We start from the raw sequence: 57344 nt of genomic DNA, 5'->3' as shown, positions 1-57344 counted from the left end.
GGATGTGCATCGGGCAGTTCATCGGTTTGAGGTAGTAGTCCGCTCCCTGGCGCGTGATCTCGCCTTCCTCGTTGCGGCCCTCGTCGAGGTGCATCGGGGGGAACATGCCGTCGGCGTACCAACCGAGGTGGCCGGACTGCTCGAACAGGTGCGCCTTGGTGATGTGGGGCGTGTAGACGAAGTCGTAGCCTTCCTCCTCGTGCTTGCGACGAGAGTAGTCCTCCATCTCACGGCGGATGATTCCGCCCTTGGGATGGAAGACGGCGAGACCGGACCCGATCTCGTCGGGGAAGGAGAAGAGATCGAGTTCGTTGCCGAGCTTGCGGTGGTCGCGCTTCGCCGCCTCCTCGAGGCGCGCCTGGTAGGCGCGGAGCTCGTCCTTGGTCGGCCAGGCCGTTCCGTAGATGCGCTGAAGCTGCTTGTTCTTCTCGGAGCCGCGCCAGTATGCGGCGGCCAGTCGGGTGATGGAGAACCCGTTTCCGACCAGACGGGTGGACGGCAGGTGAGGACCGCGGCACAGGTCCTTCCACAGTGTCTCGCCGGTCTTGGGGTCGACGTTGTCGTAGATGGTGAGTTCAGCTCCGCCGACCTCGACGGACTCGTCTGCGGTCTCGTCCTCGGGGGCCCCCTTGAGCCCGATGAGCTCGAGCTTGTACGGCTCGTCTGCCATCTCGGCCCGAGCCTCGTCTTCGGTGACGACGCGGCGGGTGAATCGCTGACCCTGGCGGATGATCCGCTCCATGGCTTTCTCGATGGCCTTGATGTTCTCGGGAGTGAACGGCTCTGCGACATCGAAGTCGTAGTAGAAACCGTCCGTGATGGGCGGGCCGATACCGAGTTTGGCCTCGGGGTTGATCGTCTGCACGGCCTGTGCGAGCACGTGGGCGGCGGAGTGGCGCAGGATATTGAGGCCATCGGCGGAGTCGATCGTCACCGGCTCGGTGGTGTCGTCGGCCTCGACCGTCGTGGCGAGGTCGCGCAGCTCGCCGTTCACCCTCATGGCCACGATGGACCGGTCCGGAAAGAGTTCGAATCCGTCAACCACTTTTTGTCCCGCTCCTTGTTATGTCACCGACCTATCCACTGTAGTGCCGGGTACGAGCAGCTCGATCCCGCGGTCCGCTGCGTGAGCGCATGGTTCCGGATGCCCGGGAACGACAAAAGCCCCCGGTTTCCCGGGGGCTTCATCTTCTGTGGGCGATACTGGGATCGAACCAGTGACCTCTTCCGTGTCAGGGAAGCGCGCTACCGCTGCGCCAATCGCCCATTCGTTGTGTCTCGAAGCGAGACCGGGTGAGTGAAACCCTGTTGAGTGGAGGTGGCGACGGGATTTGAACCCGTGTGGACGGCTTTGCAGGCCGCTGCCTCGCCTCTCGGCCACGCCACCATTCTTTGAGCTACACGTGGCACATGACTGTGCTTTGTGAATCTTCACACTCGAGCGGATGACGAGATTCGAACTCGCGACCCTAACCTTGGCAAGGTTATGCGCTACCACTGCGCCACATCCGCATTTGCTCGCTTTTCGGCGTGCGTTGAAGACTCTAGCCGAAACAACGCGGCATGACCAAACCGAGCACTTTTCGTCTCCGCCGGATTGCGGTCGAAGTCCCGTCGAGCCCCGGAACGGAGCCGAACGCGAGCGTTGACAGCGACGGGACGCCCCGGGCGTGTCGACGCGATTCCGCTGGCCGATGTGCGCAGCGCGCGCCGCGTCGGCTAGGATCGATCCGCGCTGCTTCGTGTGGCGCGTGACGGGCGATTGGCGCAGTTGGTAGCGCGCTTCGTTCACACCGAAGAGGTCATCGGTTCGAGTCCGGTATCGCCCACCCGTCAGAAGCCCTGGTCAATCATGAGATTGCCCGGGGCTTTTCTCGTTCGTCGAGCGTGCAGCGCGAACCACACCCCACGCGATGAGGCCCTGGCCCGCGAGGTAGAGGGCCATGATGATCAGGTCCTGCTGCACGAGCTCGAAGTCCGGCAGAAAGATGCGGCACGCGAGCAGGCTGTCGGAGCAGACGAAAAGCAGAGCGCCGATGGCCGTCAGCCGGTTCGTCGCGACGGCGACGGCTCCGGATGCCCCGAGCACGAGACCGTAGGCCGCCACCGGTATGAGCAGGCTTCCGAGCGAGGGAGCCAGCATCAGCACGAAGCCCACCCACCACAGCAGGTAGAGCCACGCCCCGAGGGGTACGCGCCCGCGCCTGAAGAAGGCGGCGAATGCGACGAGGTACAGCAGGTGCGCGACGAAGAACCCCGTCAGTCCCAACAGAAAGCCGACGTCGCCCGGCGAGGCCAGCAGCACATCACCCAGCCACGAGAATCCGAGGGCGGCGATGATCAGGACGGTTCCGGCGCCCCCTCGCCGATTTGTCATGAGGAGAACGGCCAGCAGCAGCGCGGGCATCAGCAGCGGCTTCGTCCACCCGGACAGCTCCGGCAGCTCAGCACTCAGGGCGACGAGGTGCACGGCGCTCAGCACGACGTACGGTACGACGGCCCAACGGCGGCTCCGAGTGCTCACCGGCGCGTGATTGTCGGTCATGCATCACACTGTGGCACGACGCGGGTCGATGCTGAAGCAGCAGGGGAATGTCTCGTCGGGTGCGCCGGTTGCGCAAACGGATACATTTGCATGGAAGCCGCAGAGAACGAGGAGATCGACATGACCAAGCAACTCGAGTTCGGACTGGACACGTTCGGAGACGTCACGTCGGATTCAGACGGAACGCCTCGAAGCTACCCCCAGGTCATCCGGGATGTCATCGCAGAGGGCGTACTCGCCGATCAGGTCGGGGTCGACTTCATCGGATTGGGTGAGCACCATCGCGACGACTTCGCCATCTCCGCGCCCGATGTCGCCCTCGCCGCCATCGCGGGGCAGACGTCGCGCATCCGACTCGGTTCGGCCGTGACGGTTCTGAGTTCGGACGACCCCGTGCGGGTGTTCCAGCGCTTCGCGACCCTCGACGCGGCATCCAACGGTCGCGCCGAGGTCATCCTCGGCCGCGGCTCGTTCACCGAGTCGTTCCCCCTTTTCGGCTACGAGCTCAGCCAATACGAGGAGCTGTTCGAAGAGAAGCTCGACATCTTCACCCGCCTGCTGACGGAGAAGCCCGTGACCTGGCAGGGCAGCACCCGTCCCGCGCTGGTCGATCAGCGTGTGTTCCCGACCACCGAGTCCGGCTCGCTGAAGACGTGGATCGGAGTCGGAGGAAGCCCTGAGTCCGTCGTTCGTGCCGCGCGATACGGACTGCCCCTCATGCTCGCCATCATCGGCGGCGATCCCGTGCGGTTCGCGCCCTATGCCGATCTGTACCGCCGCGCGCTCGCCCAGCTCGAGAGCCCCGAGTTGCCCATCGGCGTGCACTCCCCCGGCTACGTCGCCGCGACCGACGAGCAGGCACGCGAGGAGTTCTGGCCCGAGTACAAGAAGATGCGAGACCGCATCGGGGCCGACCGCGGCTGGCCGCCCATGGCGAAATCGGAGTTCGACCGTGAGGCCGGCCCGCACGGTTCGCTCTACGTGGGCTCGCCCGAGACCGTCGCCCAGAAGATCGCGTCGACCGTGCGCGCTCTCGACGCGACTCGCTTCGACCTCAAGTACAGCGCGGGTCCCCTCTCGCACGACCTGCTCATGACCTGCATCGAGCTGTACGGAACCGTGGTCATTCCGCGCGTCCGCGAGCTGCTCGCAGAATGACCGCCGCCGACACGAGCGGCGTCGGCTTCCGGTCGCAACGAGGCCCGGTTCTCATCGCCCTGATGGTGACCACCGGGCTCGTCGCGATCGATGCGACCATCCTCGCCACCGCCGTTCCCTCGATCGTCGACGATCTGGGCGGTTTCTCGCAGTTCCCGTGGCTCTTCTCGATCTATCTGCTCGCGCAGGCCGTCTCCGTGCCCCTCTACGCGAAGCTGTCCGACACGGTCGGTCGAAAGCCGATCATCCTCGTCGGCGTCGGACTCTTCCTTCTCGGCTCGATCCTGTGTGGATTCGCCTGGAGCCTACCCGCGCTCATCGCGTTCCGTGCGGTACAGGGTCTGGGCGCCGGTGCCGTTCAGCCGATGGCGATCACGATCGCGGGAGACATTTACACGGTGGCGGAGAGGGCCAAGGTGCAGGGCTATCTCGCGAGTGTCTGGGCCATCAGCTCTGTCGCCGGTCCCACCCTCGGCGGGGTGTTCTCCGAGTTCGTCTCGTGGCGGTGGATCTTCTTCATCAACGTGCCGCTCTGCCTCGTCGCCGGTTGGATGCTCGTGACCCGTTTTCACGAGAAGATCGACAAACGCGCCCACCGGCTCGACATCGCCGGCGCCGCTCTCCTCACGTCAGGGCTCAGCCTCGTCATCCTCGCCGTGCTCGAGGGCGGGCAGGCGTGGGACTGGGACTCGATTCCGAGCATCGCGGCCTTCGCGGTCGGTGGGGCGCTGCTCGCGGTGTTCGTGCTCGTCGAGCGGCGCGCGGCCGAACCGATACTCCCCCTCTGGGTCTTCTCCCGTCGGCTGCTCATCACGACGACGCTGATCTCGCTGGGTGTCGGAGCTATTCTCATCGGCCTCACCTCCTACGTTCCGACGTTCCTCGAGGGCGTCGCGGGAGCATCCCCCCTGATCGCGGGATTAGCGCTCGCCGCCCTCACCATCGGCTGGCCCATCGCGGCCTCGCTGTCCGGTCGGCTCTACCTGGGGTTGGGCTTTCGCACGACAGTGCTCATCGGCACGGGCCTCGCCGTGCTCGGAGCGACTCTGCTGATCGTCGTCTACCCGGCCGCGAACATCGTGCTCGTCGCGCTGAGCTGCTTCATGGTGGGCCTCGGTCTCGGGCTCGTGGCGACACCCAGCCTGATCGCTGCCCAGTCGAGCGTGCCGTGGAACGAGCGCGGCGTCGTCACCGGAACGAACCTGTTCTCGCGCTCGATCGGCAGCGCAGTGGGCGTCGCCGTGTTCGGAGCGATCGCGAACGGCATCTTCGGCGCGAGTGCGACGGGCGAGAGCGATCCCTCGGTTCTGACGAGTGCGTCAGGGGCGGTCTTCGCCGCGGTGCTCGTGTGCGCCGTGTTCACCGGTGCGGCCGCCCTGGCGATGCCGCAGGCGCGCGTGGAGGACGTCGAGCACGTGGAGGCCTCGAGCTAGTCCCCTCGCTATGGGCGTCGGCTCTCGAGTGCCGACGACACGGCGGCGAACTGCGTGCGGCTGACCGCACTGGCCTCGCGTCGCATCCCCGACTCGAAGACACGGAAGACCCTGTCGAGACGCACCCAGCTCGGGCGGCCCTGAGAGTCCCATGGCCCCGGACCGATGTAGACGAAATGCTGCTCGTCGCGTTCGTGCGGCTTGCTCGTGAGTTGCAGGGCGAGAACCGACCGCGGTGAGTCGCGCGTCACGATTAGCACGGGACGATCCTTGCCGCGCCCATCGTTCTCTTCGAAGGGCACCCATGTCCAGACCACTTCTCCGGGATCCGGCTTGCCGTCGACGTGCGGCTCGAACGAGAGGCGGCGCCGCCGGAGCGCATCGACCCCCGCCTCGATCGTGGCACCCGCTCCCGTTCGGCCCGGCGAGGGGATATCGCCCCCGCCTCGTGGCGTGGACTTTCGGGATGTCTCGCCCGTGCGGAACGCGGAGAGAAGGCTCCTTACGATCGTCGTCAATGCGCGGAGTCTCATGAGGCCGAGCGTACCGGGTCGTCAATCCCCACCCGTTCGGCAGGCACGATTGCTAGACATACCGAATGACGATTCGCGCCGACGGCACTGTTCCCCTCCGCTCCTACGGTGTTATCGGCGACGGGAGGACGATCGCTCTGATCGCTGAGGACGGCGGCGTGGACTGGCTGCCGATGCCGAGCATGGATGGGACTCCCGTCTTCGGTCGCCTGCTCGACGCGGAGGGCGGCGGCGCCATCGATCTGATGCCGGCTGAGGACTACACCGTGTCTCGTCGCTATGTCGATGGCACCAATGTGCTGGAGACCACCTTCACGACGAGTTCCGCCGAGGCCGTTCTGACAGATGCCCTCGTGACGGGCGTAGCCGGGCGGCTCCCGTGGACCGAGCTCGCCCGGCGAGTGGATGGCGTCCGGGGTGAGATGCGGTTCCGCTGGCGCGTCGCGCCGGGAACGTGCTTGTCGACGGCGTCGCCCTGGAAGCAGGAGACTACGCACGGACCGGTGATTCGCGTCGACGGCGTGACGATCGCCGTGCGCGGCCTCGAGCACGGGCCACGCGGCGGAGGTGATGCCGCGCTCGCGGGGTCGTTCACGACCGCCAAGGGTTCGCGTCACGTGGTCACCGTGGTCGGAACGTCCAACGAGCCTCTGCACCTTCCGGTCGCCGCCAACGTCGATCGTGGCATCGACCGCACGATCGAGAATTGGCAGTTCTGGTCACGCGAGTTCAGCTACGACGGTCCCTGGTCCGACGACGTGCACCGCAGCGCCCTGGCCCTGAAGCTGCTCATCTTCAGCCCGACGGGCGCCATCGCGGCCGCGGGAACCACCTCACTGCCCGAGAATCCGCGTGGCGGCAAGAACTGGGACTACAGATTCGCGTGGGTGCGCGATGTCGCGTACACCCTGCACGCGCTCATCCGCTTCGGGCTGCGCGAAGAGACGCACGCGGCCGTCGCGTGGCTCCTGACCACCATCAGGCAGAACGGCCCCGAGCTGCACATCTTCTACCGGCTCGACGGATCTCTGCCGTCAGGGGTCACGGAGCAGGATGTGCCGGGCTGGAACGGGGCAGGCCCGGTCGTGACGGGAAATCCCGCCAGTGGACAGTTGCAGCTCGGCGTCTACGGCGACCTGTTCGACGTCATGCGCCTCTACGTCTCGGCGGGCAACGTTCTGGATGCGGAGACGGGTCGACTCCTCGCCTCCGTCGCCGACCGCGCCTGCGACGCGTGGCGGCAGCGAGACGCCGGCATGTGGGAGCTGGAGGACGTGCAGCACTACACCTCCGCCAAGATGGGCTGCTGGCAGGCTCTGGATGCCGCGGTGGAGCTCTGCGAGAAAGGGCAGATCCCCGGCGACTCCGCCCGCTGGATCGCGGAGCGCGAACACATCCGCGAGTGGATCGAGGCGAACTGCTGGTCGGAGGAGAGGCAGAGCTACGTGGCCTATCCGGGCTCCGATGAACTCGACACGTCGGTCCTCCTGCACGCGTCGAGCGGATTCAACAGGGGCGAGCGCATGTCGAAGAGCATCGATGCGATGCGTGAGGAGTTGGGCAGGGGCCCGCTGCTGTACCGCTACTCGGGCGCGGATTCAGAAGAGGGGGCGTTCGTCGCGTGCTCGTTCTGGATGGCTCAGGCGCTCGCGTGCGTCGGGAGGATCGACGAGTCCGTCGCCCAGATGGACGCCATGATCGCCCTCTCGAACGACGTGGGGATCTACTCCGAGATGATCGATCCAGACGACCTCGCCTATCTCGGCAATCTCCCGCAGGCCCTGAGCCATCTGGCGTTGGTGAATGCGGCGATCACGATCGAGGAGCTCACGGGCCGGTCGTAGCCGCGCCGAATCCCATCACGACTTCTCGGGCGGCGCAACCCGACCCGTGACGGGGGTCGCCATGCCTATCGTGGAGTATATGGATCTACGAATCTCAGGCAAGAAGGCGCTCATCACGGGAGCCGACTCCGGAATCGGTTGGAGCACAGCGAGGGTTCTGCTCGCTGAGGGCGTGACGGTGGTCATCACCGATCTCGATCAACGACGGCTCGACGATGCCGCCGCACGACTCGGTGCCGACGAAGGCATGCTGTTCGCGTTCGCTGGAGATGTGACGGACACTGCCTCGCTGGCCTCCTTGCACTCCCGGGTGGCCGAGGCGGTGGGACCGATCGACATTCTCGTGCAGTCGGCCGGGGTGACGGGTGCCCAGGGTCTCTTCCACGAGATCGACGACGCCGGATGGGTCGACACCCTCACCGTCGACCTGCTGGGACCTGTGCGGCTGGTGAAGGAGTTCCTTCCCGATCTCCGCGAGGGAGGCTGGGGTCGGCTGGTGTTCCTCGCCTCCGAGGACGCCGTGCAGCCTTACGACGACGAGCTTCCCTACTGCGCGGCGAAAGCCGGAGTGCTCTCTCTGGCGAAAGGATTGTCACGCAGCTACGCACGCGAGGGCCTGCTGGTGAACGCCGTCTCCCCCGCCTTCATCCACACGCCCATGACCGACGCCATGATGTCCAAACGCGCCGACCAGACCGGCACGTCCTTCGACGAGGCCATCGAGAGCTTCCTCGATGAGGAGCGGCCATTCATGGAACTGCACCGCCGCGGAGAACCGGATGAGGTGGCCGACGTCGTGGCGTTCCTCTGCTCGGATCGTGCGAGCTTCGTCAACGGATCGAATTACCGCGTCGACTCCGGCTCCGTAGCGACCATCTGACCACCCACCAGACCCCCTTCGAAAGGAAACCACAATGACAACCACGATCGAACGCCCCGCGAGTGCGCCGAGCGATGCAGGAGCGAAGAGCACCCGACGCCAGAACGCCGAACGGGGATTCAAGGCATCGAAGTCGCTGACGGACAACATGCAGAAGGTTCTCGTCGACCTCATCGAACTGCATCTTCAGGGAAAGCAGGCGCACTGGAACGTGGTCGGCAAGAACTTCCGCGACCTGCACCTCCAGCTCGACGAGATCATCGACGCGGCCCGCGAGTTCAGCGACACCGTGGCCGAGCGACTCCGCGCTCTGCACGCGATCCCGGATGGTCGTAGCGACACCGTCGCAGCGACGACCACCCTGCCCGAGTACCCGAACGGCGAGGTCGACACGGCCGAGACGGTCGATCTGGTCACCGTGCGCATCGAGGCCGTCGTCGGCACGATGCGTGACGTGCACGACGAGGTCGACGAGGCCGACCCCACGAGCGCGGACATCCTGCACGCGATCATCGAGCGGCTCGAGCAGTACGCCTGGATGGTCTCGGCGGAGAACCGCACGGCGACCAAGAAGTCCTGACGTCCCGAAGCATTTGTAACGACGAACGGCGTGCCGCTTCCCGAGAGGGAAGCGACACGCCGTTCGTCGCTGTGTGGGTGATGCAGAGCGGCTGTTAGCGGGTCTCCTCCATGAGGATGTATCCCTCTTCGCCGTGAACGACGGTGTCGATGCCGGCGATCTCGTCTTCGTTCTTGACTCGGAAGCCCATCGTCTTCTCGATGATGAGTCCGATGATGTAGGAGAGCACGAACGAGTAGATGAGAACGGCGAACGCCGCGATGGCCTGCTTGCCGAGCTGCTCGCCACCGAAGCCGAAGAACAGGCCGACGTTGTTGCCGAGCAGACCGATGTAGAGCGTTCCGATGAGTCCACCGACGAGGTGGATACCCACGACGTCGAGCGAGTCATCGAATCCGAGCTTGAACTTGAGGTCGATCGCGACGGCGCAGATGGCGCCGACGAGGATACCGAGGACGATGGCCCAGAACGGCGTCAGGATGTTACACGCCGGGGTGATCGCGACCAGACCCGCCACGGCACCCGATGCGGCTCCGACCGAGGTGGGCTTGCCGTCCTTGATCTTCTCGACGATGAGCCAGCCGAGGATCGCGGCGGCCGGGGCGGCGATCGTGTTGAGGAACGCGACAGCGGCGATTCCGTCGGCGGCCAGCTCGCTGCCCGCGTTGAAGCCGAACCAGCCGAACCAGAGCAGACCGGCGCCGAGGAGGACGAAGGGCGGGTTGTGCGGCTTGTGCACGCCCTTGGCGAAGTTCACGCGCTTGCCGAGGACGAGCGCTAGGGCGAGAGCGGCGGCACCGGCGTTGATGTGCACGGCCGTTCCACCGGCGAAGTCGTTCGCGCCGACACCGTATGCGATCCAGCCACCGTCGGTGATCGAACCGTCGGTGACGGTGAAGTTGAAGACCCAGCTGGCGACAGGGAAGTAGACGACGGTCGCCCAGACTCCTGCGAACACCATCCAGGCGCCGAACTTGGCCCGGTCGGCGATCGCTCCCGAGATCAGGGCGACAGTGATGATGGCGAATGTCGCCTGGAACGCCGCGAACGCGAGCGTCGGATAGGCGGTCGTGATGTCACCACCGGTGGCCTCGTTGAACGCACCCTGCAGGCCGAGCTGGCTGAGGTCGATGCCGAACCAGCCGTCGATGCCCACGTAGTCGCCGACGCCAGCGTTCGAGAACGTGATGGCGTAGCCGTACAGAACCCAGAGAACGCCGATGAGTCCCATGGCTCCGAAGCTCAGCATCATCATGCTGATCACGCTCTTGGCCTTGACGAGTCCTCCGTAGAAGAACGCGAGTCCCGGCGTCATCAGGAGTACGAGGGCTGCTGCTATGAGCAAAAAGGCGGTATTGCCCTGGTCCATTGAAATTACCTCTCTTAGTTGTTGCAAGGTGCACCGAGAGATGATGACGAACGGGGGTGCTGTTAGAAGGAAACCAGCGCGCGCGCCTCACTCGGGTATGCCCAACTATCGTGTGAAGAAGTTTCAAGACATGCGCGTCAATGTTTCCGGCACGTAACGCTCGGACGGCAATTGTAAAAACTGTGTTTCGCCTCGCTGCGGAACCGCGGGGAGAGCCTGCGCCGAACGCGAGCCGGTGTCAGTACTGCGTCGACGCGATGAGTCGCGAGACCGATCGAAGGTACTTCTTTCGGTATCCCCCCGACATCATGTCGCCGGCGAAGACCTCGTCGAGCGGGCTGCCGGAGGCGAAGATCGGGATCTGGGCGTCGTAGACCCGGTCGATGAAGGCGACGAACCGCAGGGCGTCTGTCTGACTGTACAGGGGTGAGACGTCGTCGAGGACGATCGCATCGATGCCGTCGATCAGCTTGACGAACTTCGAGGGATGGATGGTGCCGAGGTGGGCGATGAGTCCGCCGAAGTCGTCGCGGGAGACGGATGCCGAGGCGGACTTCTGCACGACGGCCGAGACGGCGTCATCGATTCCCGTCTCGTCGAGCACGCGGGCGTGGCCCTCGATGTCGCGACGGCGGTAGTCGAGGCCATCTATCCGCACCGTATCGAAGCGGTCGGAGAGCGACTGGATCTCGCGGAGGAAGTCGGCTGCGGCGAATCGGCCCTCGCCGAGCGCGTTGGGCGGCGTGTTGCTCGTCGCGGCGAGCCGGGTTCCGGATGCGCTCAGGTCGGTGAGCAGGCGGGTCATCATCATCGTGTCGCCCGGGTCGTCGAGCTCGAACTCGTCGATCGCGATCAGCTTCGCGCCGGTGAAGAGCTTCACCGCGGCGGCGTAGCCCATCGCGCCGACGATGGCGGTGTACTCGATGAAGGTTCCGAAGTACTTCGGCCCGGGAGCCGCATGCCATAACGCCGCGAGGAGGTGCGTCTTGCCGACGCCGAAACCGCCGTCGAGGTAGATGCCCGTCGGTCCGGCCGGCGCTTTCTTCTGGCGGGAGAAGAACCCGCCCGACCGAGCTGCCGGTGCCCACGACGTCGAGAAGCTCCGCACGATCTCGAGGGCATCGGTCTGGGAGGGGTAGTCGGGGTCGGGCCGGTACGAATCGAACGACGCCCCGTCGAATTGGCGCGGCGGCACCAGAACGGCCGCCATCTCGGCGCCGGAGAGTGTCGGGGCGCGGTCGACGAGTCGAACGAGTGTGGTGGGGATGGATGACGCCATGACGGAGCTCTTCCGGAGAGTTTGTGTCGAACAGAGACGTTTCCCGGAGAACGGTCACCGGAACGGCATAGATTCGAGGGGAGACAAGTGTCTCCAGACTAAACCGCCGATACCGCCGTGCCGGTCTCCGACCGGCGAGTGCACTCCCAGGAGGAACCACCCATGACCGTCGCCGCCGATCCGTCGCCCCGCTTCGCCGAATTCGCGCATCCGGAACGCCTCGTGAGCACCGACTGGCTGCAGTCGCACCTGGGCGAAACCGGCCTCGTGGTGGTCGAGTCCGACGAAGACGTGCTGCTCTACGAAGTCGGTCACATTCCGGGGGCCGTCAAGATCGATTGGCACACCGACCTCAACGACCCGGTGGTGCGCGACTACATCTCCGGTGAGCAGTTCGCGGCCCTGGCCGCGTCGAAGGGCATCTCCCGCGAGAGCACGGTCGTCATCTACGGCGACAAGAACAACTGGTGGGCGGCCTACGCCCTGTGGGTCTTCACCCTGTTCGGTCACACGGATGTGCGGCTGCTCGACGGCGGTCGGGATGCGTGGATCGCCGAGGGTCGGCCCGTCACGACAGACGTCTCCGAGGTCGTCGCCGCGTCCTATCCGGTCGTCGAACGCGACGACGCACCCATCAGGGCGTTCAAGGACGACGTGCTCGATCATCTGGGCAGTCCCCTCATCGACGTGCGCTCACCCGAGGAGTACACGGGGCAGCGCACGACGGCACCCGCGTACCCCGAGGAGGGCGCTCTACGGGCCGGCCACATCCCCACGGCCCAGAACGTTCCGTGGGCGAAGGCCGCGGCGTCCGACGGCAGGTTTCGCGCTCTTGCCGAATTGAACGAGATCTATCGGGAGGGCGCAGGCCTCGTCGACGGCGACGAGATCATCGCGTACTGCCGCATCGGCGAGCGATCGAGCCACACGTGGTTCGTGCTCACGCATCTTCTCGGCTTCGAGTCGGTGCGCAACTACGACGGATCGTGGACCGAGTGGGGAAGCGCCGTTCGTGTCCCCATCTCCACTGGAGAGGCCCCGGGAGAAGCCCCGGCCAGGTAGTCGGGTCGTCGGATAGGCGATAATTCATAGACATGGATGCGACAGAACTTCCCGACTCCCTCGCGGAGATCCGCGACGACTTCCTCGATCTTGAGATCAAGGAGCGGCTGCAGCTGCTGCTCGAGTTCTCGAACGAGCTGCCCGAGCTGCCCGAGCGCTATCGGGACCATCCCGACCTCTTCGAACGGGTAGAAGAGTGCCAGTCGCCGATCTTCATCGTGGTCGAGGTCGACGAGCAGAAGGCGGTCCACCTCTTCGCGACGGCTCCGGCGGAGGCTCCGACCACCCGGGGCTTCGCCTCAATCCTCGTGCAAGGCATCGAGGGGCTCTCGGCGTCGCAGGTGCTCGGGCTCGCCGACGACTACCCGAGCATGCTCGGGCTCACCGCCGCGGTCTCTCCTCTGCGCATCCGTGGAATGACAGCGATGCTCGCGCGGATCAAGCGACAGGTGCGCGAGCGAGTCGCGTGAGTCAGACCTCGAGAAGCCACGCTCTGATGGCCTCGTTCCAGCGTTCGGGATCGTAGTTCCAGAGCTTCGTATGCCGAGCGATCGAGAAGGGTACGAAGGTCACGATGTCGGCGCGGAGCTTGGCCAGTTTTCTGCTCGACGCGCTCGACACGTATCCGTCGTCGTCGCTGTGCAGAAGCAGGATGCGCGTGTCGAGTTCTGCGCTGCGTGCCACGAAGTCGAGGCGGTCGAGATCGACAGCCGTCTCGAGCCCCGTGGCGACCGTGCCCCACTCGTGCGTCAGGGTGGCGAGGGCCGCCGTCTGAACAGGCGCGGGAATACCGAGCTGCGTGCTGCGGTAGCGCAGTGTCTCGTGCCAGTCGATCACCGGTGAGTCGAGCACGACGCCGTCGATCACGTGCTTCAACCGTGATCGAGTCGCGACCTGGAGCACCGTCGCGCCTCCCATCGACCACCCCATCAAAATGACGCTCGTCGCGCCCGCCTCGACGGCGTAGGCCAGGGCTGCGTCGACGTCCTCCCACTCCGTCTCCCCCAGCCGGAACCGGCCATCGGAGCTGCGCGGCGCATCCCCGTCGTTGCGGTACGAGACGAGAAGCGAGGTGTACCCCGCCTCGTGGAAGACCCGGCTCGCGCGGAGCGTCTCGGCGCGCCTCACCGCGCGACCGTGAACCTGGATGACCCACCTCGTCGAGTCGGGATCGGCGGCGGGAATCAGCCACGCCGGAGCATCTCCGACGGGGGTGACGATGGAGACGTTGCGGTAGGGGAACGGGAACTCCCGCGGATGCAGGAAGAACCAGCCGCTGATGCGACCGGTCGACGCCTGTTCGAGGTCGCCGAAGTCGACCTCGAGGATGGAACGGGTCACGGCGCCGTCGGCCACGGAGATGATCTCGCCGATGCGCGCGTGGCCGCCGCTGCGATCGAACCACAGGCTGTACCGGCCGGGAAGCAGCGTGTCGGCCGTGGCACGCAGCGTGATCGTTCCGGCCTCGAGGTCGACCGATTCGATGGTCGCGTCCTCGGAGGGATGCTTCGGGGGGACCACGACAGAACGAGAGACGAGCGTCGTGAGGACGGCCGCCGCAGCCGCAGTGGCGGCGGCCAGCGCTCCCGCCGCGATGGTGGCGATGGCCCAGACGGGTACGGGACGGCGGTCGTCGGGTGCGGTCATAGCGGTGTGGTCTCCCTGTCATCGACACCCGAGACGGGCCGGAGCCCGCTCGCAATGGTCGTCACCGGCGTGCCTCCGGCGCGCAGCATGCGGGAAACTCTAGTCTGCAGACGTGTCCGACACTCCAACCACGTCCGAACTCCCTGCTGCCTTCGAGGCTGCCGTGGCAGCGGTCCGTGCAGCCGCGACCCGACCCGAACTCGTCGTCTCCGAGATTCCGTCGCCCGCGAACCTCGCCCCGTACTCGCTCGCGCTCGCCGCAGACGTGAATCCCGAGCGGCACGGTTCCGACTCGGAGCTCGGCACGGGTCGATTCATCCTTCTCCACGATCCCGACGAGCCGGAAGCCTGGGGCGGCGCCTTCCGTATCGTCTGCTTCGCGCAGGCGCCGCTCGAGACCGAGATCGGACTCGACCCGTTCCTAGCCGATGTCACCTGGTCATGGCTCGTCGATGCGCTCGACACCCGCGGCGCTCGGTACTCGGCCGCTTCGGGCACGGCGACGAAGATCATCTCCAGTGGGTTCGGCGAGTTGAAGTCGCAGGGCGACGGTGCCCAGATCGAACTCCGAGCATCCTGGACCCCCGAGGATTACGACGTGACGGCGCATGTGGAAGGCTGGGGGGAGCTGCTCTGCATGCTCGCCGGCCTTCCCCCCGCGATCGACGGAGTCACACAATTGAATGCGAGGCGCTTCGGGCGTGACTGACGATAACGAGACCATCCCCGACACCGGCGCGGCAGTGGGATCGCCGGAGTCGGCTCCGCGCACGCTGGCGCTCGCCGTCATCGACACCCGCGAGGCCTACCTCGAGGCCGTCGATCTCATCGCAGCCGGGCACGGGCCCATCGCGGTCGACGCGGAACGGGCATCCGGTTTCAAGTTCTCACAACGCGCGTACCTGATCCAGCTGTACCGTCGCGGCGCCGGCAGCTTTCTCTTCGATCCGCCCGCGATCGGATCGTTCACCGAACTGAACGACGCGATCTCCCGCGAGGAGTGGATTCTCCACGCCGCGAGCCAAGACCTGGCCTGCCTTCGCGAGGTCGGTCTCGACCCCCGAGTGATCTTCGACACCGAACTCGCCGCCCGGTTGCTGGGCATTCCGCGGGTCGGGCTCGGCAGCGTCGTCGAGGAGTTCCTCGGCATCCACCTCAAGAAGGAGCATTCGGCGGCGGATTGGTCTCGTCGGCCTCTGCCCGAGTCGTGGCTCGAGTACGCCGCTCTCGATGTCGAGCTTCTCCCCGATCTGCGAGACAAGCTGGCCGAGCTCCTGATCGAGAACTCCAAAGCGGTGATCGCCGCGCAGGAGTTCGAGGCGACGAGGACGAAGGAACCCAAACCCGTCGCCGCCGAGCCGTGGCGTCGGCTCACGGGGGTGCACTCGCTCCGCAACCCCCGCAATGTCGCGGTGGCGCGGTCGCTGTGGATGGCGCGAGACGCACTCGCCCGCGAGATCGATGTGTCGCCCGGCCGACTCGTCCCCGATTCCAGTCTGGTCGCAGCGGCGCGGGTCCTTCCCGAATCGAAGCGAGAGCTCGCGGCGCTGAAGGAGTTCTCCGGTCGGGCGAGTCGTACGGAGATCGACCGGTGGTGGGCCGCCCTCGAAGAGGGCAAGGCGGCAACCGATCTGCCGGTGAATCGACGCAGTGAAGACACCCTTCCGCCCCCGCGGAGCTGGTCCGACCGCAATCCCGAGGCCGATTCCCGGCTGAAGGCCGCCAGGGCGGCACTCGGGGAGCTCTCGGAGTTCGTCAACATCCCTGTCGAGAACCTCCTCACGCCCGAGATCCTGCGCCGTATCGCGTGGACCCCGCCGGAGCCCATGACGGCCGACGCGATAGCGGCGTCCCTCTCGGAGCTCGGCGCACGCCCCTGGCAGCTTGAACTAACTGCACAGCCGATCGCCCAAGCCTTTGTCGATGCCCACCAAAAGCCAGAGAACGAGCCCGAAGCCTCGTCGTAGGAACAGTCAAAGGATTTCGACCACTCATTGGCCCCGCCTAGGATCGTCTCGGTTCTCAACCAGAAGGAGGCAAAGTGGCCGAAATAGCCGAAGTCGTATTTGTTGATGGGGTGCGTACACCCTTCGGGCGTGCGGGCGAAAAGGGTATGTACTGGCAGACCCGCGCAGACGATCTGGTCGTGAAGGCGATCATCGGTTTGCTGGAGCGCAACCCGTCGGTTCCGAAGGAACGCATTGACGAGGTTGCCATCGCGGCGACCACGCAGCAGGGAGACCAGGGCCTCACACTCGGCCGAACAGCGGCCCTGCTGGCAGGACTCCCCCAGTCTGTTCCGGGCTTCGCCATCGACCGCATGTGCGCGGGAGCGATGACGAGCGTCACCACCCTGGGCAGCGGAATCGGCTTCGGAGCATACGACCTGGCCATCGCCGGCGGCGTGGAGCACATGGGTCGACACCCGATGGGTTTCAATGCCGACCCGAACCCCCGCTTCCTCGCTGAGAAGCTGGTCTCGGAAGAGGCGCTGAACATGGGGTCCACGGCCGAGCGCATCCACGACCGCTTCCCCTCGCTCACCAAGGAGCGATCCGACCGCTACGCGCTTCGCAGCCAGCAGAAGGTCGCCGCCGCCTACGAGGCAGGCAAGATCCAGCCCGACCTCATTCCCGTCGCGACGCGCAGCGCTTCGGGATGGGGTCTCGCCACACGTGACGAGGCTCCCCGGCCCGAGACCACGATGGAAGGCCTCTCCGGGCTCCGTACGCCGTTCAGGCCGCACGGCCGGGTCACGGCCGGCAACTCGTCGGGCCTCAACGACGGAGCGACGGCCTGCCTGCTCGCCAGCGGAGCAACCGCGAAAGAACTCGGCCTCACCACGAAGATGAAGCTCGTCAGCTTCGCCTTCGCGGGCGTCGAGCCGGAGATCATGGGCATCGGACCGGTTCCGTCGACCGAGAAGGCGCTCCGCAAGGCCGGGCTCTCGATCACCGACATCGGACTCTTCGAACTGAACGAGGCGTTCGCGGTCCAGGTGCTGTCGTTCCTCGACCACTTCGGTATCGACGACGACGACCCCCGCGTCAACGAATACGGCGGGGCCATCGCGATCGGACACCCGCTCGCCTCGTCCGGTGTGCGTCTGATGAACCAGCTCGCCCGTCAGTTCGAGGAGCACCCCGAGGTGCGCTACGGCCTCACGGCCATGTGCATCGGTCTCGGTCAGGGCGGCACCGTCATCTGGGAGAACCCGCACTACAACAAGAAGGCGAAGGCAGCGAAGCGATGACCGACTACTCCACGATCGACTTCTCCTCTCTGGCCGAGCTGTCGGCCGACGAGGTCGTCACCCACTCGTACGTCCGCGATATCCCGCTGCCGAGTGGCAAGGTGCTCGCCTTGATCACGCTCGACAACGATCGTGACCACACGCGTCCGTCCACCCTGGGGCCCAACTCGCTACTCGAGTATGGAGCGACCCTCGATGCCCTCGCCGTGCGGGCGTCCGCCGGCGAGATCCACGCCGTCGCCGTCACCGGAAAGCCCTACATCCTCGCCGCCGGTGCCGACCTGTCGAAGGTCGGCGACATCCCCAACCGCGAGCTGGCCAAGCAGATGGCGCAGCTCGGGCACTTCACCTTCGGCAAGATGGCCACGATCGGCGTGCCCACGTTCGCCTTCATCAACGGTTTGGCACTGGGCGGCGGTGTCGAGGTGGCCCTCGCGGCCGACTACCGCACCATCGATTCCTCCATCCCGGCGCTGGCGCTTCCCGAGGTGTTCCTCGGCATCATCCCGGGCTGGGGCGGCGCGTATCTCCTGCCCAACCTCATCGGCATCGAGAACGCCCTCAAGGTCGTCGTCGAGAATCCGCTGAAGAACAACCGCACGCTGAAGGGCCAGCAGGCCTTCGACCTCGGTATCGCCGACGCGATCTTCCCACCCGCCTCTTATCTGGAGCAGTCCCTCGTCTGGGCGGACGGCGTACTGACGGGACGCGTCACGGTCTCGCGCCCCAACGCGCCCGGCAAGCTCGAGCGCCTCGTCAAATGGGATGCCGCGATCTCGATCGCGCGCAAGATGCTCGAGTCGAAGATCGGCACGGTCGCCGCCTCACCGTACGCCGCGCTCGACCTGCTGAAGGCGGCGAAGTCGGGATCGGCGGAGGAGGGTTTCGCGCGTGAAGACGATGTTCTCGCAGACCTGATCTCCGGGGATCAGTTCCGCGCGAGCATCTACTCGTTCAACCTCGTGCAGAAGAGGGCGAAGCGGCCGGCCGGCGCACCGGACAAGGCCCTCGCCAAGCCGGTCACCAAGGTGGGCGTCATCGGCGCCGGGCTCATGGCCAGCCAGTTCGCGCTCCTCTTCGTGCGTCGGCTGCGCGTTCCCGTCGTGATCACCGATCTCGACCAGGCCCGCGTCGACAAGGGTCTCGCCTACATTCGCGACGAGATCACCGCTCTCAAAGACAAGGGCCGCATCGGCGCAGACGAGGCCAACCGGCTCAGCGCTCTGGTGTCGGGCACGACGAACAAGGCGGACTTCGCCGACGCCGACTGGGTCATCGAGGCCGTCTTCGAAGAGCTCGGCGTCAAGCAGGATGTCTTCGCCGACGTCGAGAAGTACATCTCTGACACGGCAGTGCTCGCGACCAACACGTCGTCGTTGTCGGTGGAAGAGATCGGTGCGAAACTCGCCCACCCGGAGCGGCTCGTCGGCTTCCACTTCTTCAACCCGGTGGCCGTGATGCCGCTGATCGAGGTCGTGAACACGCCGGCGACCGACGAGTCCACCTTGAGCACGGCGATGGTCATCGCCGCGAAGCTGCGCAAGAACGCTGTCATCACCCGTGACACGCCAGGATTCGTCGTCAACCGCATCCTGGCGAAGCTGCTCGGTGAGGCCATGCACGCCGTCGACACCGGGACGCCGTTCGAGGTCGTCGACAATGCCCTCAAGCCCTTCGGATTGCCCATGACGCCGTTCGAACTGCTCGAGCTCGTCGGTCTCAAGGTGGGGGCGCACGTGCTCGACACGCATCATGCTGCCTTCCCCGACCGGTTCTTCGAGAGCACGAATCTGCACAGGCTTGCAGAGCACGGCAAGATCTTCGATCGCGACTCCAAGGGCGCGATCAAGGGCTTCGACAAGAAGGCCGTGAAGATCGTCACCGATGGTGGACCTGGCGGAACGGCCCTCACCGAGGCGGACCTCCTGCGCCGGGTCGAGGACGGTCTCGCCGACGAGATCAAGAGGATGCTCGATGACGAGGTCGTGCACGCGCCCGAAGACATCGACCTCTGCCTCATCCTCGGCGCGGGCTACCCGTTCCAGATGGGTGGAGCGACGCCGTATCTCGACCGTGTAGGAGCGAGCGAGCGGGTGTTCGGAGACACGTTCCACCACCCGCCGATCGTCGGCACCGACTAGCGGCATGACCGTCGGGGGCTCGTCCTAGTCTGTGAGGCATGACCTTTCAGTACTACGTGGCGAGCACCCTCGACGGGTTCATCGCCGACTCAGACAACCGCATCGACTGGTTGCTCCGTTTCGGCACGGCAGACTTCGACGACGCGTATCGACGATTCCTCTCCGGAGTCGGTTCGATCGTCATGGGGTCGAGAACCTACGAGTTCCTGCTGACTGAGTCTCCCGATGACTGGCCGTACACGGTGCCCACCGTGGTGCTGACGCACCGCGACCTTCCCCTCGCTGCAGCCGGAGCAGACATCCGGTTCAGGCGCGGCGACATCGAGGCGGTGGCAGCCGAGCTCGACGCACTGGCAGGCGAGCGATCGACGTGGATCGTCGGAGGCGGTGATATCGCCGCTCAGTTCGCGGCTGCAGACCGTCTCGATGCGATGATCGTCACCCTGATGCCGGTGATCCTCGGCTCGGGCGTGCCGCTGCTGCCCGTCAAAGACCTTCGACACCTCCACCTCGTCTCGACCGCACCCCTCGGGCAGGGCGCGATCGAGCTCAGCTATGCGGTGTCGACACCCGGTGACGACTAGCGGGTGATGCGGCTCTCGTTCTCGTTCTCGCCCTCGAGGGGGCGCGCGATCGGAATCTTGCTGCCGAGCACCTGGGCCACGACGTCGCGCGCGATGTGCTGTGGGGTGAGGCCGACCCGCTCCATGATCTGCGCGCGTTCCGCGTGATCCAAGAACTCGTCTGGTAGCCCCAGCTCGGTGACCGCGGTATCGATGCCCGCCTCTCGAAGATCCTGTCTGATCCTCGTTCCGACCCCGCCGACGCGGATGCCGTCTTCGATCGAGATCACGATGCGGTGCTCGGCGGCGAGGTCGAGCACACTGCGCGGAACAGGAACGACCCAGCGTGGATCGATCACCGTCGAACCGATACCCTGCGCGGCGAGCCTTTCGGCCACCTCGAGGCCTGTACTGGCCATCGGGCCGACGGTCACGATCAGCACGTCCTTGCGCTCGTGCTCGACGAGCACGTCGACACCGTCGTCGAGGCGGCGTACGGCGGCGATCTCCTCGCCCACGCTGCCCTTGGGGAACCGCACGACCGTGGGTCCGCCAGAGACGGCCACCGCCTCGCCCAGCTCCTCGCGGAGCCTCTCGGCGTCGCGTGGCGCGCTCAAGCGAATGTTCGGAACGACCTGCAGGATCGCGAGATCCCACATGCCGTGATGGCTCGGCCCATCGGGACCTGTCACGCCGGCCCTGTCGAGAACGAACGTCACGCCGGCACGGTGCAGCGCGACATCCATCAGCACCTGGTCGAACGCGCGGTTGATGAACGTGGCGTAGACGGCGACCACGGGGTGGAGCCCGCCGAAGGCCAGCCCGGCGGCGGACGTGACGGCGTGCTGTTCGGCGATGCCGACGTCGAAGACGCGGGCGGGGAATCGCTCCGCCAGCTTGTGCAATCCGGTCGGACGCAACATGGCCGCGGTGATGCCCACGATCGTGGGGTCCTTCTCGGCCAGAGCGACGATCTCGTCGCTGAACACGCCCGTCCACGACGGAGCGCTCGGGCCCCCCAGAGCCTCGCCGGTCTCAGGGTCGATCTGGCCTACCGCGTGGAACTGGTCGGCGATGTCGCTCAGGGCGGGCTCGTAGCCACGGCCCTTCTCTGTGATGGCGTGCACGATCACTGGCTGGGCGTATCGCTTCGCCTGCAGCAGGGCCTCCTGCATGGCCTGCAGGTCGTGACCGTGGATGGGGCCGATGTACTTGATGTCGAGGTTGGAATAGAGCGCCTCGTTGTTCGAGAAACGGCTCAGGAATCCGTGGGTGCCACCGCGGATGCCGCGGTAGATCGCGCGGCCCGGCCCACCGAAGCGATCGAAGAGCTCGCGCGACGACTGGTGCAGGTTGCGGTACTTGGTGTTGGTGCGAACGGAGTTCAGGTAGCGCGCCATGCCTCCGATAGTCGGAGCATAGGAGCGACCGTTGTCGTTCACGACGATCACCAGTTTGCGCGTGTTGTCGTCGCTGATGTTGTTGAGAGCCTCCCACGTCATGCCGCCGGTGAGGGCGCCGTCGCCGACGACGGCGATGACGTGACGGTCGTTCTGGCCCGTCATCTCGAAGGCCCGGGAGATGCCGTCGGCCCACGAGAGCGAACTCGACGCGTGCGAGCTCTCGACGACGTCGTGCTCGCTCTCTGAGCGCTGCGGGTAGCCTGCGAGGCCACCCTGCTGGCGGAGCCGGGAGAAGTCTTGTCGGCCCGTCAGGAGCTTGTGCACGTAGGACTGGTGGCCGGTGTCGAAGACGATCGCGTCACGTGGCGAATCGAATACGCGGTGAATGGCCAAGGTCGTCTCGACGACACCGAGATTGGGACCCAGGTGTCCCCCGGTCTTCGATACCTCGGCAACCAGGAACTGGCGGATCTCGGCAGCGAGCTGAACGAGCTGCTCCTGACTGAGAGCGTCGAGATCCCGGGGACCTGAGATGTTCTCCAGCAGGCTCATGCAGACGGCCCTTCCATTCGTGAGGACCGATCGGCCCCTCGTTCGAGTCTATGACGGATCGTTCCGACGACCGCTCGGAACGACGGAGCGCCCTCGAGGATGCTATGACGCATCCAGCGAGGGCGCTCAGGTTCAATCAGGCGACGAGGCTCCGCAGAACGTACTGCAGGATCCCGCCGTTGCGGTAGTAGTCCGCTTCGCCAGGGGTGTCGATGCGCACGACGGCGTCGAACTCGACGATCTGCTTACCCTCGGGCGACTGCTCGCTCGGCGTGGCCGTCACGCGCACAGTGCGCGGGGTGACTCCGTCGTTGAGCTGTTCGATGCCCGCGATGCTGACGATCTCGGTTCCGTCGAGTCCGAGCGAGGCCCAGGACTCTCCGGCGGGGAACTGCAGCGGGACGACGCCCATGCCGATCAGGTTCGAACGGTGGATGCGCTCGAAGCTCTCGGTGATCACGGCCTTGACGCCGAGGAGGCTCGTGCCCTTCGCCGCCCAGTCGCGCGACGAGCCGGAGCCGTACTCCTTGCCGCCGAAGATCACTAGCGGCGTCGATGAGGCCGCGTAGTTCTGCGCGGCGTCGTAGATGAACGACTGGGGTCCGTCGGCCTGCGTGAAGTCGCGGGTGTAACCACCCTCGACGCCATCGAGCAGCTGGTTCTTGAGCCGGATGTTCGCGAAGGTTCCGCGGATCATCACCTCGTGGTTTCCACGACGCGAACCGTAGGAGTTGTAGTCCTTGCGGTCGACGCCGTGCTCGTCGAGGTAGCGGCCGGCGGGGCTGTCGCCCTTGATCGATCCGGCCGGGCTGATGTGGTCGGTGGTGACGGAGTCGCCGAGCTTGGCGAGGACACGAGCGTTGACGATGTCGGTGACCGGAGTCGTCTCCATGGTCATGCCGTCGAAGTACGGAGGCTTCCGGACGTAGGTCGATTCGGAATCCCACTCGAAGGTCGCGCCCTCGGGTGTGGGAAGCGAACGCCAGCGCTCGTCTCCGTCGAAGACACCCGCGTACTCGTGCTGGAACATGTCCGTGTCGATCGACGAGTCGATCGTCGACTGCACCTCGGCGGCGTCGGGCCAGATGTCCTTCAAGAAGACGTCGTTGCCGTCGTTGTCGGTTCCGAGAGCATCCGTCTCGAAGTCGAAGTTCATCGACCCGGCGAGAGCGTAGGCGATGACCAGGGGCGGCGACGCCAGGTAGTTCATCTTCACGTCGGGATTGATTCGACCCTCGAAGTTGCGGTTTCCGGAGAGGACGGCGGTGACGGCGAGGTCGTTGTCCTGCACAGCGGAGGAGATCTCCTCGAGCAGCGGACCGGAGTTACCGATACACGTGGTGCAGCCGTAGCCGACGGTGTAGAAGCCGAGATCCTCGAGGTACGACGTGAGGCCCGCCTTCTCGTAGTAGTCCGTGACGACCTTCGATCCGGGCGCGAGCGTGGTCTTCACCCACGGCTTCGCCTTGAGGCCCTTCTGGCTGGCGTTCCGAGCCAGGAGGCCGGCGGCCAGCATGACGGACGGGTTCGACGTGTTCGTGCACGACGTGATCGCCGCGATGGCGACGGCGCCGTGGTCGAGCGTGAAGTTCGTGCCGTCGTCGAGCGATACGACCGTGGGCTTGGACACGGTCTTGGGTGCATGGCTCGAGTGCGAGTGGCTGTGGCTGTGCGACGGGTCTGCATCCTCCGGCGACAGTTCACCGGGATCTGATGCGGGGAAGGAGCCGGTACCGACGAGATCGACGATGTCGTGTTCGACACGGGCGTAGTCGTTCAGGTCGTGCTCGAACTGGTTCTTCGACTCGCTCAGCTCGATGCGGTCCTGGGGGCGCTTGGGGCCGGCGATGGAGGGCACCACGGTGGCCAGGTCGAGTTCGAGGTACTCGCTGAAGACCGGCTCGACACTCGGGTCGTGCCAGAGTGTCTGCAGCTTGGAGTACGCCTCGACGAGCTTGACCTGCTCCTCGCTGCGGCCCGTGAGCCGCAGATAGTCGAGGGTCACGTCGTCGATCGGGAACATGGCCGCGGTGGAACCGAACTCAGGGCTCATGTTTCCGATGGTGGCGCGGTTCGCAAGAGGGACCTCGGCGACACCCGCACCGTAGAACTCGACGAACTTGCCGACGACTCCGTGCTTGCGCAGCATCTGCGTGATGGTGAGCACGACGTCGGTCGCGGTGACGCCGGTGGGGATCGCCCCGGAGAGCTTGAAGCCGACGACCTTGGGGATGAGCATCGAGACGGGCTGGCCGAGCATGGCGGCCTCTGCCTCAATGCCTCCGACGCCCCAGCCCAGCACACCGAGGCCGTTGACCATGGTGGTGTGGGAGTCGGTGCCCACGCACGTGTCGGGGTAGGCGCGGAGGACACCGTCGACCTCGCGGGTCATCGTGACACGTGCCAGGTACTCGATGTTGACCTGGTGGACGATTCCCGTTCCCGGCGGGACGACCTTGAAGTCGTCGAACGCGGTCTGTCCCCAGCGCAGGAACTGGTACCGCTCGCCGTTGCGCTCGTACTCGAGTTCGACGTTGCGCTCGAGAGCGTCGTCGGAGCCGAAGAGATCGGCGATGACGGAGTGGTCGATCACCATCTCCGCGGGTGCGAGCGGGTTGATCTTGGTGGGGTCTCCACCCAGGCTGCCGACGGCTTCACGCATGGTGGCCAGGTCGACGATGCAGGGAACGCCGGTGAAGTCCTGCATTACGACGCGGGCCGGGGTGAACTGGATCTCGGTGTCGGGCTCCGACGTCGGAACCCAGTTGCCGATGGCCTCGATGTGCTCCGCGGTGATGTTGCCGCCGTCCTCGGTGCGCAGGAGGTTCTCGAGAAGCACCTTCAGACTGAAGGGAAGTTTCTCGTAACCGGGGACCTTATCGATGCGATAAACCTCGTATGAGTCGTTTCCGACCTTCAGTTGATCTTTCGATCCAAAGCTGTTGACTTTCGACACGTCGCCTTCTCCTTCGAGCTCCTGAAGTCAATCTTTGTCCCGCGGAACGCTCGAGGGCTAGCAAGGCTAACCTAACCGCTCGGTCGCGGTGGGCCTCGGTGCGAGTGCCCGCATGTATCTTGACGTCAAGATAAATCGTAACACCGCAAATGGTGATGCACGCGTTCAGACGCGGGTGTCGGTCTCGCTCTTGCCATGTCCGAACGCGGTTCGGACGAGCAGCCAGGTGACCCACAGCATGGCCGCGTAGAGCGGTACGCCGAGGATCAATTTGACCGAACCCAGGGCTGCAGCCTGGCCCGCGAGGTAGAGAGGTCCCTCGACGCCCAGGCGCAGGGCGAAGAGCCCGACCCAGCACCAGGTGGCGACGAGGACGACCCTGAACTTCGCCCGGTCCGACCTCCACCCGGTCGAGTCGCCGGTGAGCAGACCCACGATGACACCGATGAGCGGCCATCGGACGATGATCGAGATGAGAAGCACGACGATGCTGATCGCGTTGATGATGAGGCCGGGGAGGAAGTTGTCTTCGGCCCGGCCGGTGAAGAGCGCGAGGGCGGCCGAGATGGCGACGCCCAGGAGGCCGGTCACGGCGGGCATGACGGGGCTGCGAGTGACCGCTCTGACGATGATGAATCCCACCGCCACGATGACGGGTGCGACGACGCTCGGGGTGAGATCGCTCGTCACCGTATAGATGACGAGGAACGCGAGCCCGGGGAGAAGAGACTCGACGAGTCCTCGCACTCCCCCGATGGCACGGATGAGCGACGCCGCCGTGGGAGTCTCCCCCGGCGTCACCTGGCCGATTCCTGCCCTCCGTGCCGCATCCGCGAATGTCTGCGACAGGCTCGGGGCCGGCGCGCGGTCGTCGGACTGCGGATCGGACATCAGGCGCTCGTGGGAGGCGTGGCCGTCGCGGCCGTCTTGGGCATGTTGAGAGGAATGAGGTCGCGCGGGGGCATCGGCTGGGTTCCGCGCACGACGACGACGCTCCTGAAGAGCTCTTCGATCGCGAGCTCGGCGGCGGGGTTTGTGAGCGCCTCTCCGGCGATGACGCCGCGAAGGAACCAGCGCGGTCCGTCGACGCCGACGAAGCGCGCGAGGCGCGACGATGGAGAGGCGTCCGCGGATGCGCCCGCTGCGACGGGAACTTCTCCCACGAGCTCCGGGCCGAAAGCGCCTTCGCGTTCCGTGCTCGTGCCGCCCTGCTTGATGATCTGGTCTTCGATCTGAGCGCGGATCTCGTGCCAGAGCCCCGTCGACCGGGGAGCGGCGAAGGCCTGCACCTGCAGGGTCGATCCTGCGTAGTCGAGGCCTACGGCCACGACGCGATTCGTTCCCTCTTCGACCTCGAGTCGCAGATGGAGCCCTTCGCGCGGAAGGATCTTGAGGCCGCCGAGGTCGACGTACGGGCGAGCGGGGTTCGCCTCGTCCGCGTCGAACGGTCCTTCTTCAGCGCGATTCTCAGGTGCCGACTTTGTGTCGAGCGGCTCCTGATCTTCGATCTCGTCGATCGACTCGACGGCTGCGTCGTCGTTCGGCTTCTGCAGATCGCTCATGCGTTCTCTCCTTGTGATTCGGATGCTGTGGGCCCCTCGGTCGAACGAGACGCGGAGTACCCGGTCGAACCGAATCCCCCTGCTCCCCTGTCGCTGCCGGGAAGGGTGTCGACGGGAATGAAGACCGCCCGGGAGACCGGCATAACGATGAGCTGGGCGATGCGATCCCCGACGCCGATATCGTACGGCACGGTGCTGTCGGTATTCAGGAGTGCCACCTTGATCTCGCCCCGGTATCCGGCGTCGATCGTGCCCGGTGCGTTGACGATCGTGATGCCGTGCTTCGCCGCGAGTCCGCTGCGCGGGACGACGAAAGCCACGAAGCCGTCGGGAAGGGCGATGCTGACTCCCGTTCCCACCAGGCGACGCTCACCAGGCGTCAGCGTCAGAGCCTCGGCGGATGTGAGATCGGCACCCGCATCACCGGGATGCGAGTAGCTGGGAACATCGGCGGCCTGGATGAGAACTTCGACTGACTGGGTCACGCAGTCGAGGGTAGTGCAGTTTGTCTGATCGAATAGGTGCATGTCTTCGTATCGTGAGCGGCTCTGGCCCTCAATCTGGATCTATCTCGCCACCGCGCTCGTCATACCCGCGAGCATCCTCGTGCTGGCGCCCGTGAACATCGTCGCCGGAGTCATCGCGGCCGGCGTCCTCTTCGTCGGACTGGCGGGAATCTTCATCGTCCTCGCCCCGGTCATCGAGGTGCGGGACGGGATGCTGACCGCGGGCAAGGCTCGGATTCCCGTCGAGTTGCTCGGAACGCCGTCGGTCTACAGAGGCGGTGCAGCCACTCTGCAGCGCGGTCAGCGCCTCGATGCGCGTGCCTGGCTCTGCCTTCGAGGCTGGGTGGATCCGGTCGTAAAAATACCCCTCGAGGATCCGGACGACCCGACGCCGTACTGGCTCGTGTCGTCCCGGAATCCCGAGGGGTTGACGGCTGCTCTGTCCGCCTAGGCGGCGGGGCCGTGCGTGCTGTGCTCTGCGTCAGGCAGCGCACTCCACGCAGATCGGACCGAGCTTCTCTTCGTGATCGATCTGCGAACGGTGCTTCACGAGGAAGCAGTTGACGCAGGTGAATTCGTCGGCCTGCGGGGGCAGGACGACGACGTCGAGGTCGAGGTCGGAGAGGTCGGCGCCCGGCAGCTCGAAACCGCCGGGGTTGTCGGAATCGTCAACATCTACGACACCAGACATCTTGTCTGGAACGCGCTCTTTGAGCGCTTCAATCGACTCCGAATCGTCGTCGTTCTTGCGCGGAGCGTCGTAATCAGTTGCCATGCCCATCCACTTCTGAGGAGATTGATAAAACCAAATCGGCGGCGTTAGTTTGCACGAAAGCCACCGGAATAGCAATTCGGATTCGAGTCCGCATCGCCCATCGACGCCATCAACTTGCGGCACGCCCGTTACATTCCCGATATTCGGCCGAGAACGTGGCATGGTCGTAGCAACAGTGACCGCTGGAGGCCCCTTCACCATGCAGGAATTGACAGTAATCGGCGTCGAAGACGGCGCCCTCCTTGTTGCATCCGACGCCGGCGAGCGATACCGCATCGCCATCGACGACGTGCTTCAGAGTCGAATCAGACAGACCCTCACGCCGTCGAGCACGGGCAAACGTGTGTCTCCCCGCGAGATCCAGGGCCACATCCGTTCGGGTCTGTCCGCCGAAGAGGTGAGCCGGCTCACGGGAGCCGACCTCGACTACGTCGAACGGTTCGAGGGGCCGGTCCTTGCCGAACGTGCCTACGTCGTGAACTCGGCACTCAAGGTCGCGGTGCAGATCGACTCCGCTCTCGATCCTCTGGGCGAGGAGCCCACGTCTACCTTCGGCGAAGCCATCCAGGAACGACTCGAGGGTCTCGGCGCGTCCGACGAGCGCTGGGCCAGCTGGAAAGACGAGACCGGATGGATCGTCAAGCTGTCGTTCACCGCCAACGAGATCGATCACGACGCCCGGTGGCAGTACGACCCCAAGCGGCACGCCCTCACACCACTGAACACCGAGGCCGTCACGCTGTCTCAGAACGGCGAGATCACCGAGGGGCTCATTCCGAGGCTGCGCGTCGTCTCTCCTCGCGTCGAAGCAGAGGAGTCGCCCGCGGCGACTCCCGCCCCGGTCGCGACGAACGACACGGCGCCCAATCCCGAGGTGATTCCCTACGGTCGCAGCGGGTCGTCGGGCGAATCCTCCCCCGCCGCAACCTCCGCTGCCATCTCGCGCTCGGAGGAGCGGCCCGCTGAGAATCTGAACCAGACGGCAGATCTCCTCGAGGCACTCCGCCGCCGACGGGGCGAGCGCGAGGCCGCTGTCTTCGTCGACGACTTCGACGACAGTGGTTCGGCTCCCTCATCGCCTCCCGCCGGCGACAGGGCCGGATCGCAGCGACCTTCCGACGCTCCGCGAGAAAAGCGTGACGCCGAGGCGCGACCCACGCTCACCTCGTCGATCTGGGCTTCAGCCGCGCGCAACGACACACTCGACGGCATCGACGCCCCCGAATCCGATTCACCGGCCCCGACCGCGTCGCAGCCCAAGCCGCCGCGGCGCAGTCGTGCCGCGATGCCGAGCTGGGACGAGATCGTCTTCGGTGCTCGGACGGACGACGACCTCGCCTGACTCCGATCAGCGCTCGAAGGCGCCGAATCTGAGCAGCGGAACAATCAGCTCGTCGGGGTTCCACGATCCGTGCTGGCCGACCATCCGGCGTGACGGGTCGTGGGGCTTCCGGGCGTCGTAGTAGACGACGTTCTTCGCGGCGGCGACGATGATGTCGCCGATGCGAGGCTTGACCGCGTCGTCGACCTCACCGAACCAACCCGCATCGATCGCCTCGTCGCGGGTGAGCACCCACGCGCGATCGCCTTCGGACTTGCGCCAGGCATCCAGAACCGAACGGCGCACGTCTGCCGAGGCATCCGCGGCGAAATGCAACTGAAGACACCGCGGATCTCCCGCGATATGGACGACCCGGTCGAGCTGAGCGTCTGCGCCGAACAGCACCTGCGACGTCTCGGGCACGTCGATGACGCCGTGGTCTGCCGTGAGCAGAACCCCTTCGTCGGCACGCAGCGTGCGCACGAAAGCCTGCATCGCCGCGTCCAATTCCTCGAGCAGATGCGTCCACCTGTCGGACTGCCACCCCTGGGCGTGAGCCGCCATGTCGAGTTCGGGGACGTAGACATAGGAGATCGAGCGGGAGTCGCGATCCAGCACCGACCGGGCGGCTTCGAACCGGTCGGAGATCGAATCGGCGGCCACGTAGCGGGCACCGCGGAGAACTGCGTCGGTGAAGCCCGAGGATTCGTATCTCTTCGGTCCGATGGCCGTCGCGTCGATCCCTGAGGCAGTGGCGCGCTCGAACACGGTGGCGCGCCTCTGCCAGACGGCGGGCTCCATATCGGGCCCCCACCCGGTCAGTTGATTCGCGATCCTGTCCGATGCCGGGATGAGCGCCGAATAGCCCACCAGTCCGTGCTGACCGGGCGATGCGCCCGTGGTGAGCGACGTGAGCGCCGCAGCTGTGGTGGTGGGGAAGCCGCTGACGAGCGTCGCCTTCTTGAAGAAGCGAGACGTCAGAAATCGCGCGTGGCCGGTGCGCTGACGAAGGGCGGATGCGCCGAGCCCGTCGACGAGGACGACCACGGCCTTCGACACGGCGGGGAGATCCAGGCGATTGTCCGCCGATGTCACGGCAGCGAGGCAACTGGGCAACACGTCCGACAGACGAGGCTCGTCGGATCGGGTCGCCGGTAGCATGGGGGGCATCGGGGCCAAGTCTGGCACACGTGACGGCAGGATTTCTCGTCCCGATCACGAACCGAACGTCGACCGATCTCGCACCGGTGCGCCGCCTTTCTTCGAAGAAAGCCCCATTCAGGTATGACCCCTCAGACACCAGACGCCCCCGAGACGCCCGAGAAGATCCTCGACGTCGACGTCTCGACCGAGATGCAGGACTCGTTCCTCGAGTACGCCTATTCGGTGATCTACTCTCGTGCTCTGCCCGACGCACGAGACGGACTCAAGCCGGTTCAGCGCCGCATCCTCTACCAGATGAGCGACATGGGGCTCCGTCCCGACAGAGGGCACGTCAAGAGCGCCCGGGTCGTCGGCGAGGTCATGGGCAAGCTGCACCCCCACGGCGACACGGCGATCTATGACGCGCTCGTGCGCATGGCCCAGCCGTGGACGCTGCGCGTCCCCCTCATCGACGGGCACGGCAACTTCGGCTCGCCCGACGACGGGCCCGCGGCTCCCAGATACACCGAGGCGCGGCTCGCCGCAGCGGCCCTGGCCATGACCGACGGCCTCGACGAGGATGTCGTGGACTTCGTGCCCAACTACGACAACCAACTGACCCAGCCCGACGTGCTTCCCGCGGCATTTCCGAACCTGCTCGTCAACGGTGCCGCGGGAATCGCTGTGGGAATGGCCACCAACATGGCTCCCCACAACCTCGTCGAGGTCGTCGCCGGTGCTCGCTACCTGATCGAGAACCCCGACGCGTCGATCGATGACCTGATGTCCTTCATTCCGGGCCCGGATCTGCCCGGGGGCGGAACGATCGTCGGGCTGGCCGGTATCCGCGATGCGTACACGACCGGCCGAGGCAGCTTCAAGACGCGGGCCCGAGTGAGCATCGAGAATCTCACCGCGCGCAAGGTCGGACTCGTCGTGACCGAGCTGCCCTACCTCGTCGGAACCGAGAAGGTCATCTCGAAGATCAAAGACGGAGTGACGAGCAAGAAGCTCGCCGGTATCTCCGACGTTACCGACCTGACAGACCGCACGCACGGACTGCGGCTCGTCATCGGCATCAAGACCGGCTTCAGCCCCGACGCCGTGCTCGAGCAGCTCTACCGCTACACCCCGCTCGAAGAGTCGTTCAATATCAACAACGTCGCCCTTGTGCGAGGCGAGCCGCAGACTCTCGGCCTGCGCGATCTGCTGCAGGTCTACATCGACCACCGCATCGAGGTGATCACGCGGCGTACGCGTTTCCGACTGGCGCGCAGAACCGAAAGACTGCACCTGGTCGAAGGGCTGCTCATCGCAATCCTCGACATCGACGAGGTCATCCAGGTGATCAGGGCGAGCGACGACACCGAAGCCGCACGCGTGCGACTGATCGACGTGTTCGAGCTGAGCGTGCTGCAGGCGGACTACATCCTCGAACTGAGGCTTCGACGGCTGACCAAGTTCTCGCGTATCGAGCTCGAGGCCGAGCGAGACTCCCTCCGCAGAGAGATCGAGGAGCTCACCGCCCTGCTCGGCTCCCCCGCCCTCATCCGTCGTGCCGTCTCGACCGAGCTCGACGCCGTCGCAGAGAAGCTCGGAACCCCTCGCCGGACGCTGCTCACCGAGGCGAAGCCCGGTGCAGCGCCCGCGTCGCGTCGAGCGCAGCCGGTCGTACTCGAACTCGCCGACACCGCCTGCGTGATCGTCCTCAGCACCACGGGCCGGGCCATCCGGATCGACTACCCCGAGGGCACGGATGCCCCACCGCTTCCCGGAGCCGCGGCTCGTCGCGCCCGGCACGACGCGGTGCTCTCGCTCGTGAGCACCACGAGTCGCAGCGAGGTCGGCGCAGTCACGACACTCGGCAGACTCATCCGTATGCCCGTTCTCGACCTGCCTGTCGTGCCGATCAACTCCGTGCAGCTCGCCGCCGGGGTGCGCATCGCCGAGTACCTCGGACTCGACACGAAGAGGGAACGGGTGGTCGGTCTCGTCTCGCTCGATTCCAGCGTGCCGATCGCCCTGGGCACCATCGGCGGAGTCGTGAAGCGGCTGATTCCCCAGGATTACGCGAACAAGCCCGACTTCGAGATCATCGCCTTGAAGCAGGGCGACCACGTCGTCGGGGTGGCCCAGCCGAGCGAGGAGAGCGAGTTGGTCTTCGCCGCCTCCGACGCTCAGCTGCTCCGGTTCTCCGTGAACTCGGTGCGCCCACAGGGGCGTACGGCCGGGGGCATGGCCGGCATGAAGCTGTCACCCGGTGCCCGGTGCATCTTCTTCGGCGCGGTGGCACCCGACGAGGGCGCTGTCGTCGCGACGGTGGCCGGTAGCACGTCGATGCTCCCCGGTACGGATCCTGGCAGCGCCAAGGTATCTGACTTCTCCGAGTTCCCCGCCAAGGGCCGTGCCACCGGAGGTGTGCGGGCACAACGATTCCTGAAGGGCGAGGACATCATGGTGCAGGCCTGGGTCGGCCCGCAGCCGCCGCACGCCGTCGGAACAGACGGAGTGGTGCGGCAGTTGCCCGACGGTGGGGCCCGCCGCGACGCGTCAGGCACGCCACTCGAGGCTATCGTCGGATCGATCGGTGCCACGATGGCATCGCGGATGCCCGTCGGCTCGGGCTCCGGGTCGGTCGACGACAGCGACTCCGTCGAGACCGACTGAGTACACAGATACGAAGAGAGGCCGTTCCCATCGGGGAACGGCCTCTCTTCGTTTATCAGACGTTACGTCGTGACCCTACTTCTCGAGGAGTCGCGCGGACTCGTCGAGCCAGCTCTTGGCGAGCGGCGAAAGCTTGTCGTGGAACTTCTTGCCGTGGTGCGAGCAGAAGAAGAGTTCGCTGCCGGACTCCATCTCTACTCGAACGTACGCCTGCGCGCCGCAGCTGTCACAGCGGTCTGCGCCGGTCAGTTGGTAGGTGGTCTCTTCGGTGATGGTGCCGTTCTCCGTTGCTGTTGTGTGCATGTGATGCTCCTCACGCCTCGCTGCTCGACAACCGATCTAGTTATCAAATCACGGGTAGCTTTGGCCGGTGCCGCTTTCGCTCGTGTTTCGCTCTGCGCGTACGTCGAATCAGGTCATTCGTGTCGGTGGACCGGCACACCCCGGCGGGAAACTACAGTTGATCGCTGGGCCATGATCCATTCGGCCCGTCGCTTATTTGGGAGAACACGTGGCATCGGCCGACTATTCCGCACGGCACCTGTCTGTACTCGAGGGTCTCGAGGCCGTGCGCAAGCGCCCCGGCATGTACATCGGGTCCACGGACTCCCGCGGACTCATGCACTGCGTCTGGGAGATCATCGACAACTCCGTCGATGAGGCTCTGGGCGGGCACGGCTCGGAGATCGAGATCCAGCTGCACGCCGATTCGAGTGTCGAGGTGAGGGACCGCGCCCGAGGCATCCCCGTCGACATCGAGCCGAAGACCGGTCTGTCCGGCGTCGAGGTCGTCTTCACCAAGCTGCACGCCGGCGGAAAGTTCGGATCGGGCTCGTATGCGGCATCCGGTGGTCTCCACGGGGTCGGCGCGTCTGTCGTCAACGCCCTCTCGGAGCGCCTCGACGTCGAGGTCGATCGTGACGGCAAGACCTACGCCATGTCGTTCCACCGCGGCGAGCCGGGTGTCTTCGACGACTCCGGCTCGACCCCGACACCGGATGCCCCGTTCACGCCGTTCGAGAACGGCAGCGAGCTCCGCGTCGTCGGCAAGGTGAAGCGGGGCGTCACCGGAACCCGCATCCGATACTGGGCCGACCGGCAGATCTTCAGCTCCACCGCGCGTTTCCAGACCGAGGAACTGTTCGACCGCGCACGTCAGACGGCTTTCCTCGTGCCCGGCCTGTCGATCGGCATCACCGACGAGCGCGGAGAGGACGTGCGTCGCGACGCCTTCCGCTTCGACGGGGGTATCGCGGAGTTCGTCGAGCACCTCGCCACCGACTCCGGCGTGACCGAGACGTGGCGTCTGCAAGGAAGCGGCTCGTTCACCGAGACGGTTCCCGTGCTGTCGCCTCAGGGGGCCATGGTGCCGACGGAGCTCAGCAGGGAGTGCGAGGTCGACCTGGCCCTACGCTGGGGAACCGGCTACGAGACCACGTTCCGCAGCTTCGTGAACATCATCGCGACGCCCAAGGGCGGAACGCACCAGGCGGGATTCGAAGCCGGCCTCCTCAAGTTCTTGCGTCAGACCGTCGAGGCGAATGCCCGCCGACTCAAGGCGGGAACCGACAAGCTCGAGAAGGACGACGTGCTCGCCGGCCTCACCGCCGTTCTGACCGTGCGGCTGCCAGAGCCCCAGTTCGAAGGACAGACGAAGGAGATCCTCGGAACTCCCGCCGTGCGCAACATCGTGTCGCAGGTCGTCACGAAGGGCCTCAAGGAGAGATTCGAGTCGACCAAGCGCGACGACAAGGCACAGACCGCTCTGGTGCTCGACAAGGTCGTCGCCGAGATGAAGTCGCGCATCTCTGCCCGCGCGCACAAAGAGACCCAGCGTCGCAAGAATGCTCTCGAGTCGTCGTCGCTGCCGGCGAAACTCGTCGACTGCCGCTCGAACGACGTGGCCCTGAGCGAGTTGATGATCGTCGAGGGTGACTCGGCTCTGGGAACGGCGAAGCTGGCCCGCAACAGCGAATTCCAGGCCCTGCTGCCTATTCGAGGCAAGATCCTCAATGTGCAGAAGGCCTCGGTCTCGGACATGCTCGGCAACGCGGAGTGCGCCTCGATCATCCAGGTCATCGGTGCAGGTTCGGGGCGTTCCTTCGACTTGTCGACCGCGCGCTACGGCAAGATCATCCTCATGAGCGACGCCGACGTCGATGGGGCGCACATCAGAACCCTGCTGCTCACCCTGTTCTTCCGCTACATGCGACCCCTGGTCGAAGACGGTCGTGTCTACGCGGCCGTCCCTCCCTTGCACCGCGTCGTCGTGATGAACCCCGGCACCAAGCCCAACGAGACGATCTACACGTACTCGGAGGCTGAGCTGCACACGTTGCTCGCCCAGCTCGACAAGGCGAAGAAGCGCTACCAGGATCCGATCCAGCGATACAAGGGTCTCGGCGAGATGGACGCCGATCAGCTCGCGACGACGACGATGGACAAGCGTCATCGCACCCTCCGTAGGGTCGGTGTCAGCGACGCGGAGCGGGCAGAGCGCACGTTCGACCTGCTGATGGGCGACGACGTGGCCCCGCGCAAGGAGTTCATCATCGCCGGATCAGAAGGCATGTCGCGAGAGCGCATCGACACCTGATCGTGCGCTGCCGTCAGGCGGTGCAGGCGCCGTTCAGACGAAGCGTCGCGGAATGCGAGGGCTGAGCCGCACGACGAGTTCCTCGGACATGGTCTCGGTGGCGTCGCCCCACTCCTGAAGGGTCTGCTCCCCCGTGCTGCCATCGCCCCACAGAGTGACGAGATCGCCGACGGCGACATCGGCGTCGTCGTCGAGGCCGATCCAGGCCCTGTCGACCTCGAGAGGGCTGACAAGCGGATGCCGCCGGCCGTGGAGGGCGACACCGACTCGGCCGGGCGCGAGTGTCGAGAGTCCGTCTGCGAAGCCGAGGTCGATGGACGCCCGGCGGCCATCCGGAAGCACCTCGATCGACGAGACGGGCGCGCGCATCGTCATCACCTGACGCAACCCCATGCTGTGAGCGCTCGGCCCGTCGCCCGGCGGCAGTCCGTAGGCGAAGGCACCGAAGCGAACGAGGTCGAAGCGCGCGTCGGCTCGGGCGAAGCCGGCAGCGCTGGCTGCCAGATGCCGGAGCGGTGCCTCGACACCGAGATCGCGTGCCACGGCGACCGCCTCGTTGAATCGGGCGATCGAGAGCGAATCCTCGTGGTCGTCGGCTTCGGCGATGTGAGTCCAGACGCCGACGATCTCGACCACTCCTCGATCCTCCAGCGACCGTGCGAGGCTGACGAGGTCGGGCCAGTCCTCCGGCGTCGCCCCGTTGCGATGCAGCCCCGTATCGATCTTGAGGTGGACTCGGGCGGTCGACGACGACGGGGAAGCCGCGATGGACTGCAGCTGGTCGACGGTCGAGATACCGAGATCGACCGAGGCAGAGATGGCGGCACCCGGATCGTCGGCCGGGTCGAGCAACCAGGCGAAGATCCGCGTCGGCGGGGTGATGCCTGCCTCGCGGAGTGTCAGAGCGGTCGGCACGTCGAGCGCACCGATCCATGAGATGCCCGAGTCGACGGCGGCTCTGGCGACATCGACGAGTCCGTGCCCATAGGCGTCGTTCTTGACGACGACCATCACGTGGGCCGGGGCGACCCGCGCGGTCAACACGTCGAGGTTGTGGCGGAGTGCGCTGAGATCGACGACGATCTCGCCTGTCGATGCGGTCATGAGTAGCTCCGAACGATTCTGTCGCCCAGCGATGCGGTGACCTCTGCCGCTGTCTTTCCGAGGTTCCCGGCCCACGAGAGCGGGGACGGATATCCCTTCGCCTCGTCTCCGAAGAGAACCACCTCGTCACCGGGCGAGACGGGAGTGTCTCCGACATCGAGCATGAAGACGTCCATGGCGACCCGGCCCGCGATCGGATGAGTGGATCCGGCGAACCACGCCCGCCCCCCGAGGCACGCGTGCCGGTCGATTCCGTCGCTGTAGCCGAGGCAGACCATGGCGAGCGTGGTCGGCGCCGCGGTGCGGTACACGTAGCCGTACGAGACTCCCTCACCGGCTCCGACCTTCTTGGTCGAGAGGACGCGTGCCGAGAGAGTCATCGCGGGCGAGAGTCCGAGACGCCGCGGGTCGGGAACAGAGATCGTGTCGAGCCCGAAGAGCTCCGGGCCGATGAGCGCGACGTCGCCCGCGCCCTGTTCGGCGCTCCGGATGGCGGGAATCGAGACACCGGCGTCGTGGATGGCCGCAGCGGCGGCCTCGTGCGACACCAGGAAAGCATCGATCGCTTCGCCGTCGAGGGCAGCGGCGATCGCCGTGGCTCCGTGACCGTAGGCGTCGCCGCGCAGATCGACGACGACGCGATGAGGCTCTCCCAGAGCGATCAGGATCCGTGCGTTGCGGCGTACGACGTCGAGGTCGATGACAGCACGGCGCGGTGGCGACGGATGTGTCGTGAGAGCTGACGACATCACTAGATCGTGGTGAAGACGCTCTTGACGTTCGCGACGATCACTTCTCGCGACTTGGCGGCCAGACGATCGAGTTCGGCGTGCGCTGCCGACGTCGCATAGGCGACGTCGCGGCGTTCCAGCGCAGCCCTGATGATGGCGTCGCTGACCGAGGGGTTCAGTGGAAGCACCGGTCCCTTGGTCTGAGTCGCGATTGAGGAGCCCGCTATGACGCCTTCCCGGCCGTTGCCGTTGCCGCCGCCCGAGGTGACGACGCCGAGTGGCACAGCGCCGGTATCGAGGTTCCACTCCGACGCGTTGTCTTCGAAGCCGACGACGGTTCCGTGCGCTGACTCGATGACGATGTATCCGACCTGGCGGGGAACGCCGCGTCGCGCCGAGAAGGGGAAGATTCCGACGCCGCCGAGGACCGTTCCGTCGGCGAGCGTGATGCCTCCGCCGAGCAGTTCCGCACCGGCTCCAACGGCGAAGAAGGGCACGCCATCGTCTGCAAGCGCACGCAGCGCGGCGGCGTTCTCGGTGAGGTCGGCGTGGACAGCGCGCACAGCCGAGATGGGCCCGTTGCCGATCACGACGATGTCGGCGTCCTTCGGCAGACGTCGGCCCATCGTGTGCTGTACGACGTCGACACGATGACCCGCCCGTTCGAGACGAGCCGTCAGTGCCGTGACGTTGCCACGTTCACCGCTTGCCTCGAGGTGCTCGGGATAGAGCTCGAGGATCGAGACGGACTGTGAGGATGACGAACTCAAAACGAGACCTCCATGTCGCCGTAACCGATGATCTTCCTCGCGAGCATCATCTGCTCGTAGTTGACGACCCACGTCTTGTGACCCGTCGTCGGTGCGGGAAGTGCGCGCATCAACTCGATGGCCTTTTTGAGGTCGGGTTCGATCGTGCCGACCGGGATGCCCTCGTGCTCGAGCCTGAGCGCGAACTGCCAGGCCTTCGCACCCGTCAGCACATCGACGTGGTCGAGCTGGGCGAAATCGATGTCGTAGAGCCAGGAGACGTCGGGAGTGCCTTCGTCGATCGCGACCATGACCTGCTCCGGCGCCGCGGGAAGCGCATCGAGATTGAGCTGGAGGCTCGCGGCGTTCTTGAACATCACGAACTCCACCTTCTCGTCTCCGAAGTCGAGTAGTTCGCCGCGTCCGTAGGCAGGCGTCATCGACGAGAAGGCGGCCGATGCTTTCGCGAGGTCGAATTCGGTGCCGAGCACCTGCGCGGCCGTGGCGAGCGCCGCCGCGGCATCGATGCCGTAGTGCAGCCCCTTGGCGGGGAGAGCGATGTCGGCCAGTTCTCCTGCCACCCGCACGCGGGCACCGGTGCTGTCCCACGATTCGAGCTCGGCCAGGGCATCGATCGTCGCGGTCGATGCTTCTTCTCGGTGATTGGCAGCATTGAACAGGCCGTGAGCAGAGCTCGCGACCAGCTTCGGCGAGGCGCCGAAGTAGGTGACGTCGGGAACCGGGCCACCATTTTTCGCGAGGATCTCGCCGATCTTCGACAGATAGGCGTCGTCGCGGTTGCTGATGACGTGCTTCGTCGCCACAGCCGCGGTGTCGAGCATCATATCGGCGACGACCTCGGTCTCGAAGAACCGGTAGAGCTGGTCTACCTGCACGTTCAGCATAAGAATCGTCGACGGCAGCAGGGTCTTCGACAGCTCGAGCGCGAACGCCTCATCGACCTCGAGAATGCCGATATCGGCCTTCAGCTTGCCGGTCACGCCGACCTCGGACAGCAGGGCGGAGGAGATGCCCTGCGGCAGGTTCGCTCCGGACGGGTTCGTGAACACGGTCAGACCGTGCCCACGGAGAACCTCCGTGAGCATGTGCGTGGTCGTGGACTTGCCGTTGGAGCCGAGGACGAAGACGATGCCGTACTCGAACTGGGCGACGACATTCTTGATGAAGCCGGGCGCCATCTTGTTGACGATGTAACCGGGCAGCGCCGAACCGCCGCCGCGGGCCCGGGTGACAGCCCGGACCGCGCGACCGACGAGAACGGGCGCGATATAACGCATCCGCGGCCTACTCGAGGTAATCGCGCAGGGACTGCGACCGCGACGGGTGGCGGAGCTTCGCCATCGTCTTCGACTCGATCTGACGGATGCGCTCACGGGTCACGCCGAACGTGTCACCGATCTGGTCGAGCGTCTTCGGCATGCCGTCGCCGAGTCCGAAGCGCATGCGGATAACGCCCGCTTCGCGCTCGGAGAGGGAATCGAGAAGCGACTCGAGCTGCTTCTGCAGCATGGTGAAGCCCACGGCGTCGGCCGGAACGACCGCTTCGGTGTCTTCGATCAGGTCGCCGAACTCGCTGTCGCCGTCTTCACCCAGGGGCGTGTGCAGCGAGATGGGCTCACGCCCGTACTTCTGCACCTCGACGACCTTCTCGGGAGTCATGTCGAGCTCGCGCGACAGCTCTTCGGGCGTGGGCTCGCGGCCCAGATCCTGCAGCATCTGGCGCTGAACGCGGGCGAGCTTGTTGATGACCTCGACCATGTGCACCGGGATGCGGATGGTGCGGGCCTGGTCGGCCATGGCGCGGGTGATGGCCTGTCGGATCCACCAGGTCGCGTAGGTAGAGAACTTGAAGCCCTTCGTGTAGTCGAACTTCTCGACCGCGCGGATGAGGCCCAGGTTTCCTTCCTGGATCAGGTCGAGGAACTGCATCCCGCGACCCGTGTAGCGCTTGGCGAGGCTCACGACGAGTCGCAGGTTGGCGCCGAGCAGATGGCTCTTGGCGCGGGCGCCGTCTCGGGCGACCCACTGCAGCTCGCGGCCGTACGCCGACTTCTTCTCGGCTTCGCTCATCGTCGACATCGTGTCTTCGGCGAAGAGTCCTGCCTCGATGCGCATGGCGAGCTCGACCTCTTCGGCCGCGTTCAGGAGCGCGACCTTACCGATCTGCTTCAGGTAGTCCTTGACAGGGTCTGCCGTGGCACCGGTGATCGCGGTCGAATAGACCGGAACGTCGCTGTCGTCGTCGGCGTCAGAGATGACGAGGGCTCCGGCGGGCAGAACGATCTCTGCTGCGGGCTTGGGCGATCCGTCGTCGGTCTCGTCGTCGGTCGTGGCCTCGTCTTCGTCGACGACGACCTCGACGACAGCGCCCGCCTCGGCATCGTCGTCGTCAGCGCCGGGACCGTCGGCTTCTGCGGCGGCCTTGGCCTTCTTGGCGGCGGCAGCGGTCTTCGCAGCAGCGGCCTTGGTCGGAGCCTTCGCCGCCTTGGCTGCGGGAGCCTTCGTCGCGGTGGTCTTGGCGGCAGCGGCCTTGGCGGCGGCGGCCTTCGTCACCGGCTTTGCCGCAGCAGCGGCAGGCTCGTCAGCGACGGGTTCGAGTGTTGTGGTTGATTTGCGGGTGGCCATACGATCACCTTTCACGCCGGTCTCACCGGGTGGATTCGGCTCTCACGAGTCGATGCCAATTGGAGGCTGGAGTTGTTTTCTGACATTACTAAGACCCATGTCAAGTGCTGGTTTTTCGTGTCTGGCTGACCAGACACCCTGCACAAGAACGGGTCTCGATTCTCAATTATTGCACGGATTGAACAGTCGACCCTCCGCCTAGGGGCGTCGACGCTTCCACCGTCCTACCAGTGCAACCCATAAGGGGGCCACGGATATTCCCTCGTCCTCCTGAAGCCGTCGCCGGGTTCGTCGGCGGGCTCTCAGGAGAAAGACGACGCCCGCTCCGATCACGACGTATTGAATCGAGAAGGCCAGCCTGAAGGCATCCATCGAGTAGAGAGCGGTGCTTAAGCCGGCGTCGTACTGGATATCGAGGATGACCCCGATCAGGAACAGCATGACGAAACTGGCCATGAAGCCGCCCACGTTCACGACGCCGTTCGCGGAGCCCAGAGAACGGGCCGGGTTGAACGACCGGGCGAAGTCGAATCCGATCAGCGAGCCGGGGCCGCCGATGCCGAGGGTCACGGTGAGAATCGCAATCAGCCAGATGGGCGGGATGCCCGGCCATAGAAGCACGGCGGCCCACACGAAGCCGAGAGCCGCAGTGATGCCCAGCACGAGGTTGGACCGCCGAAGCGGAAAGCGGGCGCTCAGAATGCCGAGGATCGGTCCGGCGACCATTCCGGAGATCACGATCACGACGAGGAAGGCCGCCGCGGTACCGCGGTCGAGTCCCACAGCGGAGACGAGAAAGGGGAAACCCCAGAAGATCGTGAAGACGGTTCCCGACGACTGACTCACGAAATGCGACCAGAAGCCCAACTGGGTCCCGGGCCTGCGCAGAGTGGGGCCCAGCATCCGGATGGCCTCGCGCATGCTGGCGGCGCGTCCGTCGCCGGGGGTGTCTGGCGGGCGATTCGTGAGAAAGACGACAGAGAGCACGAGAGCGGCGAACGACACGGCAGCGGCGACCGAGAAAGCGGGAGTCCAACCGAATGTGTGCAGCACCCACGCGAAGGGCAGCGCGGAGAGCACCTGCCCGAGCTGTCCGATATTGCCTACCCACTGGCTGAGCTGGGGCACGATCGGCCCTGCGAACCAGGAATTGACGAGTCGGATGACCGAGATGAATACGGCAGCGTCGCCCGCTCCGACGAACACCCGCCCGAGAACAGCCGTCGGGATATCCGGTGCCGACGACAGGACGAGCTGCCCCGCGACCATGAGTGTGCACCCGGCAGAGATGAGCCACTTCGGCCCCACCCTGTCGATGAGGATGCCCACAGGAATCTGCAGCCCCGCGTAGACGATGAGCTGGACGACGGCGAGTGTCGAGAGAAGCGCCGCCGACGAGTCGAATCGCGCCGCTGCATCGACTCCGGCCACTCCGAGCGTCGTGCGCTGCATCACCGCCGTCATGTAGGCGAAGACTCCGACGAAGAAGACAAGCCAGGCGCGTCGGGAGTTCACCTGCTCAATGCTACGGCCCCGCTGGGGCAGAGCTCGATGTCCTGCGTGGGGCGCAGACCGGGATCAGAGCCCGAGCGACGGCCCCGATTCGTCGTCGCCCGCACGACGGATGGCGAGGAACTTCTCGAGCTCTTCGGCGATCTCGTCTGCCGACGGCAGCTCGCCGTCTTCATCGGTGAGTGGCGACTTGAGCGGTGTTCCCTGCATGTATGCGTCGTGACGCTCCTCGAGCGTGCCCACGAGCTTCTCGAGATCACCGTTGGTGCCGACCTGCTCGTCGATCTTCGTCAGGAAGACGCGCCCCTCCTCGCGGAGTTTGTCGGTGGGGAAGATCAGGCCGGTGGCGGCACTGATGCTCTCGAGACTGGCCAGTGCTGCGAGAGGGAATTCCGTGTCGGCGAGGTAGTGCGGAACCAGGAGCGCGAAGCCCGCGACGGGATGTGCCACCTCTTGAAGGCGGAACTCGACGAGATGCATCGCGTTCGCGGGCACCTGGGTGTGCGGCTTCCACACCGAGAGAGCGTCGATGAGTTCGACCCGATTGCCGCTCACAGTCACCCTGATGGGTCGCGTGTGCGGCACGGGCATCGGGATCGCGTGCACCGACGTCGTGGTCTTGATCTTCAAGCGTCCGATGAGATCGATGACCGATGAGGTGAACGCCTCCCACCGGAAGTCCGGTTCGAATCCGTTGAGGAAGAGGAAGGGCTGATTCAGTTCGTCTTGCACGAGGTAGAGGCGCAGCACGGGCGGCTGGTAGTCGCTGAGGTGATCCTGGTCGAAGTAGATCACGGGCCGTCGGGCTCGATAGTCGAGCAGTGCATCGGTGTCGAACTCGGCGATCACACGGTTGCTGAGGTTGTCGAGAATGTACTCGCCGACCTGCGCGACGGCGCCGCCGGCGTCGGTGAAGCCCGTGAGCGCCACGACGAGGTCGAGGCCCTCGGGGATGTTGCCGAGCTCGCCGGTGATCTCGTACAGCTCGCTCGAATCGGTCATGAATTCAACTCTAATCGCGGCGGCTGGCGCCACCGGGCCGCCTCGGCATGCCGAGAGCGAACATCTGCGCCATAGGGTTGGAGCATGACTCTCGCCTCCCTTTCCCTCTCCTCATCCGACGCCGGCGATGTCGCGGCCGATGTTCTCGTTCTGGGCGTGACCCGCACCGACGACGGTCCCGCACTCGTCGGCTCGGCGGCCTCGATCCTCGGCGCCGACCCCGCGTTCGCCGATCTCTCGGTACTCGGCGTGACGGGCTCGAAGGACGACCTCGTGCGGGTGCCCGCGCCGAATGGCATCGCCGCCCGGTCGATTGCGCTCGTCGGGCTGGCCTCGGCCACGCCGACCGCCGACGACCTGCGATACGCCGCAGGCTCGGCCGCACGCCGGATGCTCGGGGTCGGCTCCATCGCCATCGCACTGCCCGTCGAAGACGAGTCACAGGCACGGGCCGTGCTGGAGGGTTGCCTGCTCGGTGCCTACGAATACACGGAATACCGCACGGACGGTGGATCGGCGAAGTCCCGCCCCGCCGAGTCGTTCACCCTCGTCACGTCGATCTCGGTATCTGCCGAGACCGTCGCCTATGCGACCGAGGTGGGCCGCGCCATCCACCTCGTTCGCGACCTCGTGAACGAGTCGCCGCTCGATCTCTACCCGCAGACGTTCGCCGCGCGTGCCGCCGAACTGGGCAGCATTCCCGGCGTCGAGGTCATGATCTGGGACGAGACGCAACTGGCCGATGAGGGATTCGGTGGCATTCTGGGCGTCGGACAGGGCTCGTCACGGCCGCCGCGCCTGGTGAAGGTCAGCTACTCCCCCACAGACGCCGCCGAGGCGCGGCACATCGCCCTCGTCGGCAAGGGCATCACCTTCGACTCCGGCGGCCTCTCCTTGAAGCCCGCTGCCTCGATGATCGGTATGAAGTACGACATGGCCGGAGCCGCCACGGTGCTCTCCGTGGTTCTCGCTGCTGCCCGGCTCGCTCTGCCGACGCGGGTCACCGCCTGGCTCTGCCTCGCAGAGAACATGCCCTCGGCCACGGCGATCAGACCGGGCGACGTGCTCCGGATCCGGGGCGGCAAGACCGTCGAGGTGCTGAACACCGATGCCGAAGGTCGACTCGTGCTCGCCGACGGTCTGATGGCCGCGAGCGAGGAGTTCCCCGACGCGATCATCGACGTGGCGACTCTGACCGGCGCGGCCAGCGTCGCGCTCGGCAACCGCTACGTGGGCACGCTCGGAAGCTCCCCGCTCGTCGGAGAGGTGCTCCGCACCGCCGAATCGGCGGGCGAGCTCCTCTGGCACATGCCCCTCGGTGAGGAATTCCGACCCATGCTGAACTCCGATATCGCAGACATCGCCAACATCAAGCCCGGCAACACGGCGGGAGGCATGCTGATCGCGGCGGTGTTCCTGAACGAGTTCGTCGGCACGGCGGCTGACGGATCGGGGCGGATCCCCTGGGTGCACCTCGACATCGCGGGCGCGGGCACGAACAAGGATTCGCTGTACGGCTACACCGGAAAGGGACCGACGGGCGTGACCGTGCGCACGCTTCTCGCTCTGGCAGCCTCGGCGGCGCCCACGCGGCCCGAGTGAAGTCGACCGTAGTAGGCTCGACAGGGCGCAAAACCACGCCAACACAGCCCGCTCCGCTCATCAGTGGAGCGCGGGCGAGCACGAATTCTCACGAGGGAGTCACCGCGGGTGTCTGAACAGAACTTCGACCTGGTCGTTCTCGGCGGCGGAAGCGGCGGCTATGCGGCGGCTCTTCGAGCCAGCCTCCTCGGCCTCACCGTGGCCTTGATCGAGAAAGACAAGCTGGGCGGCACGTGCCTGCACCGCGGCTGCATTCCTACGAAGGCCCTGCTGCATTCGGCAGAGGTCGCCGACGCGGCGCGGAGCGCATCGAAGTACGGCATCTCGGCCACGTTCGACGGCGTCGACATCGCCGGGGTCACGTCGTATCGCGAGGGCATCATCTCGAGCAAGTTCAAGGGCCTCGAGGGGCTCATTAAGGCCCGCAAGATCACCGTCATCCGCGGCGAGGGCCGCTTGGTCTCTCCCACTCGTGTGCAGGTCGGCGACGACGTCATCGAGGGCAAGAACGTCGTTCTCGCGACGGGGTCCTACGCGCGCTCCCTTCCGGGACTCGAGATCGGCGGTCGCGTGATCACGAGCGAACAGGCGCTCGAGCTCGACTTCGTTCCCCAGAAGGTCGCGATTCTCGGCGGCGGCGTCATCGGGGTCGAGTTCGCCAGTGTGTGGAAGTCGTTCGGGTCGGAGGTCACGATCATCGAGGCCCTGCCCCATCTCGTCCCCAACGAGGAGGAGTCGATCAGCAAGCAGTTCGAGCGCGCGTTCCGCAAGCGCGGAATCGAATTCTCGCTCGGCACGCGATTCCAGTCGGTCGAGCAGAATGACGACGGCGTCGTCGTGACGCTGGAGGACGGCCGACGAATCGAGGCCGAGCTCCTCCTGGTCGCCGTCGGACGTGGACCCTCGACGCAGGGCCTCGGATTCGAAGAGGTCGGCGTAGAGGTCGACCGCGGCTTCGTCATCACGAACGAACGACTCGAAACGAACATCCCGGGGTTGTACGCGGTGGGCGACATCGTGCCTGGCCTCCAGCTGGCGCACCGCAGCTTCCAGCACGGCATCTTCGTCGCGGAAGAGATCGCGGGCCTGTCGCCGCAGGTCGTCGACGACGTGAACATCCCCAAGGTGACCTACTCGGATCCTGAGGTGGCATCAGTCGGCCTCACAGAGGCAAGGGCGATCGCCGAGTACGGCCAGGACCGTGTCGCTTCGTACGACTACAGCCTGGGCGGCAACGGCAAGAGCCACATCATCGGCACGACCGGCTCGGTCAAGGTCGTGCGCGTCGCCGACGGGCCCGTTGTCGGAATCCACATGATCGGTGCTCGCGTCGGCGAATTGATCGGCGAGGCGCAGCTCATCGTGAACTGGGAGGCGTACCCGGAGGACGTCGCGCAGCTCGTGCACGCGCATCCCACGCAGAACGAAGCCCTCGGCGAGGCACACCTCGCCTTGGCAGGCAAGCCCCTGCACGCGCTGTAGCCAGCCGCGTCACCCCAAGACCCAATACAAGTAAGCTAAAAACCACGATCGGTTTCTAAAGGAGACAAGCTAATGAGCGAATCCGTCAACCTTCCAGCACTCGGTGAGAGTGTCACAGAGGGAACGGTAACCCGCTGGCTCAAGAGTGTGGGAGACCGCGTCGAGGTCGACGAACCCCTGCTCGAAGTGTCAACGGACAAAGTGGACACAGAGATCCCGTCACCCGTAGCCGGTGTGATCGAGGAGATTCTGGTCCAGGAAGACGAGACCGTCGAGGTCGGAACCGCGCTTGTGCGCATCGGAGACGGCAGCTCCGCCGCCGCATCCGAGGCTCCCGCGGAGCCCGAGGCGGCAGACGAAATTCCCGCCGAGGAGCCGTCGGTCGACGCCGAGACCGAGGCCGAGGCACCTGCCCCCGCTCCCGAGCCCGAAGAGGCCCCTGCAGAGCCTGCCCCCGCGGCAGAGCCCGCACCGGCGGCGACGCCCGCTCCCGAAACTCCGGCACCGGCCGCGGCAGCCGCTCCGGCACCGACTCCCGCGCCTGCGGCTGCAGCTCCTGCCCCGGCTGCAGCTCCCGCCCCGGCGGCAGCTCCTGCGGCACCCGCCCCGGCCGCCGCACCCGCGTCGGACGACTCGTCCCGTGCGGCCAACGCCGGTTACGTCACCCCCCTTGTCCGCAAGCTCGCGGGCGACAACGGTATCGACCTCTCCACCGTCACGGGTAGCGGCGTCGGCGGACGAATCCGCAAGGAAGACGTACTGGCCGCCGCAGAAGCCGCTAAAGCACCGACCGCATCGGCATCCGCCGAAGCTCCTGCGGCCGTTGCAACGACCTTGCCTGTGTCCGACCTCCGTGGCACGACGCAGCCGATGTCGCGTCTGCGCAAGGTCGTCGCACAGCGCGCGGTCGAGTCGATGCAGTCCACGGCTCAGCTCACCAGCGTGGTCGAGGTCGACGTCACCCGCGTCGCCGCCCTGCGCGACAAGGTGAAGGCCACGTTCCAGGAGAAGACCGGCAACAAGCTGAGCTTCCTGCCCTTCTTCGCCCTGGCTGCGACGGAGGCCCTCAAGGCGTACCCGATCATCAACGCGACCGTTGACGGCGACAGCATCGTCTACCCCGATCACGAGAACGTGAGCATCGCGGTCGACACCGAGCGCGGTCTGTTGACGCCCGTCGTCAAGAACGCCGGCGAACTCGACCTCGCCGGGTTCGCCCGCGAGATCGCCGACCTGGCGACGCGCACGCGCGACAACAAGCTCAAGCCCGACGAGCTCGCTGGCGGAACGTTCACGCTGACGAACACCGGTTCGCGCGGCGCGCTCTTCGACACCCCCGTCGTCTTCCTCCCCCAGGTCGCGATCCTCGGCACCGGCATCGTGTCGCGCAAGCCTCTCGTGGTCAAGACGAGCGAGGGCGAGGCCATCGCCATCCGCTCGACGGTCTACCTGGCGCTGAGCTACGACCACCGCATCGTCGACGGCGCTGACGCTGCTCGATTCCTCGTCGCCGTCAAGAACCGCCTTGAAGAGGGCGCGTTCGAAGGCAACCTGGGTTACTGAGCGCTCAGAAAGACATCGCGAATTCGCCAGCCGGCCTCGCCCTTCAGCAGAAGGAACGAGGCCGGTTGGCCGTTTAACCGGGCAGCGACGAGAGCGGAACCGCCCCAGGAGCCGGTGACGACGGCGCCTCCTGCGTCAATGAGAGCTGAGGGGGCATCGGCGGGCTGCGCCGCCAGGTAATCCTCCTGAAACACGGTCGCGGCGCATGCCGCGGGTTCGGCCGCCGCGGCACATCCGTCGTTCACCTGAGACAGGGTCTGCAATGCGGCGGCCGGGTCGTCGCTCGAGAGCGCGGAGTCGTCGTCTGTGTTCACGGGCGGGGCGGCATCTGTAGACGAAGGGCCGGGTGCCGATGCAGGTGGAGTCGAGGTCTTCTGCCCGCCAGCCTGCGCGCCGTCGTTCGGCGATGGAAGGATGAGAAGATGCCCGGTCGTCGCCACGACCGCGCACACCGCGCCGACGAGCAGGGGCCTACGACGCCAGCGCTTCGAGGCGCTGCGGGCGTGGACAGCCTCTTCCGTTGGAGGCGTCGGGGCCTGCGGTGCGTGCCTGGTGGTGAGCCGGGCTGTGACACCGACGACCGATGCGGCGAACTCCAGTCCGGCCGACGAGGCTCCGAGAACCCTTAGCGCCGCGATCAACCGGTTTTCGCTGGGAGCTGGTTCGGGAGGCGGCCGCGTCGGTGACCAGTCATACGACGCACTCTCCGCAGCAGCAGCAGCGGCGGCGGGCTCCACATCCGTGCGCTGCGGCGACGCGTGTGTGTGCAGTGCTGACTCCGCGTCCGGAACCGGGAGGGAGACGACCTGCGGCGGAGCGAGAGAGAAGAGAATCCGTTCCAGTTCGACGAGGAAGAGTCTTCTCGGGCCCTCGGATATCGCTCTCGCGCTGCGCTCCAGATCGAACCCCGCGGGCATCCGGTCGGCGTCGACGTGTGCGAGAACCTCGTCGACCACGTCGAGCAGGTCGCCGTGATCCGAGCTCACGGCGTCTCGCCAGCCTGCCTGCCTCGGGTCCACCCCCTCGTTTGCTCGAACTCTGCCGCCGGGCCAGGCGGCTGAGTAGTGATCCTGCGGCGCCTGACGAAGGACACCACGACCGAAGCCCGTGAGGGTCGGTGATCCGCGGTCATCGAAGACGATCCGGCGGGGGTGGATCCCGCCGTGGGTGACGCCGGCGTCGTGGAGGGACTGGAGGGTCGAACACAGGGGCGCGAGAATAGTGACCGCTTGGCCGGCGCTCAGCGAACTCGACTGCTCCAGGTATGTCGATAGCGACGGCCCGGGCAGTCTCTCGAAGATCAGGCACGGCGGAGCGCCTTCGCGCATGCTGGAGACGTCGAGCAGCCGCGTCACGTGGGGTATCGCGGTCGCGCTCAGGGCTGCCAGCTCCACGTCGATGGAGGACGGCGAGGTGCCGGCGTTGAAGACCTTGAGGATGCGCGGGGTCGAGGTGCCCCCGTCTCTCCGAAACGACGGGTGGGCGAGGAAGAGTGCGGCTCGTGTTCCCGTGTGGATGCGGCGGACCACCCGATGCCCTGCGACGTCGTCGAGCATGGCGGCCTCGAGTACGGCTGTTCCAGGTGCCGCCTGCGGGGCAGCAGGAGTCGGTCGCCGGCGGAGGGTCATACAGTGATCCTTCATCGTCCGGCAGCGCGTGTGCCGACCCGGGGCCACATATGTGCAATGCGGGGCGCCGCAGTCGTTGTGGAGGAGCAGTGAGACTGCCGTGAGCGAACTGGTCGGCATGATCGAATCCGACTCGGTATCCTTGACGCATGGCACGCAAGTCTGAGCAATCCACCCCGAAGGCCCCCAAAGAACCGGGCCGCATCAAGCAGATGTGGCAGGTCTTCAACATGACCCGCCGCTACGACAAGAACGTCGTGTGGATCATGGCGCTGGGATTCCTTCTTCCCATCGCAGCGGGACTCGTGGTGGCCCTCCTTCTGTCGGATGGCAACGGCTTCGCCATGGCCATGTGGATCATCGCCGGCGTTCTCGCCGGCTTCCTTGTCGCACTGATCATCCTCGGGCGCCGGGCTGAGCGTGCCGCCTATGGCCAGATCGCCGGCCAGCCAGGTGCCGTGGGCGCCGTCCTCCGGTCGAGCCTCAAGCGCAGCTGGCGGGGCAGCGAGATGCCTGTCGCCGTGAACGGCAAGACTCAAGACGCCGTCTACCGCGCTGTCGGTCGTGGCGGAGTCGTTCTGATCAGCGAGGGCTCGAAGACGCGAACGACCCGCATGCTCGAAGAAGAGCGTCGCAAGGTGCTGCGCGTCCTCCCCAACGTTCCGGTCACGTTCCTGTACGTCGACTCCCACGACCCCGACGCGGTGCCCCTGCATAAGGTCGCCAGCCGTATGGCCAAGGTCAAGCCCGCTCTCAACAAGGCCGAGGTTATGGCCGTGAGCAACCGACTCACCTCGCTCGGCTCCACCGGCATGCCGATCCCCAAGGGCGTCGATCCCTTCAAGGTGCGGCCGCAGCGCGGACGTTGACCCGCGTCAGCGGCGCATGACAAGCACGGTTCCGGCGAAGACGTCGTGCAGGCCGCGCTGATCCGAGTCCCAGATGAGGGCGGGGATGAGCAGCAGGAGCAGGCCCGTGCGAAGGGCCGGGCGCCACACGCCCGCATAGCTGCCGTCGACCTTGACGATGCGGATACCGAGGACGAAGTGGCCGAGGCCGCTGCCCAGGGTCGAGAGTAGAACGACCTGTTCGACCGCGAAGATCACCAGGCTCGCCCAGTCGCTGCCGAAGAAGAACGCGAAGTAGACGACGTAGCACGCGGCGAAGTCGATGAAGATGGCAGCCAGACGGCGGCCGCTGCGGGCGACGGAGCCGACACCCGTCTGCGGGAAGCCCATCCGCTCCCCCGGCCAGTTGCTGGGCGGAGCCCCTTGGGGCGACGAGGACGCGGTCGAGTTGGGCACCAGACGAGTTTACGGCCGCTCTCGTGAGGGCATTGAAGGCAAGCCGTAACATGCCCGAAACAATTGCGTCACTGATGGGTAACCGCTTCCCCGTAGGCTCGTGACGGCTGCGTTCGCAGCTGTTCCTCTGTACCAAGCCATTTTGGAGTCTCTCACATGTTCAGTGATTCTTCTGAGGTGCTCAAGTTCATCAAGGACACGGACGTTAAGTTCCTTGATATTCGGTTCACCGATCTTCCCGGTGTCCAGCAGCACATCACTATCCCCGCGTCGACGGTCGATGAGTCCTTCTTCACCGTCGGGCAGATGTTCGACGGATCGTCGATCCGCGGTTTCGCGTCGATCCACGAGTCGGACATGCAGATCATCCCTGACGTGTCGACGGCCTACATCGATCCGTTCCGCGTCAACCGCACGCTGATCATGATCTTCGACATCTACAACCCGCGCAACGGTGAGATCTACCACCGTGACCCGCGCCAGGTCGCCAAGAAGGCCGAGAAGTACCTCGCCTCGACCGGCATCGCCGACACGGCGTTCTTCGCCCCCGAGGCAGAGTTCTACATCTTCGACGACGTGAAGTACGAAGTGAACCAGCACTCGAGCTCCTACTCCGTCGACTCCGACGAGGCTGCCTGGAACTCGGGCCGCACCGAAGAAGGCGGAAACCTCGCCAACAAGACGCCCTACAAGGGCGGCTACTTCCCCGTCAGCCCGGTCGACAAGCACGCCGACCTGCGCGACGACATCGTGCTCGAACTGATGGCTGCCGGGCTCGAGGTCGAGCGTGGCCACCACGAGGTCGGCACCGCCGGCCAGGGTGAGATCAACTACAAGTTCGACACCATGGTGCACGCGGCCGACGACATCCTGAAGTTCAAGTACATCGTCAAGAACGTCGCCGAGCGCTGGGGTAAGACGGCTACGTTCATGCCCAAGCCGCTCTTCGGCGACAACGGGTCGGGTATGCACACTCACCAGTCGCTGTGGAACGACGGCGCGCCGTTGTTCTACGACGAGGCGGGTTACGGCGGCCTCAGCGACATCGCTCGCTGGTACATCGGTGGAATCCTGGCTCACGCCCCCGCCGTGTACGCGTTCACCAACCCCTCGGTCAACAGCTATCACCGCCTGGTTCCCGGGTTCGAAGCACCCGTCAACCTGGTCTACTCGGCGGGAAACCGCTCGGCATCGATCCGTATCCCCATCACGGGAACGAACCCGAAGGCCAAGCGCATCGAGTTCCGCACGCCGGATGCGTCGGGTAACCCGTACCTCGCCTTCGCGGCTCAGCTCATGGCTGGCCTCGACGGAATCATCAACCGCATCGAGCCGCACGAGCCGGTCGACAAGGACCTCTACGAGCTGCCGCCCGAAGAGGCGAAGCTGATCCCCCAGGGTCCCGCGTCATTGGGCGAGGCGCTCGACGCGCTCGAGGCCGACCACGAGTTCCTGCTTGCAGGCAACGTGTTCACGATCGACCTGATCGAGAACTGGATCAGCTACAAGCGCGAGAACGAGATCAAGCCGCTGCAGCAGCGTCCGCACCCGTTCGAGTTCGAGCTCTACTACGGCGTCTAACGACACATGATCGAGGGGTTTCGGCCTCTCCCGATCCGCGACGAGTCCGCAAGAGTGGCCCGGTCCTTCCAGACCGAGAAGGCCACTCCTGCGGACTCGTTTGCTTTGTTCACGGGCCAGGCGACCTCGAATCCGGCTCAGTCACCACGGGCGAACCGGATACTCTCAGCTCAGCGCCCCGTCGCGCCGGCAGGCAGGCGTGGATGCTCGTGTCCGACACGCCGTGCAGGTGCACCGACTCGAGGCGATGCCCGGGCGCCAGCGACGTCTCCGGACGAAGCTCGACCGAGCGATCCTCCAGATGCACGGCACGCGAGCTCGGCGGCGACACGGCGCTGTGCCCTTCGACCACGCCGGGCAGGGCGAAGACCTCCGCGAGAAGACGTCCCCAGAGCTCCGGTGTCGATCGTTCGCTGAGCTGTCGTTGCGGACCCTCGGTGGAAACAGGGGGCCGTGATCCTTCTCGCGACGCTGTGTGCTGCATCGACCAAGCGTATGTCCAGCTATCGCGTGGCGCGGGAGCGTTGGGTGGCCAGCTTGGCCTGTCGGTCGAACCCGAAGAGTCGTCGGGCACCGAATCCCCCGATGGTCGTTCCGGCCGCCAGGCCAATTCCGGTGGCCAAGGCCATGACCACCGGCGGCAGGGTGTCCGCGACGGCGAACTCGGCATCCATGAATCCGTACAGCGCCCTATAGACGGCGAGGCCGGGGATGAGAGAGATGATTCCCGCCATGGTCACGGCCCCCTCGGGAACCTTGACCCATCGGTAGGCGAGGTATCCGACGATGCCCGCGACCGTTCCCGCGATCCCCGGAGCCAGTCCGGGCTGCGTGGCAAACGGAAGCACCAGCGAATAGACCGCGAAGATCCCTCCAGCGGCCATGGCCATCAGGAGGACGAGGCGAAGGCGCACGTAGGTGGTGAGAGCGAAACCGACGCCGATGAGCATCGCCCCGACGGTTCCGGAAACCAAGCCGATTCGATCTCCCAGCGATGTGGCGATGGTGATCGGAACGCCGATTCTGAGCGCGAACCCGAGGACGAGCGAGATGCCGACGGCGAGGCCGAGTGTGAGCATCAGCACCTCCATGCCTCGCGCCGTCGCCGTCACGTAGTACCCGTCGATGGCGTCCCTGGCCGACGCCGTCAGCCCGACACCGGAGAGGAGGGTGATGATTCCGGCGATGACGATCACCGTGGGGCTGTTGGAGCCCGGCAGTTCGATACCGACGGATCGCAACCAGAAGATGAAGACGGCGATGCTCGTCGTGGCGACGGCCGCTGCCATCTGAGCGAAGAATCCGGGTACAGACCACCGGCTGAGCCTGCGCACGATGAGGTGAGACATGGCCGCCGTGATCGCAGTGGCGAGGACGAGGACGATTCCCACGTCGAACATCACGACGACGCCGCTGGCCAGAATGGCTTGGCCCGCGGCCACGACCCAGTGCCGGTAGGGATGTGGGCTCGCCAGAATCGCCGTGAGGCGATCCCTGGCCGCGTCGACGTCGAGCGGTTCCTGCTGGCCGGCGATCTCGTCGATGAGACGATAGACAGCCTGCAGGCGTGTGTAGTCGGTGGTGCGCACTCTCACGATCCGCATGACCGACAGCGGGTCCTCGTTCATTCCGCGATGGATCGACACGGTGATCGACGTGAATGTGATGTCCACATGCATCGCACTGATGCCGTACGCATCGCTGATTCTCAGTACTGTCGCCACCACATCGGACGCGGACGCACCGGTGGCGAGCATCGCCTCTCCGGCGCGCAGACAGAGGTCGATGACCAACCGGGCATGCCGCTGCGACAGAGCGTCATCGCCCCCGACCACCGAGATGATCTGGGTGGGAGCTCCAGCTCCTCGGATGGCACCACCCGCCAGCTCGATCAGGGACTGCCTGACCCGTCGGCGATGCACGTTCTGCCGGTCGTTGATGCCATCACTCACCGGTCAAGGGTACGGGCAAGCGGGTGCGATGTGTCCGAGCCCGCTCGGTCGTCGGCGAAAAATCTATGCGTCGTAGAAGAGCCGTTCGAAGACGGCCCTGGCACGCCGCGTGACACCCAGATAGTCCTCTTCCAATGTGGTCGCCGAGCCGGGAGGATACTCGAGCAGGCGCGCGATTCCGTCGAGCGCCTTGCGGTCGCTCGGCAGCACATCCGAGTTCTTGTTGGCCCACAGGGTCACGGCAGAGCGAGCGCGCGACGCGAAGACCCAGGCGGCGCGAAGCACGGATGCGTCGGCCTCCGTGACGAGGTCGGCCGCGACAGCGGCATCCAGCGCTTCGAGCGTCGACGTGGTGCGCAGAGACGGAATGCGGCTGCCGAATTGGAGCTGGGTCAGCTGCACCAGCCACTCGACGTCGCTGAGGCTGCCTCGGCCCAGCTTGAGGTGCCGCAACGGATCGGTGCCCTGTGGCAGACGCTCGTTCTCGACCCTGGCCTTGATCCTCTTGACCTCGCGAACCTCCTTCTCGGCGATCTCGGCGGGGTACCGGACGGTGTCGGCGAGCTCCTCGAAGTCGTGGATCAGCGACTCGTCGCCCACGAGTCCTCGCGCGCGGAGAAGCGCCTGCGCCTCCCACGTCAGCGACCAGCGGGCGTAGTACGCGCGATACGAATCGAGGGAGCGAACCACTGCTCCGTTCTTGCCCTCGGGGCGCAGGTCGATGTCGATCTCGAGGGGAAGCCGGTTGTCTTCGGTCAGGCGCTTGATCTCGGTGGCGATGGCGAGCGCATGCGTCGCCGCATTCTGATTCTCGGCCGATCGCGCCCGGTAGACGTACATGACGTCGGTGTCCGATCCGAAGCCGACCTCTCGGCCACCGAGCCTGCCCATGCCGATGATGGCGAATTCGATCCCATCGTCTCCGCTCGGCATGGGCTGCCGCACGATCGTGGTGATGCCGGTCAGCAGAACGGTCGTGACGTCGGTCAACCCGCGAGCGAGTTCGTCGACGGTGATGATGCCCAGAATCGACGAGATCGCGAGCCGCAGGACCTCGCGTCGGCGAGACGCGCGCAAGGCGCCCGCCGCGGCATCCTGTGTATCGTGACGCGCGATGATCGCGCGCATCTCCTCGTCGAGGACCGCACGGGTGCGCGGGCGCAGCTCGTCTTCGTTCTCGAGCCATGCCGCGGCTTCCGGTATCTTCTGGAGCAGCTGCCCGACGTATCTCGACGCCGAGAGCACGTGCGTGAGCCGTGAGGCTGCGCCGGAGGAATCGCGCAGCATCCGCAGGAACCAGTAGGTGTCTCCCAGGGAATCGCTGAGACGCCGGAACGCGAGCAGTCCGTAGTCGGGGTCCGCGCCGTCCGCGAACCACTGCAGCATCACGGGCAGAAGATGCCGTTGAATGTTGGCCTTTCGAGAGACCCCGGAGGTCATGGCCTCGATGTGTTTGAGCGCTCCTCGCGGGTCGATGAACCCGATGGCTGCGAGGCGCGCCTCGGCCTGAACGCTCGTGAGAGCCACCTCATCGGCCGAGAGGCCAGCCACGGCGGCGAGCAACGGGCGGTAGAAGAGCCTGACGTGAAGGCTGCGCACACGGTGCTTGATGCCGTTCCACCGCTCGATGAGCTGGGCTGCGGACGGTTCGAGATCGGCGGCGCGCGCGAGCACGCGCTGGCCCAGTTCGTCGCGGGGCATCAGGTGGGTGCGTTTGAGAAAGCGGAGCTGCAGGCGGTGTTCGAGAAGACGAAGGATGCGGTAATCCTCCGCGAACTCGATCTGCTCGGCCCGGCCGATGTAGCCCCGGTCGGCCAGCGCCGTCAGTGCGGCGATCGTACCGGCCTGGTGGATCTCGTCGTCTGTCTGGCCGTGCACCAGCTGCAGGAGCTGAACCGTGAATTCGATGTCTCTGAGCCCGCCCGGCCCGAGCTTGATCTGGTAGTGAACGTCGTCGGACGGGATGTGCTCTGTGACGCGCTCCCGCATCTTCTGCGCCGATTCGACGAAACCCTCTCGTGACGCGCTCGACCAGACGCGCGGCGCGGTGGCCGCGACGTACGCCAGGCCGAGCTCGAGGTCACCGGCGAGTGGCCTCGCCTTGAGCAGCGCCTGGAACTCCCAGCTCTTCGCCCAGCGGTCGTAGTACGCGATGTGCGAGTCGAGCGAGCGCACGAGCGCGCCGTCCTTGCCTTCCGGACGGAGGTTGGGGTCGACCTCCCACAACCCGGGTTCGAGCCCGGACTCGTTGATTCCCCGCATCGTGAGCATGGCCAGTCTCGTGGCGATCTCGATCGCGCGCTCGGGCGGCAGTTCGCTGTCGACCCGCGCCTCGCCGACGAAGATCACGTCGACGTCGCTCACGTAGTTGAGCTCCCGCGCTCCGGCCTTGCCCATTCCGATGATGGCGAGCCGAGTGTCGGCCACGCTCTCGCGCTCGAAGCACCAGAGACCGAGTCCCTTGGTCGACAGGGTCGTGCGTGCAACGCTCAGCGACGCTTCGAGGGCGGCCGCGGCCAGGTCGGCGAGCACCGCGGCGATGCGGTCGAGCCCTGCGACCGGGTCGACCTGCTCGAGGTCGTACGCGGCCACTCGGGCCAGCAGAGCCCGATAACGCACGCGGAGCGCTGTCCACCCGTCCTCCCCCGACGACGACGCGAAGCCGTCGTGCGATCCGACCGCGTCGAGCAGAGCCGTACGAGCCTCTTCGGCCGTGGGCA

General features: G+C 65.9%; 47 protein-coding genes and 4 tRNA genes (2 of these 51 running past the window's edge). 22 read left to right on the top strand and 29 right to left on the bottom strand.

The genetic code is table 11. The features are described from left to right. From thrS to ASE64_RS13080, 4 genes are all read right to left on the bottom strand, one after another. On the bottom strand, positions 1 to 1000 hold the 5' portion of the coding sequence (thrS, locus tag ASE64_RS13095) for a threonine--tRNA ligase (protein WP_235480641.1). Its footprint begins 923 nt before the window's first position; only the first 1000 of its 1923 coding nucleotides appear in the window; the start codon lies at positions 998 to 1000; its stop codon lies beyond the left edge, outside the window. Positions 1001 to 1194: 194 nt separating this feature from the next. After that, positions 1195 to 1266, bottom strand: a tRNA-Val gene (locus tag ASE64_RS13090). 47 nt (positions 1267 to 1313) lie between these two features. Then, a tRNA-Cys gene (locus ASE64_RS13085) sits at positions 1314 to 1387 on the bottom strand. A 53-nt stretch (positions 1388 to 1440) separates the two neighbouring features. Beyond that, a tRNA-Gly gene (locus tag ASE64_RS13080) sits at positions 1441 to 1512 on the bottom strand. Positions 1513 to 1756: 244 nt separating this feature from the next. Between ASE64_RS13080 and ASE64_RS13075 the strand changes: the two genes are divergently transcribed. Next, positions 1757 to 1829, top strand: a tRNA-Val gene (locus ASE64_RS13075). Between the two features lie 17 nt (positions 1830 to 1846). On the opposite strand, the gene ASE64_RS13070 is transcribed toward ASE64_RS13075, so the two are convergent. After that, positions 1847 to 2545 carry a lysoplasmalogenase gene (locus ASE64_RS13070; protein ID WP_055781226.1) on the bottom strand — a complete coding sequence of 233 codons (699 nt, stop codon included), beginning with the start codon at positions 2543 to 2545 and terminating at the stop codon, positions 1847 to 1849. Positions 2546 to 2665: 120 nt separating this feature from the next. On the opposite strand from ASE64_RS13070, the gene ASE64_RS13065 reads away from it, so the two are divergent. Both ASE64_RS13065 and ASE64_RS13060 read left to right on the top strand, forming a co-directional pair. Beyond that, positions 2666 to 3703, top strand: a complete 1038-nt coding sequence (locus ASE64_RS13065; protein WP_055782031.1) for an LLM class flavin-dependent oxidoreductase — start codon at positions 2666 to 2668, stop codon at positions 3701 to 3703. Then, on the top strand, positions 3700 to 5136 hold the full coding sequence (locus ASE64_RS13060) for an MFS transporter (RefSeq protein WP_055781223.1): 1437 nt from the start codon (positions 3700 to 3702) through the stop codon (positions 5134 to 5136). Before ASE64_RS13065 ends, ASE64_RS13060 begins: the two co-directional genes overlap by 4 nt. Positions 5137 to 5144: 8 nt before the next feature. Here ASE64_RS13060 and ASE64_RS13055 read toward each other — a convergent pair whose 3' ends face one another. Continuing rightward, positions 5145 to 5669: a type II toxin-antitoxin system PemK/MazF family toxin gene (locus ASE64_RS13055; RefSeq protein ID WP_082466279.1), complete on the bottom strand. Its 525-nt coding sequence runs from the start codon at positions 5667 to 5669 to the stop codon at positions 5145 to 5147. A gap of 65 nt (positions 5670 to 5734) precedes the next feature. Here ASE64_RS13055 and ASE64_RS13050 point away from each other — a divergent pair, with 65 nt between their 5' ends. The 3 genes from ASE64_RS13050 to ASE64_RS13040 all read left to right on the top strand — a co-directional run bounded on the left by ASE64_RS13050 (position 5735) and on the right by ASE64_RS13040 (position 8973). Further along, positions 5735 to 7513 (top strand): glycoside hydrolase family 15 protein, encoded by a 1779-nt coding sequence (locus ASE64_RS13050; RefSeq protein WP_055781220.1) that lies wholly within the window; start codon positions 5735 to 5737, stop codon positions 7511 to 7513. 79 nt (positions 7514 to 7592) lie between these two features. After that, positions 7593 to 8393, top strand: coding sequence for an SDR family NAD(P)-dependent oxidoreductase (locus ASE64_RS13045; RefSeq protein ID WP_055781218.1), 801 nt, complete (start codon positions 7593 to 7595; stop codon positions 8391 to 8393). A 34-nt stretch (positions 8394 to 8427) separates the two neighbouring features. Then, positions 8428 to 8973, top strand: a complete 546-nt coding sequence (locus ASE64_RS13040) for a Dps family protein (protein WP_055781215.1) — start codon at positions 8428 to 8430, stop codon at positions 8971 to 8973. Positions 8974 to 9067: 94 nt separating this feature from the next. Here the strand turns inward: ASE64_RS13040 and ASE64_RS13035 are convergent, their stop codons facing one another. Both ASE64_RS13035 and zapE read right to left on the bottom strand, forming a co-directional pair. Next, positions 9068 to 10342 (bottom strand): ammonium transporter, encoded by a 1275-nt coding sequence (locus ASE64_RS13035; protein WP_055781212.1) that lies wholly within the window; start codon positions 10340 to 10342, stop codon positions 9068 to 9070. A 238-nt stretch (positions 10343 to 10580) separates the two neighbouring features. After that, positions 10581 to 11621, bottom strand: a complete 1041-nt coding sequence (zapE, locus tag ASE64_RS13030; RefSeq protein WP_055781209.1) for a cell division protein ZapE — start codon at positions 11619 to 11621, stop codon at positions 10581 to 10583. Positions 11622 to 11783: 162 nt separating this feature from the next. Between zapE and ASE64_RS13025 the strand changes: the two genes are divergently transcribed. After that, positions 11784 to 12683: a sulfurtransferase gene (locus ASE64_RS13025; RefSeq protein ID WP_055781208.1), complete on the top strand. Its 900-nt coding sequence runs from the start codon at positions 11784 to 11786 to the stop codon at positions 12681 to 12683. 32 nt (positions 12684 to 12715) lie between these two features. Next, positions 12716 to 13153, top strand: a complete 438-nt coding sequence (locus ASE64_RS13020; RefSeq protein WP_055781205.1) for a SufE family protein — start codon at positions 12716 to 12718, stop codon at positions 13151 to 13153. A gap of 1 nt (position 13154) precedes the next feature. Here ASE64_RS13020 and ASE64_RS13015 read toward each other — a convergent pair whose 3' ends face one another. Then, positions 13155 to 14330: an alpha/beta hydrolase family protein gene (locus ASE64_RS13015; protein ID WP_082466278.1), complete on the bottom strand. Its 1176-nt coding sequence runs from the start codon at positions 14328 to 14330 to the stop codon at positions 13155 to 13157. 112 nt (positions 14331 to 14442) lie between these two features. On the opposite strand from ASE64_RS13015, the gene ASE64_RS13010 reads away from it, so the two are divergent. From ASE64_RS13010 to ASE64_RS12990, 5 genes are all read left to right on the top strand, one after another. After that, the gene (locus tag ASE64_RS13010; protein ID WP_055781201.1) at positions 14443 to 15039 is read left to right on the top strand and encodes a DUF3000 domain-containing protein; all 597 of its coding nucleotides are present in this window, start codon (positions 14443 to 14445) and stop codon (positions 15037 to 15039) included. 34 nt (positions 15040 to 15073) lie between these two features. Beyond that, entirely contained in the window at positions 15074 to 16297 is a 1224-nt protein-coding gene (locus ASE64_RS13005) for an HRDC domain-containing protein (RefSeq protein WP_442853840.1), read from the top strand. 74 nt (positions 16298 to 16371) lie between these two features. Then, the gene (locus ASE64_RS13000) at positions 16372 to 17583 is read left to right on the top strand and encodes a thiolase family protein (RefSeq protein ID WP_055781197.1); all 1212 of its coding nucleotides are present in this window, start codon (positions 16372 to 16374) and stop codon (positions 17581 to 17583) included. After that, complete coding sequence (locus ASE64_RS12995; RefSeq protein ID WP_055781194.1) at positions 17580 to 19724, top strand: 3-hydroxyacyl-CoA dehydrogenase NAD-binding domain-containing protein; 2145 nt, start codon at positions 17580 to 17582, stop codon at positions 19722 to 19724. Before ASE64_RS13000 ends, ASE64_RS12995 begins: the two co-directional genes overlap by 4 nt. 38 nt (positions 19725 to 19762) lie before the next feature. Then, positions 19763 to 20308, top strand: a complete 546-nt coding sequence (locus tag ASE64_RS12990; RefSeq protein WP_055781191.1) for a dihydrofolate reductase family protein — start codon at positions 19763 to 19765, stop codon at positions 20306 to 20308. Here ASE64_RS12990 and dxs read toward each other — a convergent pair. From dxs to dut, 5 genes are all read right to left on the bottom strand, one after another. Next, entirely contained in the window at positions 20305 to 22242 is a 1938-nt protein-coding gene (gene dxs / locus ASE64_RS12985; RefSeq protein ID WP_055781189.1) for a 1-deoxy-D-xylulose-5-phosphate synthase, read from the bottom strand. The two genes, ASE64_RS12990 and dxs, sit on opposite strands and share 4 nt — an antisense overlap. A gap of 136 nt (positions 22243 to 22378) precedes the next feature. After that, complete coding sequence (locus ASE64_RS12980; protein ID WP_055781186.1) at positions 22379 to 25198, bottom strand: aconitate hydratase; 2820 nt, start codon at positions 25196 to 25198, stop codon at positions 22379 to 22381. 165 nt (positions 25199 to 25363) lie between these two features. After that, a complete protein-coding gene (locus tag ASE64_RS12975) occupies positions 25364 to 26089 on the bottom strand; it encodes a DUF3159 domain-containing protein (protein ID WP_055781184.1) in 726 nt (241 codons plus the stop codon). Next, a complete protein-coding gene (locus ASE64_RS12970; protein ID WP_055781182.1) occupies positions 26089 to 26760 on the bottom strand; it encodes a DUF3710 domain-containing protein in 672 nt (223 codons plus the stop codon). The genes ASE64_RS12975 and ASE64_RS12970 overlap by 1 nt, the downstream gene beginning before the upstream one ends. Further along, positions 26757 to 27287 (bottom strand): dUTP diphosphatase, encoded by a 531-nt coding sequence (gene dut, locus ASE64_RS12965; protein ID WP_055781179.1) that lies wholly within the window; start codon positions 27285 to 27287, stop codon positions 26757 to 26759. Before dut ends, ASE64_RS12970 begins: the two co-directional genes overlap by 4 nt. Here dut and ASE64_RS12960 point away from each other — a divergent pair. Then, positions 27286 to 27717: a DUF3093 domain-containing protein gene (locus tag ASE64_RS12960; protein WP_055781178.1), complete on the top strand. Its 432-nt coding sequence runs from the start codon at positions 27286 to 27288 to the stop codon at positions 27715 to 27717. The two genes, dut and ASE64_RS12960, sit on opposite strands and share 2 nt — an antisense overlap. A gap of 30 nt (positions 27718 to 27747) precedes the next feature. On the opposite strand, the gene ASE64_RS12955 is transcribed toward ASE64_RS12960, so the two are convergent. Further along, complete coding sequence (locus ASE64_RS12955; protein ID WP_055781175.1) at positions 27748 to 28041, bottom strand: DUF4193 domain-containing protein; 294 nt, start codon at positions 28039 to 28041, stop codon at positions 27748 to 27750. Between the two features lie 160 nt (positions 28042 to 28201). On the opposite strand from ASE64_RS12955, the gene sepH reads away from it, so the two are divergent. Then, complete coding sequence (sepH, locus tag ASE64_RS12950) at positions 28202 to 29383, top strand: septation protein SepH (protein ID WP_235480619.1); 1182 nt, start codon at positions 28202 to 28204, stop codon at positions 29381 to 29383. A gap of 6 nt (positions 29384 to 29389) precedes the next feature. Here sepH and ASE64_RS12945 read toward each other — a convergent pair whose 3' ends face one another. After that, positions 29390 to 30457, bottom strand: a complete 1068-nt coding sequence (locus ASE64_RS12945; RefSeq protein ID WP_235480618.1) for an alkaline phosphatase family protein — start codon at positions 30455 to 30457, stop codon at positions 29390 to 29392. Between the two features lie 189 nt (positions 30458 to 30646). Here ASE64_RS12945 and ASE64_RS12940 point away from each other — a divergent pair, with 189 nt between their 5' ends. After that, a complete protein-coding gene (locus ASE64_RS12940; RefSeq protein WP_082466277.1) occupies positions 30647 to 33172 on the top strand; it encodes a DNA gyrase/topoisomerase IV subunit A in 2526 nt (841 codons plus the stop codon). A gap of 75 nt (positions 33173 to 33247) precedes the next feature. Here ASE64_RS12940 and ASE64_RS12935 read toward each other — a convergent pair whose 3' ends face one another. Then, positions 33248 to 33475, bottom strand: coding sequence for a DUF7455 domain-containing protein (locus ASE64_RS12935; protein ID WP_044438448.1), 228 nt, complete (start codon positions 33473 to 33475; stop codon positions 33248 to 33250). Positions 33476 to 33683: 208 nt separating this feature from the next. Here ASE64_RS12935 and ASE64_RS12930 point away from each other — a divergent pair, with 208 nt between their 5' ends. Continuing rightward, positions 33684 to 35768: a DNA gyrase/topoisomerase IV subunit B gene (locus ASE64_RS12930; protein ID WP_055781170.1), complete on the top strand. Its 2085-nt coding sequence runs from the start codon at positions 33684 to 33686 to the stop codon at positions 35766 to 35768. Between the two features lie 33 nt (positions 35769 to 35801). On the opposite strand, the gene alr is transcribed toward ASE64_RS12930, so the two are convergent. The 7 genes from alr to ASE64_RS12895 all read right to left on the bottom strand — a co-directional run bounded on the left by alr (position 35802) and on the right by ASE64_RS12895 (position 43512). Continuing rightward, the gene (gene alr / locus ASE64_RS12925; RefSeq protein WP_055781167.1) at positions 35802 to 36872 is read right to left on the bottom strand and encodes an alanine racemase; all 1071 of its coding nucleotides are present in this window, start codon (positions 36870 to 36872) and stop codon (positions 35802 to 35804) included. After that, on the bottom strand, positions 36869 to 37621 hold the full coding sequence (locus tag ASE64_RS12920) for an alanine racemase C-terminal domain-containing protein (RefSeq protein ID WP_055781165.1): 753 nt from the start codon (positions 37619 to 37621) through the stop codon (positions 36869 to 36871). The genes alr and ASE64_RS12920 overlap by 4 nt, the downstream gene beginning before the upstream one ends. 2 nt (positions 37622 to 37623) lie before the next feature. After that, complete coding sequence (locus ASE64_RS12915) at positions 37624 to 38373, bottom strand: hypothetical protein (protein ID WP_055781163.1); 750 nt, start codon at positions 38371 to 38373, stop codon at positions 37624 to 37626. Continuing rightward, positions 38370 to 39650 carry a MurT ligase domain-containing protein gene (locus ASE64_RS12910; protein ID WP_055781160.1) on the bottom strand — a complete coding sequence of 427 codons (1281 nt, stop codon included), beginning with the start codon at positions 39648 to 39650 and terminating at the stop codon, positions 38370 to 38372. Before ASE64_RS12910 ends, ASE64_RS12915 begins: the two co-directional genes overlap by 4 nt. A 7-nt stretch (positions 39651 to 39657) precedes the next feature. Continuing rightward, positions 39658 to 40998 (bottom strand): RNA polymerase sigma factor, encoded by a 1341-nt coding sequence (locus ASE64_RS12905; protein ID WP_055781159.1) that lies wholly within the window; start codon positions 40996 to 40998, stop codon positions 39658 to 39660. Between the two features lie 198 nt (positions 40999 to 41196). Then, positions 41197 to 42513 (bottom strand): MFS transporter, encoded by a 1317-nt coding sequence (locus ASE64_RS12900; RefSeq protein ID WP_055781157.1) that lies wholly within the window; start codon positions 42511 to 42513, stop codon positions 41197 to 41199. 63 nt (positions 42514 to 42576) lie between these two features. Then, the gene (locus ASE64_RS12895) at positions 42577 to 43512 is read right to left on the bottom strand and encodes a proteasome assembly chaperone family protein (protein WP_055781154.1); all 936 of its coding nucleotides are present in this window, start codon (positions 43510 to 43512) and stop codon (positions 42577 to 42579) included. 84 nt (positions 43513 to 43596) lie between these two features. Here ASE64_RS12895 and ASE64_RS12890 point away from each other — a divergent pair, with 84 nt between their 5' ends. The 3 genes from ASE64_RS12890 (at position 43597) to sucB (ending at position 48159) form a co-directional block, all read left to right on the top strand. Beyond that, positions 43597 to 45114 carry a leucyl aminopeptidase gene (locus ASE64_RS12890; protein ID WP_055781151.1) on the top strand — a complete coding sequence of 506 codons (1518 nt, stop codon included), beginning with the start codon at positions 43597 to 43599 and terminating at the stop codon, positions 45112 to 45114. 108 nt (positions 45115 to 45222) lie between these two features. Next, positions 45223 to 46596 (top strand): dihydrolipoyl dehydrogenase, encoded by a 1374-nt coding sequence (gene lpdA, locus ASE64_RS12885; RefSeq protein WP_055781148.1) that lies wholly within the window; start codon positions 45223 to 45225, stop codon positions 46594 to 46596. A gap of 72 nt (positions 46597 to 46668) precedes the next feature. Further along, positions 46669 to 48159, top strand: a complete 1491-nt coding sequence (gene sucB, locus ASE64_RS12880) for a 2-oxoglutarate dehydrogenase, E2 component, dihydrolipoamide succinyltransferase (protein ID WP_055781146.1) — start codon at positions 46669 to 46671, stop codon at positions 48157 to 48159. Here sucB and ASE64_RS12875 read toward each other — a convergent pair. Then, positions 48153 to 49787: a protein kinase gene (locus tag ASE64_RS12875; RefSeq protein ID WP_162234573.1), complete on the bottom strand. Its 1635-nt coding sequence runs from the start codon at positions 49785 to 49787 to the stop codon at positions 48153 to 48155. The genes sucB and ASE64_RS12875 overlap by 7 nt on opposite strands. Before the next feature lie 149 nt (positions 49788 to 49936). Between ASE64_RS12875 and ASE64_RS12870 the strand changes: the two genes are divergently transcribed. Beyond that, positions 49937 to 50656, top strand: a complete 720-nt coding sequence (locus tag ASE64_RS12870; RefSeq protein ID WP_055781142.1) for a DUF4191 domain-containing protein — start codon at positions 49937 to 49939, stop codon at positions 50654 to 50656. A gap of 6 nt (positions 50657 to 50662) precedes the next feature. On the opposite strand, the gene ASE64_RS12865 is transcribed toward ASE64_RS12870, so the two are convergent. Then, entirely contained in the window at positions 50663 to 51091 is a 429-nt protein-coding gene (locus ASE64_RS12865; RefSeq protein WP_055781140.1) for an RDD family protein, read from the bottom strand. 156 nt (positions 51092 to 51247) lie between these two features. Here ASE64_RS12865 and glnA point away from each other — a divergent pair, with 156 nt between their 5' ends. Continuing rightward, the gene (gene glnA, locus ASE64_RS12860) at positions 51248 to 52672 is read left to right on the top strand and encodes a type I glutamate--ammonia ligase (RefSeq protein WP_055781138.1); all 1425 of its coding nucleotides are present in this window, start codon (positions 51248 to 51250) and stop codon (positions 52670 to 52672) included. Positions 52673 to 52781: 109 nt separating this feature from the next. On the opposite strand, the gene ASE64_RS12855 is transcribed toward glnA, so the two are convergent. The 3 genes from ASE64_RS12855 to ASE64_RS12845 all read right to left on the bottom strand — a co-directional run. After that, on the bottom strand, positions 52782 to 53156 hold the full coding sequence (locus ASE64_RS12855; protein WP_055781135.1) for a hypothetical protein: 375 nt from the start codon (positions 53154 to 53156) through the stop codon (positions 52782 to 52784). Positions 53157 to 53175: 19 nt separating this feature from the next. Further along, complete coding sequence (locus tag ASE64_RS12850) at positions 53176 to 54624, bottom strand: threonine/serine ThrE exporter family protein (protein ID WP_235480617.1); 1449 nt, start codon at positions 54622 to 54624, stop codon at positions 53176 to 53178. Between the two features lie 63 nt (positions 54625 to 54687). Beyond that, positions 54688 to 57344, bottom strand: partial view of a bifunctional [glutamine synthetase] adenylyltransferase/[glutamine synthetase]-adenylyl-L-tyrosine phosphorylase gene (locus ASE64_RS12845; RefSeq protein WP_055781132.1) — the 3' portion only. The gene runs 331 nt beyond the window's last position; only the last 2657 of its 2988 coding nucleotides appear in the window; its start codon lies off the right edge, out of view; the stop codon is at positions 54688 to 54690.

Source organism: Agreia sp. Leaf210 (assembly GCF_001421485.1).
In the GTDB taxonomy this organism is placed as follows: Bacteria; Actinomycetota; Actinomycetes; order Actinomycetales; family Microbacteriaceae; genus Agreia.
This window is presented reverse-complemented; position numbering and strand designations above follow the sequence as displayed.

What these genes read in the sequence shown, in the direction of transcription:
- dxs (WP_055781189.1), bottom strand. Translation starts at nt 22,242, where the DNA reads ATGAGCCTGCTGGAGAACATCTCAGGTCCCCGGGATCTCGACGCTCTC.
- ASE64_RS13050 (WP_055781220.1), top strand. Translation starts at nt 5,735, where the DNA reads ATGACGATTCGCGCCGACGGCACTGTTCCCCTCCGCTCCTACGGTGTT.
- ASE64_RS12970 (WP_055781182.1), bottom strand. Translation starts at nt 26,760, where the DNA reads ATGAGCGATCTGCAGAAGCCGAACGACGACGCAGCCGTCGAGTCGATC.
- ASE64_RS13035 (WP_055781212.1), bottom strand. Translation starts at nt 10,342, where the DNA reads ATGGACCAGGGCAATACCGCCTTTTTGCTCATAGCAGCAGCCCTCGTA.
- zapE (WP_055781209.1), bottom strand. Translation starts at nt 11,621, where the DNA reads ATGGCGTCATCCATCCCCACCACACTCGTTCGACTCGTCGACCGCGCC.
- ASE64_RS12955 (WP_055781175.1), bottom strand. Translation starts at nt 28,041, where the DNA reads ATGGCAACTGATTACGACGCTCCGCGCAAGAACGACGACGATTCGGAG.
- alr (WP_055781167.1), bottom strand. Translation starts at nt 36,872, where the DNA reads ATGACCGCATCGACAGGCGAGATCGTCGTCGATCTCAGCGCACTCCGC.
- ASE64_RS13055 (WP_082466279.1), bottom strand. Translation starts at nt 5,669, where the DNA reads ATGAGACTCCGCGCATTGACGACGATCGTAAGGAGCCTTCTCTCCGCG.
- ASE64_RS12940 (WP_082466277.1), top strand. Translation starts at nt 30,647, where the DNA reads ATGACCCCTCAGACACCAGACGCCCCCGAGACGCCCGAGAAGATCCTC.
- dut (WP_055781179.1), bottom strand. Translation starts at nt 27,287, where the DNA reads ATGCACCTATTCGATCAGACAAACTGCACTACCCTCGACTGCGTGACC.
- ASE64_RS12905 (WP_055781159.1), bottom strand. Translation starts at nt 40,998, where the DNA reads ATGGCCACCCGCAAATCAACCACAACACTCGAACCCGTCGCTGACGAG.
- ASE64_RS13025 (WP_055781208.1), top strand. Translation starts at nt 11,784, where the DNA reads ATGACCGTCGCCGCCGATCCGTCGCCCCGCTTCGCCGAATTCGCGCAT.
- ASE64_RS12990 (WP_055781191.1), top strand. Translation starts at nt 19,763, where the DNA reads ATGACCTTTCAGTACTACGTGGCGAGCACCCTCGACGGGTTCATCGCC.
- ASE64_RS13040 (WP_055781215.1), top strand. Translation starts at nt 8,428, where the DNA reads ATGACAACCACGATCGAACGCCCCGCGAGTGCGCCGAGCGATGCAGGA.
- ASE64_RS12920 (WP_055781165.1), bottom strand. Translation starts at nt 37,621, where the DNA reads ATGTCGTCAGCTCTCACGACACATCCGTCGCCACCGCGCCGTGCTGTC.
- ASE64_RS12960 (WP_055781178.1), top strand. Translation starts at nt 27,286, where the DNA reads ATGTCTTCGTATCGTGAGCGGCTCTGGCCCTCAATCTGGATCTATCTC.
- ASE64_RS12870 (WP_055781142.1), top strand. Translation starts at nt 49,937, where the DNA reads ATGGCACGCAAGTCTGAGCAATCCACCCCGAAGGCCCCCAAAGAACCG.
- sucB (WP_055781146.1), top strand. Translation starts at nt 46,669, where the DNA reads ATGAGCGAATCCGTCAACCTTCCAGCACTCGGTGAGAGTGTCACAGAG.
- ASE64_RS13020 (WP_055781205.1), top strand. Translation starts at nt 12,716, where the DNA reads ATGGATGCGACAGAACTTCCCGACTCCCTCGCGGAGATCCGCGACGAC.
- ASE64_RS13070 (WP_055781226.1), bottom strand. Translation starts at nt 2,545, where the DNA reads ATGACCGACAATCACGCGCCGGTGAGCACTCGGAGCCGCCGTTGGGCC.
- sepH (WP_235480619.1), top strand. Translation starts at nt 28,202, where the DNA reads ATGGTCGTAGCAACAGTGACCGCTGGAGGCCCCTTCACCATGCAGGAA.
- glnA (WP_055781138.1), top strand. Translation starts at nt 51,248, where the DNA reads ATGTTCAGTGATTCTTCTGAGGTGCTCAAGTTCATCAAGGACACGGAC.
- ASE64_RS12895 (WP_055781154.1), bottom strand. Translation starts at nt 43,512, where the DNA reads ATGACCGATTCGAGCGAGCTGTACGAGATCACCGGCGAGCTCGGCAAC.
- ASE64_RS12975 (WP_055781184.1), bottom strand. Translation starts at nt 26,089, where the DNA reads ATGTCCGATCCGCAGTCCGACGACCGCGCGCCGGCCCCGAGCCTGTCG.
- ASE64_RS12935 (WP_044438448.1), bottom strand. Translation starts at nt 33,475, where the DNA reads ATGCACACAACAGCAACGGAGAACGGCACCATCACCGAAGAGACCACC.
- ASE64_RS12855 (WP_055781135.1), bottom strand. Translation starts at nt 53,156, where the DNA reads ATGCAGCACACAGCGTCGCGAGAAGGATCACGGCCCCCTGTTTCCACC.
- ASE64_RS12995 (WP_055781194.1), top strand. Translation starts at nt 17,580, where the DNA reads ATGACCGACTACTCCACGATCGACTTCTCCTCTCTGGCCGAGCTGTCG.
- ASE64_RS13045 (WP_055781218.1), top strand. Translation starts at nt 7,593, where the DNA reads ATGGATCTACGAATCTCAGGCAAGAAGGCGCTCATCACGGGAGCCGAC.
- ASE64_RS12890 (WP_055781151.1), top strand. Translation starts at nt 43,597, where the DNA reads ATGACTCTCGCCTCCCTTTCCCTCTCCTCATCCGACGCCGGCGATGTC.
- ASE64_RS12875 (WP_162234573.1), bottom strand. Translation starts at nt 49,787, where the DNA reads ATGACCCTCCGCCGGCGACCGACTCCTGCTGCCCCGCAGGCGGCACCT.
- ASE64_RS13015 (WP_082466278.1), bottom strand. Translation starts at nt 14,330, where the DNA reads ATGACCGCACCCGACGACCGCCGTCCCGTACCCGTCTGGGCCATCGCC.
- ASE64_RS13060 (WP_055781223.1), top strand. Translation starts at nt 3,700, where the DNA reads ATGACCGCCGCCGACACGAGCGGCGTCGGCTTCCGGTCGCAACGAGGC.
- ASE64_RS12910 (WP_055781160.1), bottom strand. Translation starts at nt 39,650, where the DNA reads ATGCGTTATATCGCGCCCGTTCTCGTCGGTCGCGCGGTCCGGGCTGTC.
- ASE64_RS13065 (WP_055782031.1), top strand. Translation starts at nt 2,666, where the DNA reads ATGACCAAGCAACTCGAGTTCGGACTGGACACGTTCGGAGACGTCACG.